This is a genomic window from Bacteroides sp. AM16-13 (assembly GCF_003602705.1).
GTDB lineage: Bacteria > Bacteroidota > Bacteroidia > Bacteroidales > Bacteroidaceae > Bacteroides > Bacteroides xylanisolvens.
This window is the reverse complement of record NZ_QTLK01000031.1, coordinates 1-57,273: the sequence shown is the minus strand read 5'-3', so window position 1 is coordinate 57,273 and position 57,273 is coordinate 1. Positions and strand designations below refer to the sequence as shown.

The following is a 57,273-nucleotide window of genomic DNA, read 5'->3' as shown; positions in this document are numbered from 1 at the left end:
TTTTTTCGTAGGGCGTTGCCCTACGCTATATAATTAAGCCCTTTCAGGGCACCCCAATAAATATATAATTGTAAGGCTTTCAGCCTAACTGCAAAATTCCCATTTAAATAAATATTGATAATGCTAAATATGGATTCTGAAATAGTAAAATCTCCTAAGGCTTCTGCTTTCACATTGATTGTGGCTTTTGTCTGTGTGGCATTAGTTGGGCTGGCACTCATTCCATTGCTGCCTGTCAAACTGAATCCGTCGCGGACCTTACCCGGTTTCACGGTGAGATTCAGTATGCCCGGTACTTCAGCACGTGTGGTGGAAATGACGGCTACCAGTAAGTTGGAGGCAATGCTTGCCCGTGTGAAGGGAATTCGAGGGATTTCTTCCACTTCAGGAAATGGATGGGGAAGTGTCAGTGTGAATTTGGATAAACATGTGGATGCAGCGGTTGCCCGCTTTGAAGCTTCTACTATTATTCGTCAGACGTGGCCGGAATTACCGGATGGGGTGAGCTATCCGTATATTCAGATGCACAGTCCGGGGCAGAGTAACCAGGGGCCTTTTATGGCATTTACGATCAATGCACCCGCTACTCCTTTCTTAATTCAGCAGTATGCGGAAGAACATATAAAAACGCGTCTTGCACAGATTCCGGGAATTTATAAAATCAATCTTAGTGGAGCTACTCCGATGGAATGGCGATTGGAGTATGATTCGGAACAATTGCGTGCGCTTGGAATAAGTACGGATGATATTCGCCAGGCTGTCCGGTTACATTATCAAAAGGAATTTTTGGGTACTTATGATGTGGAACAGGGTGCTTCGGGCAGACAGTGGATACGTTTGGCATTGGTTCCCGAACAGGAGGGCAAAGAGTTTAATGCGGAGCGGATAAAGGTAAAAATGAGAGATGGTAAAATCATAGGTTTGAATGAGCTGGTGAAGGTTTCCCGTATGGAGGAGCAGCCACAAAATTATTATCGAATTAATGGGCTGAATTCAATTTACCTGTCGATTGTTGCAGAGGAAACTGCAAATCAATTGGCATTGAGTGAAAAAGTAAAAGCGTTTATGGATGATAACCAGCTATTGCTTCCGGCAGGATATGAGATTCACACCAGTTACGATGCAACGGAATTTATTCAGGAAGAACTGGGGAAAATTTATTTGCGTACGGGAATGACTGTAGCGATTTTGCTCCTGTTTGTATTGTTGATCACCTTTAGTCTCAAATATCTTTTTTTGATTGTAATCAGTCTGACTGTTAATATGGCAATAGCTGTCATTCTTTATTATGCGTTCGGATTGGAAATGCAATTGTATTCTTTGGCGGGTATTACGGTTTCATTAAATTTGGTGATAGATAATACAATTGTAATGAGCGATCATTATTTGCGGCGTAGAGACCGGAAAGCATTTATGTCTATTCTTGCAGCCACGTTGACCACGATGGGAGCTTTGGTTATCATCTTTTTTCTGGATGAGAAGATACGTCTTAATTTGCAGGATTTTGCTGCGGTAGTGATTATAAATCTGGGAGTATCACTATTGGTCGCTTTATTCTTTGTTCCTTCTCTAATTGATAAAATAGGATTGAAACGAAGAAAGAAATCTTCTCTTTCAATAGTTCGATGGAAGATTGGGGAGGTGCGTTTCTTTGTGTGGATACGCTCAAGAATACGTCGGCTTCCAGTTTATTTCAGTCGTTGTTACAGGTGGCTGATACAAATACTTTGTCGTTGGAGGGTGGCGGTATGTATTTTGTTATTGTTGGCATTCGGACTACCAGTATTTTTATTGCCGGAAAAGATGAAAGGTGATGATAGATGGGCGAAAACTTATAATCAAACGTTGGGTACCACCACTTATAAGGAAAAGGTGAAACCAATAGTGGATAAAGCGTTGGGAGGTACTCTAAGGTTATTTGTGCAAAAGGTATATGAGGGGAGTTACTTTTCACGTAATGAAGAAGTAGTGCTTCATGCCAATGCTAATTTGCCGAATGGGAGTACACTTGAGCAAATGAATACACTGATTAAGAGGATGGAAGCTTATTTGAGCGAATTTAAAGAGATTAAACAGTTCCAGACATCTGTAGAAAGTGCCCGAAGAGCATCTATTCATATCTATTTTGCGAAAGAACACCAAAAAAGCGGTTTTCCTTATACGTTGAAAGCGAATATGATTAGTAAGGCACTTCAACTGGGAGGTGGAAATTGGAGTATATATGGTTTGCAGGATCAGGGGTTCAGTAATGATGTACGTGAGAATGCGGGTTCTTTCCGAGTAAAAATGTATGGATATAATTATGATGAACTATATGATTGGGTAGAGAAATTAAAAGCAAAATTATTGTCTCACCGCCGGATTCGGGAAGTGACGATCAGCTCTGATTTCTCTTGGTGGAAAGATGATTATATGGAATTCTACTTTAATCTGAATAAACAGCGGATGGCAGAGGAGGGGATTGGAGCTGGAAGGTTATTTTCTGCTATCCACCCGATATATGGGCGAAATATGGAAATAGGTTCGGTGATGGCAGAAGAGGGTACGGAAAAAATTAAACTTTCTTCGCGTCAGTCGGAAGATAGGGACGTGTGGGCGATGCAATTTTATCCTTTTCACATAGGAGAGAGGGAATATAAACTTTCAGAATTGGCAACTGTGGAAAAAGGACAAATGCCACAGGAAGTGGCCAAGGAGAATCAACAGTATCGGTTGTGTTTGCAATATGAGTATATCGGTTCTTCGGAACAGGGAAATAAACTCTTGAAAAAAGATCTGGAAGAGTTTAATGAGATTCTTCCGATGGGATATACTGCCAAATCGGAAGATAATAACTGGTCGTGGGGAGGAAAGGATAATAAACAATATCGTCTGCTTTTGATTGTGATTGCTATTATTTTCTTTATTACGAGTATCCTGTTCAATTCTTTGAAACAGCCGCTGGCCATTCTCTTTGTGATCCCAGTATCTTATATCGGTGTGTTTCTGACATTCTATTGGTTCAAACTGAATTTTGACCAGGGAGGATTTGCTTCTTTTGTTTTGCTTTGTGGTATTACGGTTAATGCGAGCATTTATATCTTGAATGAATATAATTCCGTTCGTAAACGTTTCCCGCGTCTATCACCGCTTCGGGCTTATGTGAAAGCTTGGAACACTAAAGTGATTCCTATTTTCCTAACAGTGACTTCTACCATTCTGGGATTCGTTCCTTTTATGGTAGGCATGGAAAAAGAAGGCTTCTGGTTTCCATTGGCGGCAGGTACTATCGGGGGATTGATAATGTCTGTAATCGGAGTGTTTATTTTCCTGCCAGTGTTTACATTGAAAAAGAAGTGTTTGGTGAAACCTAAAGCTATGCTTTAGCAACTGTAAAGCGTAGCTTTATCCTATCTAAAGCTACGCTTTATAAATCTTACCAATTGTTCCCTGCATTACTGTTACCGATAAGCATCTCCACACGTTGTTTATACAGATTTGCTCCTTCAGCGATATTCTTGCCGGCGTCTGCCGTTCCCATCCCATAAACAACAATAGGGGTTTGCCATGACATTCCCGAATGAATGGCATTTACCTGATAAGGACGTAATAATTCGTCCGTAGTGAAACGGTTTCTGCCTCCACTGCGATAAGCTTCGTATTCGGATCCCGTGGTCGTTACTACTGTCAGCGGTTTGCCGGCGACAGCCGGAGTCTTGGATAGAAAAGTAAAGACTTCATCCTGCCATTTCTTTAGTAATGACGGTGCAGACATCCAATAGAAAGGAAATTGATAGATGACAGCCGAAGCATCGGAAATGATTTTACTCCATTCATCTATATTGAAAACGATTTCCTGCGACAGTTCGTAAAGATTGAAAACCGCCACTCCTTCCATGTCACTGACAGCATCAACTAATGCTTTGTTTGCTTGTGATTCTTTGATGTTAGGATGTGCCAGTAGAATCACTACTTTTCTTAAATCTTTATTCATTTTAATCGGGTATTTAGGATGATACAATACTTACTATAATATATAAGGTGTAAAAATAAGAAAAAGTTCGCGAAAACCAATATCTTAATTAAAAATAAAACAATCCCTCTTTGCTTTTGAATTTGTATTTTTGCATCCACGTTCGTAAGGCGTCAGTTTAGATAATAATTTTATATATGATAGATTTTAATCAGTTTCCTTCTCCTTGTTATATCATGGAAGAAGAACTTTTAAGAAAGAACCTGTGTTTGATAAAAAACGTAGCCGACAGGGCGGGAGTGGAGATTATTCTTGCTTTCAAGTCGTTTGCCATGTGGCGTTCTTTCCCTATATTCCGTGAATATATAGACCATTCTACGGCAAGTTCGGTGTATGAAGCCCGTTTGGCACTGGAAGAATTCGGCAGTAAGGCACATACATATTCTCCAGCTTATACGGAACAGGATTTTCCTGAAATAATGCGTTGCAGCAGTCATATCACTTTCAACTCGATGCAGCAGTTCGAGCGTTTTTATCCGATGGTGGTGGCAGAAGGAAGTGGTATTTCTTGTGGTATTCGTGTAAATCCCGAATACTCGGAAGTGGAAACAGAACTTTATAATCCATGTGCACCCGGTACACGTTTTGGGATAACAGCCGATTTGTTGCCCGATGTATTACCGCAAGGCATTGAAGGTTTTCATTGTCATTGTCATTGTGAATCTTCTTCGTATGAGTTGGAACGTACATTGGAACATCTCGAAGCTAAATTTTCCCGTTGGTTTCCACAGATAAAGTGGTTGAATCTCGGTGGCGGACATCTGATGACCCGTAAAGACTATGATACCGAACATTTGATAACACTATTGCAAGGATTAAAAGCACGCCATCCTCATCTGCGAATTATCCTGGAACCCGGTTCGGCTTTTACATGGCAGACGGGAGTGCTGACTTCCGAAGTAGTGGATATTGTGGAAAGTCGTGGAATCAAGACGGCTATTTTGAATGTCAGTTTCACTTGCCACATGCCCGATTGTTTGGAAATGCCCTATCAGCCTGCCGTGCGTGGTGCCGAAATGGGAAACGAAGGAAAATATATTTATCGTCTCGGAGGAAATTCCTGTTTGAGTGGTGACTATATGGGATTGTGGAGTTTCGATCATCCTTTGCAAATCGGAGAACGTATTGTGTTCGAAGATATGATTCATTATACGATGGTCAAGACAAATATGTTTAACGGAATTCACCATCCTGCCATTGCTATCTGGACCAAAGAGGGGAAAGCTGAAATATACAAGCAATTTTCTTATGAAGATTATCGTGGCCGAATGAGTTGATAATCAAAATGATTGTTTTGCGGTCGATGCAAAGTGAACAGATTTCTGTGAAAAAAGTAGGCAGAATGTTTGCAGGTTTACGGAAAATCCCTACCTTTGCAACCGCAAACGAAAAAATGCGGAAATAGCTCAGTTGGTAGAGCATAACCTTGCCAAGGTTAGGGTCGCGAGTTCGAGTCTCGTTTTCCGCTCATGTTTCTTTGAAATGTTGGAACAATAATCTTTGCCCAGGTGGCGGAATTGGTAGACGCGCACGTTTCAGGTGCGTGTGTCGAGAGGCATGCAGGTTCGAGTCCTGTTCTGGGCACAAAGGTTAAACTTTAAAATTATGGAGAGGTGGCGGAATTGGTAGACGCGCTACTTTGAGGGGGTAGTGACAGTTATGTCGTGGGAGTTCGAGTCTCCTTCTCTTCACAGTTTATGAAAGTGATTTGCGGAAATAGCTCAGTTGGTAGAGCATAACCTTGCCAAGGTTAGGGTCGCGAGTTCGAGTCTCGTTTTCCGCTCTTGTTTCTTTGAAATAATGGAACTAAGTTTTGCCCAGGTGGCGGAATTGGTAGACGCGCACGTTTCAGGTGCGTGTGTCGAGAGGCATGCAGGTTCGAGTCCTGTTCTGGGCACCCATCCTTCAGAATTCTGAATGACGAAATTTAGTTTGCGGAAATAGCTCAGTTGGTAGAGCATAACCTTGCCAAGGTTAGGGTCGCGAGTTCGAGTCTCGTTTTCCGCTCCATATAGACATAAGGTTGTCAGTCGATAAGATTGGCAACCTTTTTTTATTTATGATTGATGAATTCTGATTTATATATGGTTGGATAATCGTTTAAAATTGGACTTTATTAGAAGTTTATCGGACGATTTTATCGATAGATTGAATAGAAAAACGTAATTTTGCAAACGAAAAAATCAATGTACTCCCCCCAAAAAAGAGCGTCATTGATTCACACAGACCTTTAATTAATTTAACTATTTGTGATATGTTAACACAGATCATTAATGCACGCATCCTGACGCCTCAAGGTTGGCTGAAGGATGGGTCAGTTCTTATTCGCGATAACAAAATTCTGGAAGTAACCAATTGTGACCTTGCCATTATCGGAGCCAAACTGATTGATGCCAAAGGAATGTATATTGTTCCGGGCGGTGTAGAAATCCATGTTCACGGTGGCGGTGGAAGAGACTTTATGGAAGGTACCGAAGAGGCTTTCCGGACAGCAATCAAGGCTCACATGCAGCATGGTACCACCAGTATTTTTCCTACCCTTTCTTCTTCTACCATTCCGATGATCCGTGCAGCTGCGGCAACTACTGAAAAAATGATGGCGGAGCCCAATAGCCCTGTACTCGGACTCCATCTGGAAGGACATTATTTCAATATGGACATGGCAGGCGGACAGATTCCGGAAAATATCAAAGATCCCGATCCCGAAGAATATATTCCGTTATTGGAAGAAACACGCTGTATCAAACGTTGGGATGCCGCACCGGAACTTCCCGGAGCCATGCAATTCGGTAAATATATCACGGCAAAAGGTGTTCTGGCTTCGGTAGGACATACCCAGGCAGAATTTGAGGATATACAGACGGCTTATGAGGCGGGATATACGCATGCCACTCATTTTTATAACGCGATGCCCGGTTTCCATAAACGGAAAGAGTACAAGTATGAAGGTACAGTAGAAAGTATTTATCTGATTGATGATATGACAGTGGAAGTGGTGGCTGATGGTATTCATGTACCTCCGACGATCTTGCGTCTTGTCTATAAGATAAAAGGAGTGGAACGCACTTGCCTGATAACGGATGCGTTGGCTTGTGCCGCCAGTGATAGCCAGGTTGCCTTTGACCCGCGTGTGATTATTGAGGATGGAGTCTGTAAGTTGGCAGACCATTCAGCCTTGGCCGGGAGTGTTGCAACGATGGATCGTTTGATTCGTACCATGGTGCAAAAGGCGGAAATTCCTTTGGAAGATGCCATAAGAATGGCTTCCGAAACTCCTGCCCGGATTATGGGAGTGCTCGACCGTAAAGGAACGCTGGAGCGTGGCAAGGATGCTGATATAATTGCCTTGGACAGAGACCTGAATGTGAGAGCTGTATGGGCAATGGGAGAACTGGTGGAAGGCACCAACAAACTGTTTTAAATCTAATAAATAACAAAGACTATGTTGACTCAAATAATAAACGGAAGAATACTTACCCCGCAAGGCTGGTTGAAAGATGGTTCCGTATTGATTTGTGATGGAAAAATATTAGAGGTAACTAATAGTGATTTAGCGGTTATCGGTGCAACGGTTATTGATGCCAGAGGGATGACGATAGTGCCCGGATTCGTAAGTATGCATGCACATGGAGGTGGTGGGCATGATTATACGGAAGCAACGGAAGAGGCTTTCCGCACCGCAACCAATGCACATCTGAAACATGGTGCTACCGGTATATTTCCTACTTTGTCCTCTACTTCATTCGAAAGAATCTACCAGGCAGTCGATGTATGTGAGCACTTGATGAAAGAGAAGGATTCTCCGATTCTTGGTCTGCATATCGAAGGCCCATATCTGAATCCGAAGATGGCGGGTACGCAGTATGACGGTTTTCTGAAAACTCCGGATGAAAATGAATATATTCCTTTGTTGGAGCGTACGTCTTGTATCAGACGTTGGGATATTAGTCCCGAACTGCCCGGTGCACATGATTTTGCAAAGTATACCCGTTCGAAAGGAATTATGACTGCTGTTACACATACCGAAGCCGAATATGATGAAATTAAAGCTGCATTTGCAGTAGGATTTTCTCATGCTGCTCATTTCTATAATGCGATGCCGGGTTTCCATAAACGTCGTGAATATAAATATGAGGGTACAGTGGAAAGTGTGTATCTGACGGATGGAATGACTGTGGAAGTGATTGCGGACGGTATTCACTTGCCTGCCACTATCCTGAAACTGGTTTATAAGTTGAAAGGCGTGGAGAATACCTGCCTTGTTACCGATGCTTTGGCATATGCCGCTTATGAAGGGAATGAACCGATTGATCCTCGCTATATCATAGAGGATGGCGTATGCAAGATGGCGGATCATTCTGCGTTGGCCGGTAGTTTGGCTACAATGGATGTGTTGGTTCGCACTATGGTAAAGAAAGCGAATATTCCTTTGGAAGATGCCGTGCGTATGGCTTCTGAAACTCCTGCCCGTTTAATTGGAGTGAGTGATCGTAAAGGGGCGTTAGCAAAGGGTAAGGATGCCGATATTGTGATTCTTGACAAAGAACTGAATGTACGTTGCGTATGGTCAATGGGAAAGATCGTTCCGGGAACTGATAATCTGTTGCATAAATAACCATTGAAAGGGAAGATGCCGTCCGGAGACTTCCTAAAAGAAAAATGCCCTTTACTAAGAACTAAACTGAATCCCAAAAGTTGGATACAAAATTTTAGGAGTTCAGTTTAGTTCTAGTAAGGGGCATTTTATAAGATCAAGGCTTTTCAGCCTCTTATTATAACAGCAAATGTTCTGTATTATATCAAAAGCTCGGTAGTCTATCGTCATAAGGAACTTTCCGGACTTTCGATGTTTTTCTATTCTGAAAGTAAACTGGTTTCTATTAATTCTTTCAATTGGGCTTTATTCATAGTGCCTAATTTCATTGTCGGTTTGCCGTTCAACGGGCAAAGTAACAGATTGGGAATGGTACGAATCTTAAATGCGCTTTCCAGTTCCGGTTCCTGATCGACGTCCACTTTATAAATATCTAATTTACCTTCGTATTCTTTTGCCAATTGGTCTAATATAGGCGATAATGCTTTGCAATAGACACACCAGGGTGCATGAAAATCGACCAGACAAGGTTTATTCCCTTTGAAGTTCCAACTGTCAGGATAAGACTGATAATCTGCTACTTTCTCTACAAAACTATCTTTGGTTAAATTTATTATTTTCATATATCCTACTATTTTTTAATGATTCGTTTTATTTTCTCTCCTGCAAAGATAGGGGAGTTGGAATGAAAGAAGGCTGGCCATTTTTCCTGTTGTGTTTACAATTCTTCCTTTATGGCTCTTTTCTAATCAAATTCTAATCTGATATGAGAGGCTTATAATCGTTTTTTTCCGTTTCTCCGGTTGCAGAATTGTAATTTTGCCGCGACAACTACGATAAGGTAATAAAGATAAATATAGTAATGAACAGAGTATTTCTAATTTCTTTTTTTCTTCTGCTGACAGGAGGAATATGTGCACAACAGGCTACCACAGGAACATTAACGCTGAAAGAGGCGGAACAACGTTTCCTGGAACGTAACTTATCGCTGATAGCCGAACGGTATAACATCGATATGGCACAGGCACAAGTGCTGCAAGCCAGGTTATTTGAGAATCCGGTCATCTCGCTGGAACAGAATGTCTATAACCGCTTGAACGGAAAATATTTTGATTTTGGTAAGGAGGGTGAAACGGTTGTGGAGGTTGAACAGGTCATTCGCCTTGCCGGACAGCGAAATAAGCAGATAAAGCTGGAAAAAATCAATAAGGAAATAGCGGAATATCAGTTTGAAGAGGTGATGAGAACACTCCGTCAGGAGTTGAATGAGAAGTTTGTGCAAATCTATTTTCTTTCGAAATCTATATCCATCTACGAGAAAGAAGTGAACTCTCTGCAAGAACTGCTTGCCGGAATGAAGCTGCAACAGGAGAAAGGGAATATCTCATTGATGGAAATGTCTCGTTTGGAATCGATGTTATTTTCTTTGAAGAAAGAGAAGAACGAACGGGAAAATGAGTTGCTGACTCTTAGAGGAGAACTGAATGTCTTGTTAAATCTTCCGGGAGATACTGCGGTTAAGTTATCACTGGACGAAGAGGTGTTGAAGCAATTGGATTTGTCTCAATTATCGTTTGCTGATTTGAAAGCGATGGTGAATGAACGTCCCGACTTGAAGATTGCCAGGAGTACGGTAAGCGCTTCTCGTGCCAATCTGAAATTGCAGAAATCAATGGCATTTCCGGAGTTCTCGGTGAAAGGGAACTATGACCGTGCCGGAAACTTTATCAATAACTATTTTGCGGTGGGAGTGAGTTTGTCAGTACCTATTTTCAATCGCAATCAGGGAAATATAAAGGCAGCCCGTTTTAGTATTCAACAGGCGGGAGCGGAACAGGAAAATGCTGCTAATCGTGCAGATATGGAACTTTATACCGCTTATGCTTCACTGGAAAAAGCAGTTCAGCTTTACCAATCTACCAATATGGATTTGGAACGTAACTTTGAGAAACTGATAACAGGAGTGAATGAAAACTTTACCAAGCGAAATATCAGCTTGCTGGAGTTTATCGATTACTATGACAGTTATAAGGAAACCTGTATTCAGTTGCATGAAATAAAGAAAGATGTTTTCCTCGCGATGGAAAACCTGAATACAACTATCGGGCAAAATATATTAAACTACTAATATTCATAAATTATCAAAGACTATGAACTGGAATAAATTCCTTCCTTGCATATTGCTTACTACCGTATTGGGAGCATGCTCCGGTAAAGGAGAACAACCGAATGTTGAACCGGCTGCCTTATGCCTGACAGATAGCTTGTTGAGAATTGTATCTGTCGATACGGTTCACGTTCAAGAAGTGATTGATGAACTGACATTGAACGGACGGGTCACTTTTAATGAAAATCAGGTAGCACATGTATATCCGATGTTTGGAGGTACGGTGACGGAACTGAAAGCAGAAATAGGAGATTATGTTCGTAAAGGAGATGTACTGGCAGTCATCCGCAGTGGAGAAGTGGCAGACTATGAGAAACAATTGAAAGAAGCGGAACAACAACTGTTGCTCGCCCGTAGAAATATGGATGCTACGCAGGATATGTATAACTCCGGCATGGCTTCGGATAAAGATGTGCTTCAGGCAAAGCAGGAGTTGACGAGTGCCGAAGCTGAAGAAAGAAGGATAAAGGAAGTCTTTTCCATTTATAATTTCTCCGGAAATGCTTATTATCAGTTGAAATCTCCCGTTTCGGGTTTTATTGTAGAGAAACAAATCAGCAGGGATATGCAGTTGCGTCCGGATCAGAGTGAAGAGTTGTTCACGATTTCGGGGTTGTCGGACGTCTGGGTGATGGCAGATGTGTATGAAAGCGATATCAGTAAGATTTCTGAAGGTGCTTCTGTACGTATTTCTACTTTGGCCTATCCGGATAAGATGTTTGCCGGCACTATCGATAAGGTATATCATTTGCTGAATAGCGAAAGTAAAACAATGAATGTCCGTATCAAATTAAAGAATGAAGAGTATCTGTTGAAGCCGGGGATGTTTACGAATGTAAGTGTGAAGTGCAAGGCAGACGAAACTTCTATGCCTCGTATCGATTCTCATGCGTTGGTGTTTGAAGGAGGAAAAAATTATGTTGTAGTAGTAGAGCCGGATCAGCGTTTGCAGGTGAAAGAGGTAGATGTATACAAACAGTTGAGCAAGGAGTGTTATATCCGTTCCGGGCTTTCCGAGGGGGACAGGGTGCTGAATAATAATGTATTGTTGGTATATAATGCGTTGAATGCAGATTAAAAACAGAAAATAGTATGCACAAATTCATAGATAATATAGTGGCTTTCTCGCTGAAGAATAAGTTTTTTATTTTCTTCTGTACAGCGATTGCCGTTATAGCCGGAGCTGTTTCTTTTAAACATACTCCGATAGATGCTTTCCCGGATGTGACGAATACGAAAGTGACGATTATCACGCAATGGCCGGGACGTAGTGCGGAAGAGGTAGAGAAGTTTATCACCATTCCTGTTGAGATTGCCATGAATCCTGTTCAGAAGAAAACGGATATTCGTTCTACCACTCTTTTCGGACTTTCTGTAATCAATGTGATGTTCGAAGACCGTGTGGATGATTTCACCGCCCGTCAACAGGTATATAATTTATTGAATGACGCCGATCTTCCTGACGGGGTTACTCCGGAGGTGCAACCGTTATATGGCCCGACGGGAGAAATATTCCGTTATACACTCCGTAGTGACAAACGTAGTGTGCGGGAGCTGAAAACAATCCAGGATTGGGTGATCGAGCGTAATCTCCGTTCGGTATCCGGCGTAGCGGATATTGTGAGCTTCGGTGGAGAGGTGAAAACATTTGAGGTAAGCGTGAATCCTCACCAGTTGATTAACTATGGAATTACTTCTTTGGAGCTTTATGACGCGATAGCCAAGAGTAACATCAATGTAGGAGGAGATGTCATCACCAAGAGTTCGCAAGCTTATGTTGTTCGTGGAATTGGTCTGATTAACGACTTGGAAGAATTGAGAAACATCGTAGTGAAAAACATCAACGGCACTCCGATTTTGGTGAAGAATCTTGCTGATGTACACGAATCCTGTTTGCCCCGTCTCGGCCAGGTAGGACGAATGGATGAAGATGATGTGGTACAAGGCATTGTAGTCATGCGGAAAGGGGAGAATCCGGGCGAGGTGATTGCAAACCTGAAAGATAAAATAGAAGACTTGAATCAGAATATACTTCCCAAAGATGTGAAAATTGTTTCATTCTATGACCGGGAGGATTTGGTGAATCTGGCGGTAAAGACGGTGACACATAATCTGAACGAAGGGATTTTATTGGTTACGTTTATTGTATTGATTTTTATGGCAGATTGGCGGACTACCGTGATTGTTGCTGTCGTTATCCCATTAGCCCTTCTATTCGCTTTTATCTGTCTACGGGTGATGGGAATGTCCGCCAATCTGCTTTCTATGGGAGCCATTGACTTCGGTATCATTATTGATGGGGCAGTGGTGATGGTGGAAGGAGTGTTTGTGGCTTTGGACAAGAAGGCAAGGCAAGTAGGAATGCCGGCATTTAATGTCATGTCCAAAATGGGATTGATCCGTAACACCGCAAAAGACAAGGCGAAAGCAGTTTTCTTCTCCAAATTGATTATCATAACCGCGTTGATTCCTATCTTCTCTTTCCAGAAGGTAGAAGGAAAGATGTTCTCTCCCTTGGCCTATACGCTGGGTTTTGCACTGTTAGGAGCTTTGATCTTTACGCTGACACTGGTGCCGGTAATGTCGTCTATGCTGCTGAAAAAGAATGTGCGTGAGAAGAATAATCGTTTTGTCCGTTTTATCAATGCGAAGTGTACGGCTCTTTTTGATTTATTCTATGTGCACAGGAAACTGACTATCGGACTGGCAACGGTCATAGCAGGTGTCGGATTATGGCTTTTCTCTTTCTTGGGTACGGAGTTTCTTCCACAGTTGAATGAGGGCTCTATCTATATTCGTGCCACCTTGCCGCAAAGCATTTCGCTGGATGAATCGGTGACGCTTGCCAATAAAATGAGAAGGAAGCTATTAACGTTTTCGGAAGTACGTCAAGTCCTGTCACAGACCGGCCGACCGAATGACGGAACAGATGCTACCGGATTCTATAATATCGAGTTTCACGTTGATATATACCCTGAAAAGGAATGGGAGAGTAAATTGACAAAAATGGAACTGATCGATAAAATGCAGGAGGATTTATCCATTTACCCCGGCATTGACTTCAATTTCTCACAGCCGATTACCGATAATGTGGAGGAAGCCGCTTCCGGTGTGAAAGGATCTATTGCGGTGAAGGTGTTTGGTAAAGACTTGTATGAGTCGGAGAAATATGCGGTGCAGATTGAGAAAATCCTGGGTACGGTTCAAGGGATTGAAGACTTGGGTGTGATTCGGAATATCGGTCAGCCGGAACTTCGTATAGAGCTGAATGAAGGTCAGTTGGCGCGTTATGGTGTTGCTAAGGAAGATGTGCAATCGATTATCGAGATGGCTATTGGTGGAAAATCGGCTTCATTGTTGTATGAGGACGAACGGAAATTCAATATCATGGTAAGGTATAGCGAACAATTCCGCCAGAATGAAGAGGAAATAGGTAAAATACTGGTTCCGGCAATGGATGGCACAATGGTGCCTATCAAGGAACTGGCAGATATAACGACCATTACGGGACCATTACTTATTTTCCGTGATAATCATGCACGCTTCTGTGCAGTGAAGTTCTCGGTGAGAGGCCGTGACATGGGTACGGCAGTTGCCGAGGCACAGAAAAAAGTGAATGCATCCGTACATCTTCCGGCAGGATATTCGCTGAAATGGACTGGTGATTTCGAGAACCAGCAACGTGCCACGAAACGCTTGGCACAAGTGGTTCCCATCAGTATTGCTATCATCTTTATCATCCTGTTTATTCTGTTCTCTAATGCGCGGGATGCCGGACTGGTATTGCTGAATGTGCCATTTGCCGCTGTGGGGGGTATTGTAGCCCTTCTGATAACACGCTTCAACTTCTCCATTTCTGCAGGTATCGGTTTCATTGCCTTGTTCGGTATTTGTATTCAGAACGGTGTGATTATGATTTCCGACATCAAGGCGAATCTGAAACTGGGTTCTCCTTTGGAGGAGGCCACGAAAGAAGGAGTACGCTCACGTATCCGCCCTGTGATTATGACAGCGGCAATGGCGGCTATCGGTTTGTTGCCTGCTGCCATGAGTCATGGAATTGGTTCGGAATCACAGCGTCCGTTGGCAATTGTTATTATCGGCGGATTGATAGGAGCGACTTTCTTTGCCTTGTTTGTCTTTCCTCTCATCGTAGAAGTGGTATATGAACGAATGTTATATGATAAAAACGGAAAGTTATTGCAAAGACGTATTTAGTTCATTTCTATTCTGTGGAAAAAACGTTCATAGATTAAATTTGTAGTTTTCAGTAGGTAGAGTGAGAAAGGGATAAAAGAAGGGTGATTAAAAAATCACCCGTACTTTTGTCCCTTTTTCTATTTCTGAAGATATATCCAGCTTTCCATGATAAGCAGAAATGATTTTCAAAGTCAGACTAAGCCCGATACCTTGTCCGGCATAATCCCGAGTGTTGCTACCTCGATAGAAAGACTGGAAGATATGCTCTATTTCTTCTTGCGGAATACCGATTCCCTGATCTTCCACCTCAAGAATGACTTGTTGTTGCTCTCGATAGAGAGCCACATTTACTTCCTTATCGGAGTATTTACAAGCATTATCAATTATATTTTTCAATGCTATCTTTAACAGATAAGGATTAGCCTTAACAACAGCTTGTTGTTCTGTTGCTTCCAAGTGGAGACGGATTCTTTCATTAGAACCGGTCAACTCTTTCAATATATCAGATAGAATGATCTCTTCCACATTATTTTTCAGGAGTTCTTCTTTCTGCCGCGAAAGAAAAAGAAGGTGGCGGATCAGGCTGGACAACCGTTTGCTCTCCGAAGAAATTCGTTGCAGGGATTCAATGTATTCTCCGGTACTTCTTTCTTTGAGCAGGCTGATTTCACATTCTCCCTGAATAGCAGTAATCGGATTGTTCAACTCGTGCGAAGCATGGCTTACAAAGGATTTCTCTGCCTTGAAAGCACTATCCAGACGATCGAGCATACTATTTAGTGTTTTTATCATGTCCTCCAGCTCGTCATTATTTCCGGTAGTCTTTAACCTACGATTCAGACTGTTGGCCCGTATTCTTTTCAACTCCTTTAATATGTGTTGCAGCGGAACCAAAATACGACCGGAATATATTTTCCCGATGAAAAAGATCAGGATGGAACTGGCTAAAACGAGGAAAATGGAAAGTAACAACAGATGTTCCTTGATTTCTGTTCCGTAGGCATTCCGGGACATGACAAGTACGATGAAATTCCCTTCATTATCCGGATAATAAAGGGCGGCTCCCAACTGATCCTTATATTTAAAAGAAAAAGGAATACTGTCTTTCCCTGCCAGTAGAAGTGTTTGCTGGTGTTGCGTGAGGTACTTATTTAACGTATCATGCACTTCAGAAAGACTATCCATGTTGAGAAGAATCTCATGAGCTTCGGGCAGAAGCTCATCATATTTGCGTTGGATAATCTGGTAACTCTGTTCGTCCACTTCATCCTTTTCCCAGTGCTTCTGTGCAGTCAGGTAGGCTTTCTCACGCAGGTAGGAAGCATAGAGTTTATTGATATACTGTGTACTGAAAATATAAAATACAGCAATGATAATGACAGTGGTCAACACACTGATTAACGTATAGAAAAGAGCTATTTTGGAACCTATTTTCATAGCCGGGATAGTTGGTGAGTTTAAGTATTCATGATATATCCTAATCCTACGACTGTGTGAATCAGCTTTTTATCAAAGTCACGGTCTATCTTTACCCGGAGATAGTTTACATAAACATCTACGATATTGGTATTGGTATCAAAGTTCTTGTCCCACACATCTTTGAGCAGGGTGATGCGTGAGAGCGCAACCCTTTGGTGAGTCATGAAATATTCGAGCAGACGATATTCTTTGACGGTGAGATCAATATCTATATTGCCTCTTTTAGCTCTTCGGGTATTGCAATCCAATATCAGATTATCACAAGTCAGCAGATTGGAGGTTACTTCTTTATTGCGTCTTAACAAGGCCTTGATGCGTGCTTCCAGTTCTTGGAAACTGAATGGCTTGACGAGATAATCATCTGCTCCCGCATCCAGTCCTTTAACGATATCTTCTGTTGTACCCAAGGCTGTCAGCATGATAACAGGAGACTGGTACCCGAACGTCTGCCGATAAAGCCGGCAAAGTTCCAAACCGTTTATTTTCGGCATGATAATGTCCAGTATCAAAAGGTCGAAAGGTTCGTCCTGAAGGATTTTCCAACCAGCGTTTCCGTCATGACAGACGGTTACCGTATGTCCGAACTCTTTTAACCCCCGTTCAATGAAAGAGGCGATGTTTATTTCATCTTCAACTAATAATATCTTTGCCATCATTCAGATTGTTTATGCGCAAAGATACTTTTTTCCTGGCATCTGAAGAAAGAAATTCGCCCTACATTTAAGTGTTTCTCCTTTTTGAGTTGTACTGTTTTTCTGAAATTGCAAGGATACTTATCGCGCTATCCGGGATAATTATCCCTTTGCTTCCTGATACATAAAGCGTTTGATTGACTTTTTCGCAGTCTTTTCAAATTCCTCGAAATGGATCTTTATCTTGCTTATTTGAGAATAGTTAGGAAGCTGTTGATTCAACTCGATACGGTTTTGTTCCATCACTTTCTGAATGTCCGTCTGCTGCAATCCATGAGCGAAAGCGTCATCGAAATCCGGATAAATCATTGCTACCAGCTTTTCATGCTGTAAGACAATCAGTGATTCTGCAACATACGGCATATTATTCAGCTTGCTTTCAATTTCTTCCGGATAGATGTTCTGTCCGCTAGAGGTGAGAAGCAGGTTTTTGCTACGTCCGCGAACTGTTACGTAACCTTCTTCATCCAACGTGCCGAGGTCACCGGTATGCAGCCAGCCGTTAGCATCGATAATTTGCGCGGTAGCTTCCGGATTTTTGTAATAGCCCAGCATCATGTTCATTCCTCTGCATACGATTTCTCCGGCATGCGTTTTCGGGTCCGGCGAGTCAATACGGACTTCCATCCGGCTGGTTGCCTTTCCGCAAGAAGCAAGTTTCAGCGTTTCCCAACGACTGGAGCAAATGATAGGACCACATTCAGTCATACCGTAAGCGATTGTATAGGGGAATCCTATCTTTTTAAGGAAGGCCTCAACTTCAGCATTGAAAGGAGCGCCTCCGATAATAATCTCGTCAAAGTTTCCACCGAAGATTTCCATGGCGGCCTGCCGTGCCAGCGATTTGATTTTATCATTCACGATAGGCACTTTAAGCAATAACTTACCGATTGTGCTGTCTACTTTAGGAAGAATATCTTTCTTAATAATCTTTTCCACAATCAATGGCACACAAGAGATCACTCTTGGCTTGATTTCAGAGAAAGATTGAGAAATGATTTTCGGAGACGGCATGCGCGTCAGGAAATAGATGTGTGCACCTGCAGAAAATCCGTAAAGGAAATCATATACCATACCGAACACATGCCCCATAGGCAACATGGAAACGATATGATCGCCCGGTTTAACAGGAAGCATCTCGAAGCAGTAAGCCACATTCGACCAAAGACTGCGATAGGGGAGCATCACTCCTTTAGAGTAACCTGTGGTGCCGGAAGTATAATTGATAATAGCCAGTTCTTCAGGATGATCCTTCCGGTAGCAAATATGTTCCGGGCGGAAGTTCTTGGGATATTGTCGACCATATATTGCATTCCGGTGTTCAAAAGCATAAGTGAGTTTCTCGTTGCGTGATACTAATGGTGAGAAATCTGTTAGTAAAGCAATACCCTCTAATAAAGGCATGGCGTCCTCATTCAAATTTTCCCAGGCTTGGTCACCGACAAAAAGTAATTTGGCTTCGGAATGGTTGACGATATTATGAATATTATCTGCCTTGAATTCATGCAAAATAGGAACAATAACGGCTCCATAAGTAATCGTTGCCAGGAAAGTAACCGCCCAATGAGCACTGTTACGTCCGCAAACGGCAATTTTATCTCCCGGCTGGATGCCGGCACTTTCCAAGACAATGTGAAATTTAGCGATTTTACGCGCTACATCCTTATATTGAAGGGTAATTCCTTTATAGTCAGTTAAGGCATCCTTGTCCCAGTTTTTGATGATGCTTTGCTCAATATAATCAATGAACTGATGTTCTTGTTCCATTCGATTTTTGCACATTTAGTTTAAAACTGCGCAAAATTAATACTTCGCTGATGTAAACCGAATTTTAAATTCAAGTTTTACGGTTAATTAACGGAGGGGGATGAACAATTTTTACGGCTTGCTAAGGCGTTTTCGTGTTTCTTCCTTAAAACTAGTCTGTTGGCCTATTTAAAACATTTCGTCTCCACGCATGAAGAAGAAACGAGTGTCTTATAGGGACAAGAGGCTTCATACGTGGAGACGAATCAGTTATAGTGTATAGAATCAATCTTTTCGGATGTTAGTCAGAATCAGTCTCTTCTTCTTTTGATTTTTCGGAGATGAGCAGCAGTTTATCTCCTTCATGCAGTTTCAGCGTTCCGTTGGGAATCAGGAACTCATCTCCGCGCTTCACAATCATTACCAGCGTGCCTTTCGGGAGATTCATATCTTTCAATGTATCTGCTTCTTCCAGCATACTTTTAGTAATAGTCATATCACTAAGATCAGAGTCTATTTCTTCCGGGAGTTCCACTCCGAAATCATTTCCTGTTTTTTCCAGTGGTTTGGAAAGATTCAAGATCCGGGCTACGAAAGAAATCGTTGTTCCCTGTACCACCAATGACACGATGGTAATAAAGAAAACAATGTTGAAGATGAGGTTCGAACCCTCTACGCCCGCCACTACCGGATAGGTGGCAAAGATAATAGGAACTGCACCGCGCAATCCTACCCAAGAGACGAAAATACGTGATTTCATCGTAATTTTCCGGAATGGAAGCAAACAAAGGAATACGCTTAACGGTCGGCCGATAATAATCATAAAGACACCAATCAACAATGCCACAGCAGCTACTTCCAACATCTCGTGCGGATTGACAAGCAATCCCAGGCAAAGGAACATGATGATTTGAAACAACCAGGTCAGTCCGTCCATAAAGGTGTAGATATCCTTACGGTGCATGATTTTATTGTTTCCCACCATGATACCAGCGATATATACGGCAAGGTATCCGTTACCTTTCAGTAAGTCGGTGATGGAGAAAGTGAAAAATACAAATGCAAGTAATAAGATAGGATATAAGGCCTGATTGTCAATATTGAGCTTATTCAACATTCGGATTGCGAGCTTTCCGAGTACATATCCGGCAGCCGCACCGACGATAAACTGGATGGCAAAAGAGCCTACGATAGCTCCGACTCCCATACCAGACGATTGAATAAACTGTATCAGGACAATGGTAAGCATATAGGCCATCGGGTCATTACTTCCGCTCTCCAGTTCCAGCATGGGACGGAGGTTGTGCTTTAAATTCATCTTCTGTGAACGGAGAATGGCGAACACCGAAGCCGAGTCCGTAGACGACATGGTAGAGGCCAAAAGCAGGGAAGTGGTGATAGGTAAATAAATATTAGACCAGCTCATACCTGATATCCACCAGATAAAGAGCCCGGTGAAAAGAGCTGTGAGCAGTACTCCGACAGTGGAAAGCACGATACCGGGACCTAAAATAGGTTTGATTTCTCTGAATTTCGTATCCATACCTCCCGAGAAAAGGATAATGCTAAGAGCGACCATACCGATAAACTGCGCGTCTTTCGCGTCGTGGAATTGCAGGCCGAGGCCGTCACTTCCAAACAACATTCCTACTACGAGGAACAATAATAAGGTAGGTACTCCAAAGCGATATCCGGTTTTTCCAACAACAATGCTGACGAAAAGTAAGATAGAACCGATAAGTAGGGTGTTTTCTGCTGTAAATATCATAGGCAATATATTATAAAGTTATAAAATTGTCGTTTTAATTCTCACCGTGCGAAGTTACACATTATTAACAACAAATAAAACCCCTTTTTAGATGTATTTTTGTGAAAAAAGGGAGTTAAATTGTCTAAAAAGACTAATTTTGCAGAGATTAATCTACATTATACTTATGGATTCAAATAATCTTACACCTTTGAGGAAAGGGGTGGTGGGGGTACAATTCTTGTTTGTGGCTTTCGGAGCTACGGTACTCGTGCCGTTATTGGTAGGGCTCGATCCTTCGACAGCTCTGTTTACAGCAGGTATTGGTACGCTTATCTTTCATGCCGTTACGCGTGGAAAGGTTCCTATCTTTTTGGGGAGTAGTTTCGCATTTATTGCGCCTATCATTAAAGCGACAGAACTTTATGGGCTGCCCGGCGCTTTATCCGGCATGGTTGGAGTTGCATTAGTTTACTTTGTGATGAGTGCGCTTGTCAAATGGCAGGGAGTGCGGGTGATTGAACGGTTGTTTCCTCCTGTTGTCATAGGACCTGTCATTATTCTGATAGGTTTATCATTGGCGGGAACGGGAGTGAATATGGCAAAAGAGAACTGGGTGCTGGCTCTCCTTTCATTGGTGACTGCGGTTGTTGTTTCGATGAAAGCTAAAGGACTTTTGAAGCTGATACCTATTTTCTGTGGAATTGTAGTGGGGTATCTGGCTGCATGGATCTTCTATGGTTTGGATTTGTCCGGCGTCAGAGATGCCGCTTGGATTGGATTACCGCAGTTTGTCTTTCCTAAATTCTCATGGGAGCCGGTGTTATTTATGATTCCGGTAGCTATTGCTCCGGTGATAGAGCATATTGGTGATGTCTATGTGGTGAATACGGTTACGGGAAAAGATTTCGTGAAAGACCCGGGATTGCACCGCACCTTATTGGGTGATGGTCTGGCTTGTCTCTGTGCCGGATTGCTGGGTGGTCCTCCTGTGACTACTTATTCGGAAGTGACAGGAGCCATGTCATTAACAAAGATTACCAATCCGCAAGTGGTCCGAATAGCTGCCATCTCTGCTATCTTGTTCTCCGTTATCGGTAAAATCAGCGCATTACTAAGATCCATACCTAGTGCGGTACTGGGTGGCATTATGCTGTTGCTTTTCGGGACGATTGCCTGTGCGGGTATTGGTAATCTTGTGAATAACTGTATTGATTTGAGCCGTACAAGAAATATCGTTATCGTGTCTTTGACACTGACTGTCGGGATTGGTGGCGCTGCTTTTAGCTGGGGTGATTTTTCTTTGTCCGGTATCGGATTGGCAGCTTTGGTAGGAGTAGTTCTCAATTTGATATTGCCCAAAGAAGATTAAAAAAGGAAATCACTATAAAAGGAAGCCGGTATTCGAGAAGAAAGAATAAACGCAGGATTCCCGGTTATATATAAAAAAGATAGTGACGGTATATGATGGAAATAGTGACGGTATCATTACCGTATAGCGTCACTATCCTTATCATATACCGTCACTATCTTTTAGAAGGAAATTTGCCTGTAAAATACCCTTCTGTTCCCTTATCATTTATGATAGAAACTTCACAATATCTTCATCCACTGTACTGATACCTCCGATCCCAAATTGCTCGATCAATACGTTCTTTACATTCGGTGAAAGGAAAGCGGGAAGAGTAGGTCCTAAATGAATATGTTTCACTCCTAAAGCCAGCAATGCCAATAAAACAATGACCGCCTTTTGTTCGTACCATGCAATGTTGTATACGATAGGTAACTGATTCACATCGTCTAACCCGAAGATTTCTTTCAGTTTTAGAGCGATTACAGCCAGTGAGTAACTGTCGTTACATTGTCCCGCATCCAATACTCTTGGAATACCGTTGATATCACCTAAAGCTAATTTATTGTATCTGTACTTGGCGCAACCTGCCGTAAGAATCACTGTATCACCAGGTAACTTTTGAGCAAATTCCGTATAATATTCACGGCTCTTCATACGTCCGTCGCATCCTGCCATTACAAAGAACTTACGGATGGCTCCACTTTTCACGGCATCCACCACTTTATCTGCTAAAGCCGTCACCTGTGCATGAGCGAATCCACCGATGAGCGTTCCGTTTTCGATGGCTACGGGTGGCTGGCATTGTTTAGCATGAGCAATCAGGGCAGAAAAATCTTTCGGTTTTCCATCTTTGCGTTCGGGGATATAATGCGCGCCTTCCAGACCACAGGCTCCTGTGATGTAAATGCGGTCTTTGTAGCTGGCATTCGCACGTGGCGGAACAATACAGTTACTTGTAAACAGGATCGGACCGTTGAAACTTTCAAATTCCTCTTTTTGTTTCCACCAGGCATTTCCGTAGTTTCCTGCCAGATGCTTATACTTCTTTAGTTGAGGATAATAGTGCGCAGGTAGCATTTCACTGTGCGTATATACATCTACCCCTGTACCTTCCGTTTGTTCCAGCAACTCTTCGAGGTCTTTTAAATCATGTCCGCTTATCAATATACCCGGATGATTGCGGACACCGAGATTCACTTGTGAGATTTCCGGATTACCGTAACTGCTCGTATTTGCCTTGTCCAGCTGTGCCATTGCCGATACTCCATGTTTTCCTGTTTCCAGCGTTAATTGAACCAATTCTTCCACAGTAATATCATTGCGGGTCAATTCGGACAATGCGTGCTGCATGAAAGCAAATATCTCCGGTGACTGATAGCCCAGGTTATGCGCATGCTCTACATAGGCAGCCATTCCTTTCAGACCATAGTGTACGAGTTCTTTCAGTGAGCGTATATCCTCGTTAGGCGTGCGAAGCACACCGACTGTTTTTGATTTTTCTTCAAATTCCTCTTCGTTTCCATCCCAAAGACATTCGTCAGGAGCATTTTCGATCTTTACCTTACCGGCAAGTTCCTTTTTCAGTTTCAGTCCTTCTTTGATTTTTTCGGTGATCGCCACTTTATCAAAATTGGCATTGGTGATGGTGATGAACAAAGCATCATAGATAAATTTGTCTGCTTGTTCGGAAGACTGTCCCTCTTTACGCAGATGTTCGTTGTAGACAGCAATTCCACGTACTACAAAAAGCAGCAGGTCTTGCAGGTTAGCCACTTCGGAAGTTTTACCGCATACACCTTTTAAGGTACAACCCGTACCCATTGCGGTTTCTTGACATTGATAACAGAACATACTCATAACTTTTACGGTTTTAATTAGTCCAACAGTTTATTTATTGAACGCAAAAGTAGAGGAAAGGTTTCAGGTGATTCTGTAACCAATGTTACAACAATGAATATTTTTATCTCAAATACTCACTATTAGATAAATGATCCTTAAACCGGAGCATTATTGGATGAGCCGGACCAGTTCTTCTTTCTGTAAAATAGTGATATGTTTACGATCCGCTATCAATAGTCCGTCTTCCTGCATGTGTGCCAGTTCGCGGGCGAGGGAAGGGCGGGACACTCCGAAGTAATCACCCAACTCCTGTTGCGAACGGTCGAGGGTGATATGCTCCTGTTGCTGTAGTTTGTACAGGCGGAGCAGGTAGGAGGCAAGTTTCTGACGAATGGTCTTGAACGACATGAAGAAAAGTTTATCCGATAAAGTCCGTGCATAATTGGCGGAGAGATTCATATAGTTTTCCAAAAACTGCTCGTTCTTGCGGAACAAACTCAAAACACTTGGTTTAGGAAGCTCGATCACCTCTGTCGGTTCATTGGCAGTCACCTCCACCGGATAGCGGTTCTGCTCACCGAACAGGAACAGAGGGGCAATCGCTCTGGGAGCAGTTATATCTTCTACCTTGATAAGACGTCCCGAATAGTCAATCATTTCTCCACGCACACTTCCTTTGGTCAGGATGACAAGACGGTTGCACACATCTCCCTGTCGCGCCAGGATTTCTCCTTTCTTATAAGAACGTGTATGAAAACTGATCTCTTCCAGATCGGCAAGAAGTTTTTCCGGAGTGATTCCCCGGAATAGCGGATTGTTGACTAATGTAGGTATCATATATCAATCGTTATTTGAATTTTAAAATAAACGTTGTCTCTTTCTCCCGTAGTAATGTAAGGCTTCCTCCCGAAAGGCGCATGATTTGGCGGGAGATGCTAAGTCCGATTCCGCTACCACCTTCTTTGGTGGTGAAGAAAGGAATGAAGATATGCTCTGCTATTTCCGCTGGGATTTCGGGACCATTGTTCTTTATCTCAATCCATATTTCTTCCATGTCATTGCAGGACGCCTTCAACTCAATTCTCCCATCCGGCTGATTGCCGATTGCCTGAATTGCGTTCTTTAAAAGATTGATAACTACCTGTGAAATAAGATTCTCATCTGCATATACGATTAAGTCCGCAGGAGTAATCTCTGTGTGGAAACGGATATGTTCGCATGGATGCTGATGACAGGCAAGTTCAACCATTCTTTCTATGAACGCTTTTACATAGAACAAGGAGGGTTCCGGTGTCGGTATGCGTGTGAATTGCCGGTATGATTCTACAAAGGCAAGCAACCCTTTTCCTGTCGTACTGATTGTCTGCAATCCGTGATTCACCTCTTCGTCTTTATCCGCTGATATTGAAAGAAGCGTATCGCAGAGGGAAGTGATGGGAGTCACAGAGTTCATGATCTCGTGTGTCAGCACCCGTGTCAGCCGGATCCATGAATCTATTTCTTTTTCATCCAGTTCGGTATTGATATCATTCAGGGCAAGAATGCGCAGATGCTCTTTGCGTACATTGATTTCCGACACACGGATGGATAAGTTAATCGTTCCCCGTTCATTGTGAAATATGACTTGTCGTTTGTCACCCGGACGACAGTTCTCTATTTTCTCCATAAGCTGCGCATCCACCTGACTCAATTGGCGGATATGTGTAAACACATTCAGCCCTAAAATACGGAGTGCTTCTTTGTTCTTCTGATAAACGGCTCCATTGTCATTGAGCACTACTAATCCTGTACTGACAAAGTCGAGAATCAGTTCGTAGTATTTCTCTTGCTGGGCTGTTTCAGCTTTCACGCTATATAAGATATGTCCCACGCGGTTGAGCGCCCGGTTTATTTCTTTGCTTTCGGGAGTACCGTTTTCTTCGGTAAAATGAAATGTATTATCATTATTCTCGAGCGCATCAATCATAAAAAGCACCTGTTTGGTGTGGAGGCGATAAAGGCGGATTTGCCAAAGTATGCTAAGAACCAATAAACAAAGACTGACTCCTAACCAACCGTATGATTGATGTATACCGAACCACACGGACGATATACAGAAAAGTGCCGTCAGCAAGACTCTGAACCAATATTGAACACCTACTTGTTGAAGCTGCACTGTCATAATCCGAACTTTTTCATCTTGTTATAAAGAGTCTGCCTGGTTATTCCGAGTTGGGCGGCTACTGCCGATAAGTTTCCTGCACAAGCGTCGAGCGCTTTCCGTATCATCTGCATTTCCATTTCTTCCAGCGTAGAAATGCTTTTCTCCTGACTCTCCGTCCGTGGAATGGATAATTGGAACAATTCGGCGGGAACGAGCGGGCTGTCATTGATGATAACGGCCTTTTCAATCACGTGTTCCAGTTCACGGATATTACCATACCAAAGGTGTGCTTTCAATTTATCTTTAGCGTCGGGAGTGAACTTCATCAATGCCTTGTCATATTGCTTGCAAAAGCGTACCATGAACCTTTCGGCCAATGGAATAATATCTTCTTTCCGTTCCCGCAAAGGAGGAATCTCTACATGAATGGTATTGATGCGATAGAGCAAATCTTCCCGGAATTCACCTTTTACTACCATCTCTTGCAGATTCCGGTTGGTTGCGCATATCAGTCGGATATGAATGGGAATCGGTGTGTTACTTCCCACTCTCACAATGCTTCGTCGTTGGAGGACGGTCAGTAGCTTTGCTTGCAGGTGATAAGGCAGGTTGCCTATTTCATCGAGAAACAGCGTACTATTATCGGCAGCCTCAAATTTGCCGGTCCGGTCGGTGTGTGCATCGGTGAAAGAACCTTTAACGTGTCCGAAAAGCTCACTTTCAAATAAAGACTCTGTGATAGTTCCCATATCCACTGCAATCATTTCTTTATATTTGCGGTTGGAAAGGACATGAATCTCTCGTGCCAGCATTTCTTTCCCCGTTCCGTTTTCGCCCGTTATCAGGATATTGGCGTCAGTGATGGCTACCTTTTCAATCAGTGCGCGGAGTTGTTGCATCACTTTGCTTTCTCCCCAGTACATAGGTGAGTGGGTGGTTTCTTCTTTGCCGTCCGTTTTCTTGTCGTTGTGCGTAGAAGCTGCTGCGACTTGCAAGGTTTCTACCAGTTTCTGGTTATCCCAAGGCTTGACGATAAAGTCGGTTGCTCCTTCTTTAATCCCCCGGATAGCCAGTTCGATGTCGGCATAAGCCGTAAAAAGTACGACTGGAAGTTCCGGACGTACTTTCTTTATTTCATGCAACCAGAATAAACCCTCATTGCCGGTGTTGATGCCTGATGTGAAATTCATATCCAGCAGAATTACTTCCGGGGCTTCTTCCCTTATGACACTGGACAGGGTGACAGGAGAGGAGAGTGTGACAACCTTAGAAAAATAATTTTTCAAAAGGATTTGTAAGGCTGTCAATACTCCTTTATTATCGTCTACAATGATGATTGTTCCTGATTTACTCATTTTCGTTTAAGTTTGTAATGCGCAAACTTACGAAAAAGTAAGTTATAAATCATAAATCATAATTCATAAATTCTTTTATAACCACTGGAACTTCAATCCGAATGATAAACTAAGATAATCACGGGGACGGAGATAGCTATTGTTTACTGCACTGATAACATACAGGTCGCACGTACTTATTTCATAGAAAAAAGTCACCGACTTGGCTAAAAATCTACGTTGCGGATCGATATCGTATGTCAACCGTTGTCCCATGAAAACATGAAAACGTACTTTGCTGGAGAAACCATAGTAACCTTTCGGATAACGTTCCGGCTCATTCACCCAAAACTGGTCGCCAAACACGGTATTCACATAAAGCCCGCAGGTAAGAGGTTCCGTAGAGAAGCCCTTTCCGATATTAATGCTCCAGGGCATATAGTTCTGCTTGAGCGTCATGGTTACTTTGGCCTTCTTTGACGAATATTTCGGTATAAATCCGAGCAATATATCCGTTTCCCACTGATTATGTTTCCCGTAGTCCCATCCCGTACCGAAAGAAAGCAATCCCATGTTTCCGGCATACTGTATTTTGGAGTGCGTCGGGATAATTCGTTCCCAGTGACTGCGGAAACGGTGAATCCGGTTATCGTAACGACTGTGTTTCACCTGCTTCGGTGTAATCGGCAATACAGAGTCCGCTCTGATGATCGTAAATATAGAATCTCCTGTGCGAAAAGTGATAATTGAATCATCTTTGATAATGAAACGGAGTGAATCATCCTTGTACGAGTTGATGATTGTATCTGCTTTACAAGTAGCTGAAATCAGACCGGGAAGTAACAGAAGTACGGATAATACTCCTGCGCGCAAGATATAGTTAGTATTTAACCAGTTCATATTCATATTTTTCCGGGGTTATTGTAAATACCAGATAAGTACGGTAATCCATACAATCACTGGTAACATAATGTATTCCATCATCAAAGATCACATCGTCCTGATAATGGTGGGTGTGAGCAGCAGTGCAAACTTGTATTCCCGGGTATTGTCTGATATAATGTTGAAATACTTTAGCCACATTATCGTTGAATACATCCGTGTAAGGGCGTGCGTGCATACTAATGACAGTCTTTTCAAACTCGTCCAGCCTGCTCGTAATCTCTTGTTCCATAAAGGTAAAGTTCGGCACAGGTTCAGAGTAGTCATACTCCAGCGCATTGGTGTTCAGGCAGACAAATTTCACATTACCTGCGATGAAAGAAAAGTTGGTGGGACCGAATACCGCCTTGTATGTTTCTGCTCCCGTCCCCAAACAATCATGGTTGCCGATAAGGACTACATAAGGCACGTTAAGTCCGTTCATGATATCCCTTTGCCAGAGAAACTCTTTGGTTAGTCCGAAGTCACTCATATCGCCTCCGTGAATAACGAAGTCGATATCATTCCGTTTATTAATCTCTTTCACGAAATCTTCCGTTTCATCGTACCATCGTTGTGAGTCGCCCATAGTCACAAAGCGTATGGTCGTTTTACCCTGGCAGTTTGCCTCTATTCTTTCGATATTATGTGCGTTGACTTCTGTTTCGCCGCTGATACGGACGTCGTATGGATGGTAATCTATCATGCCGCATCCGGAAAGTAAAAAGCACGATAAGAATACATATACACTCTTTCTCATCATAATTATTTTGTTTATAGTCTAGAAAACTAAATGCAAAGATAGAGTTTTCTATTTGGATGGACAATCGGCTAACAGGCAAATAGGACTCTTTGAACAATAAATGGGAGATATGGAACAGTATCCGATTTGTCTAATAATTAGACGGTCCTGTCTAATTATTAGACAATGCTTGGGAAACTAAGAAAAGATAAATGATTGAAAATGAATAGCTATTCTTGTTTGGCATACTTTCTGCGTGACTAAAAACGTCAATAGTAAAACTGGAAATAAATCTATGTAGAACAACATCATAAATAAACAAGATGATACAGATTGAAAATATTAGTAAAGTATTCCGTACTACCGAAGTGGAGACGGTCGCATTAAATCATGTAAACCTTGAAGTAAAAGAAGGAGAATTTGTTGCTATCATGGGACCGTCTGGTTGTGGGAAATCCACCTTATTAAACATCCTCGGCCTATTAGATAACCCCACTGAAGGCTCTTACCTGCTGATGGGAGAAGAAGTAGCCGGCCTGAAAGAAAAGGAACGTACCCGTGTCCGTAAAGGCAAACTGGGTTTTGTATTCCAGAGCTTCAACCTTATGGACGAATTAAACGTCTACGAGAATGTGGAACTTCCGCTCACTTATTTAGGTCTTAAATCTTCCGAACGTCGCCGAATGGTAGAAGACATTCTAAAAAGAATGAATATCAACCACCGTGCTAAACATTTTCCTCAACAGCTTTCCGGTGGACAGCAACAACGGGTGGCGATAGCCCGCGCGGTTGTTACCAATCCTCAACTTATCCTTGCCGATGAGCCTACGGGTAACCTTGACTCAAAAAACGGAGCGGAAGTGATGAATCTGTTGACGGAACTGAATAGAGAGGGGACAACCATTATCATGGTGACCCACTCACAGCACGATGCCAGTTTTGCACATCGTACCGTACATTTATTCGATGGAAGTATTGTAGCAAGTGTAAAGGCATAAACAGAGAACCAACCATGAGACAAATCTATTATACTATACGTACCTTATTGCGTGAACGTGGATCGAATATCATACGAATCATTTCCCTTTCCTTAGGGCTTACTATCGGTATTCTGCTTTTCTCGCAGATAGCCTTCGAACTAAGCTATGAACAATGCTATCCGGAGGCAGAACGCTTGGCACTTGTACGTTGTCAAAGAATTAATCTTAGTACGGGTGAAACGGCTGGTGATGATAAAGAGACCAGTTATGACTATACTGTTTTCGATGTGCTGGCATCTACTTTGGCAGAAGAGATGCCGAAAGAAGTGGAGGTTGCCAGTAGTGTCCTTTCGATATGGAGTGCCAATATTTATTATGAAGATAAATTGTTGCCCGATGCAGATTATATCTTTGCGGATACTTGTTTTTTTCAGACCTTCGGCATACCGGTGTTGCAAGGCAATCCCAAGGATATGATTATGCCCGGAAGCGTTTTTGTTTCGGAGCATTTTGCCCGTGAGACGTTCGGGGATGAAGACCCTGTCGGGAAAGTGCTTTCTGCTGAAAAACAAAACACACTGACCATACGTGGGATCTACAAAGATGTGCCGGAAAATACGATGCTCACCCATGATTTCGTGATATCTGTTCATCAGAATGGAGGGTATCATTCAGGAGCTGGTTGGAGAGGAAATGATGTCTTTTATGCTTTCCTTCGTTTGCGCCATGCATCGGACATTGACAAAGTGAATGCTGACATTCAGCGGGTGATCGGAAAATATACAGATTTAGAGTATGATGGCTGGAAAGTTGAATTTAGTGCCATTCCATTGGTGAAACTTCATCTGGTTTCTCCCGATGTACAAAAGCGTTTGGTCATTTACGGATTTTTGGGCTTTGCTATTTTCTTTGTGGCTATCATGAACTATATGTTGATATCCATTGCCACTTTAAGTCGTCGTGCAAAAGGAGTGGGAGTGCATAAGTGCAATGGAGCCAGTTCCACCCATATTTTCAGAATGTTTATGGCAGAGACGGGAATCCTTGTCATTCTTTCCGTATTGCTTAGTTTCTTACTGATAATCAATGCGCGTGATCTGATTGAAGATTTACTTTCCGTCCGTCTTTCCTCACTTTTCACTTGGGAAACGTTGTGGGTACCGTTGCTCACTATCCTTGTTCTCTTCATACTGGCAGGTGGCATACCGGGACGATTATTCTCCCGTATCCCTGTTACGCAGGTATTCCGCCGGTATACAGATGGGAAGAAAGGGTGGAAGCGTTCGTTGTTGTTTGTGCAGTTTACAGGAGTTTCTTTCGTCTTGGGATTGTTGCTGGTCACTCTGTTACAGTACAGTCATCTGATGAGCCGTGATATGGGTATCGTCGTGCCCGGATTAGCTCAAGCGCAGACATGGTTGCCTAAAGAATCGGTAGAGCATATCAAAGACGATTTGAACCGTCAGCCGATGGTAGAGGGAGTGACTGTTGCCGTGAATGGGGTGTTGGGAGAGTACTGGACACGCGGACTGATGGGAAATGACGGTAAGCGGATTGCTACCCTAAATTACAATTCCTGCCATTACAACTATCCTGAAGTAATGGGTATTGAGATTATAGAAGGCACTACGCTGAAAAAGCAGAACGACTTATTGGTAAACGAAGAACTGGTACGTCTGATGAAATGGACCGACGGAGCAGTAGGTAAAACAGTGAATGACATTCAAGGAACGATTGTAGGCGTATTCCGTGATATTCGCAATAAAAGTTTTTACGTGTCGCAATCTCCTATTGTCCTGATTGGAGATGAAAATGCCAACCATGCATTTGATGTCCGCTTGAAAGAACCATATAACGAGAATCTGAAACGTCTGAATGAGTTTGTAGAAAACACCTATCCGAATATATCCTTGCGTTTTATCCTGGTAGATCAAATGGTGAAAAATATCTATAAAGACGTATACCGCTTCCGCAATTCCGTCTGGATCACTTCCGCCTTTATCCTGCTGATCGTTATCATGGGATTGATTGGCTATGTGAACGATGAAACCCAGCGCCGGAGTAAAGAGATAGCTATCCGGAAAGTGAATGGAGCCGAAGCATCTCATATCCTCGGATTACTGACACGTGACATTTTATACGTTTCAGTGATTTCTATCCTAGTAGGCACTACCGTTTCTTATTTTGCAGGACAGGCATGGCTCGACCAATTTGCCGAGCAGATTGATTTGAATCCATTGCTTTTTGCTGCTACGGCCTTGTTCGTCCAATTACTGATTGTAATCTGTGTTGTTCTGAAAGCATGGCATATCGCGAACGAGAATCCGGTCAATAGCATTAAAGCAGAATAAGCCGAATAGAATAAATGGCAGAATAGGGTAGACACCGCCTTATTCTGCTACTACCGGATGCTGTTTGGAAACCTTCTTGATATAAATCATCAGACTGATAACGGCCGTAATAAACGCCAGCGCATCCGATACCGGCATACTGATCCAGATACCTTCCAATCCCCACCAGTTAGGGAACAGTAATAAGCAAGGCAAAAGATAAAGCAACTGACGCGTCAGCGAAAGGAAAATACTGACTTTTGCCTTGCCGATACTTTGGAAAAAGTTACCGATTACAATTTGTGCCCCTACAAACGGGAACATCAACACAGTCAGCCGGATACCGCCTACCGCCAAATCAATCAACTCATCGCTATCGGTGAAGAGAGCCGATACGGCATGAGGGAAAAACTCACAAATCACGAACCCGCTGCTCGTAATCACTACCCCGGAGATAATCCCCAGTCGCAGCGTTTGTTTCACCCGGTCTATCTTTTGTGCGCCGAAGTTGTAGCCCACGATTGGCTGCATTCCCATAGTCAGCCCCAAAACAATCATTACATAAAGCGTCAGCAACCGATTGATGATGCCATACGCGCCGATAGCCATATCGCCCCCATAGTTTTGCAGACTGTTATTGATGATAATCACGATGGCACACGCACACACATTCATCAGGAATGGAGACATACCGATGGCGAAGATACTTTCTACAATCCTCGGTTTCATTTTCCAGATATTCCCTTCAAAATGCACCGTACTGTCTTTCTTGGTGAAGTGGCTCACCACCCACACCATACCAATCAACTGCGAGATAACCGTTGCCGTAGCCGCACCCCTCATTCCCCATTCGAAGTGGAAGATAAAGATAGGAGCGAGGATGATGTTAGCCACCACCGTTACCATTGAAGTAAGCATAGCCTTTTTGGGGTATCCGGTAGCGCGCATCACGTTGTTCAGCCCGATCATTGTGTAAGTGATGGGAGTTCCCAGCAAAATCACCTGCATAAAGCTGCGTGCATATGGAAGGGTGTCGGCGCTGGCTCCGAAAAAAGTCAGTATATCATCCAGGAAGATAAAAGACAGAATACCGAAGAAAAGAGAATTTGTGATACAAAGCATCAGCGTATGTGACAAAATTTCCGTAGCTCCTTTCATATCCTTCTGTCCCAAACGGATAGAGGCGAGGGTAGACCCACCAGCCGAAACCAGTGTACAGAAAGCGACAACAAGATTCATCAGCGGGAAGCTGATAGCCAGTCCGGCAATAGCCATCGGTCCTACGCCATGTCCGATGAAGATACTATCAATGATGTTATAGATAGAAGTAATCGTCATTCCGATAATCGCAGGAATGGAATATTGTAACAGCAATTTGCCGATACGTTCTTTGCCTAAAATGTGCGGGTCGTTCTTGCTCATGCGCCAGTAGATTTTGTTGGATAAAAACGTATGTTACGTTTTTTTTAGCTTTGCAAAGGTACGAATTATTTGCCTGATTCGATGATTATTCGGAACTTTGCGGCGATAGATACACAAGGTTTAACGTTTTAGGTAAAAAGACAGTTTAATATGAATACAACGAAAACAATTGCAGCACTCTTCGACTTTGACGGTGTCATCATGGATACAGAAACGCAGTACACTGTTTTTTGGGACGAGCAAGGACGGAAATATCTGAATGAAGAAGATTTCGGACGCCGTATCAAGGGACAGACGCTATTACAAATCTATGAAAAGTATTTTGCGGACAAACCCGAAGCACAGCTCGAAATAAGCGCTGAACTCAATGTTTACGAGAAAAAGATGTCCTACGAATACATCCCCGGAGTAGAAGCTTTCATAACCGATCTTCGTCGGAACGGTGCAAAGATAGCCGTAGTCACCAGCTCCAACGAAGAGAAGATGGCCAACGTCTACAATGCCCATCCCGAATTTAAAGGAATGGTAGACCGCATCCTGACAGGAGAAATGTTTGCCCGTTCAAAACCCGCTCCCGACTGTTTCCTGCTGGGAATGGAAATCTTTGAAGCCACCCCCGAAAACTCCTACGTCTTTGAGGATTCTTTCCACGGCCTACAAGCCGGCATGACTTCCGGGGCAACCGTGATCGGACTTGCCACCACCAACTCACGCGAAGCCATCACCGGAAAAGCCCATTATATAATAGACGACTTCACCGGCATGACATACGAAAAAATGATCTCTTTCCATAAATAACGGCATTATTTTTAAATAGTTACCTCACTTATATTAATAAATGAAATAAGAAAAACAACCGAGATAAATAAAAATAGTGAGACCCACCCATCCTTTCAAATGCCTTCCAACTATCCAAGCGAAGCATTTGAAAGGATTTTTTGCTTTTCTTTCCCAGTTATGAATTAAATGTTATAACTTTGCCGCAATTTTTGAAAGCGTCCAAATGCGCAGACATCAATGACATAAATCATAATTCATAAATCATAAATTAAAAAGACATGGCTGGTTATATATCAGATGACACAAGAAAGGTGACTACTCATCGCTTGGTTGAAATGAAACAGAGAGGCGAAAAAATATCTATGCTGACTGCGTATGATTACACAATGGCACAGATTGTAGACGGTGCGGGAATGGACGTAATCCTGGTAGGCGACTCCGCTTCTAACGTAATGGCAGGTAACGTGACTACATTACCTATCACGCTCGACCAAATGATTTATCATGCCAAATCCGTAGTACGTGGTGTAAAGCGGGCGATGGTGGTAGTTGATATGCCTTTCGGATCTTACCAGGGCAATGAGATGGAGGGCCTTGCTTCCGCTATCCGCATCATGAAAGAAAGTCACGCTGACGCATTGAAGCTCGAAGGCGGTGAAGAAATCATCGACACGGTGAAACGTATCGTATGCGCCGGTATCCCTGTGATGGGACATTTGGGACTCATGCCTCAATCCATTAACAAATACGGAACCTATACCGTACGTGCCAAAGACGAAGCCGAAGCCGACAAACTGATTCGCGACGCCCATTTATTGGAAGAAGCAGGCTGTTTTGCCATTGTACTCGAAAAAATCCCCGCTACCCTTGCAGAGCGTGTAGCTTCCGAACTCACTATTCCTATCATCGGAATCGGTGCCGGCGGCCACGTAGACGGTCAGGTATTGGTTATTCAGGACATGCTTGGCATGAACAACGGATTCCGTCCGCGTTTCTTACGTCGTTATGCTGACTTGTACACAGTGATGACCGACGCCATCAGCCGTTACGTTTCCGACGTGAAGAATTGCTACTTCCCCAACGAGAAGGAACAATATTAAGATAGTATATGGCAGTTAAATTGTGGACAGTTCATTTTATGCGGATATGTGTAGCTAATTTGCTGTTGTTTATATCCTTGTATGTGTTATTTCCGGTACTTTCCGTAGAGATGGCCGACCGTCTCGGAGTGCCGGCCGCACAGACAGGAGTAATCTTTCTTTTTTTCACCTTGGGGATGTTCCTTATCGGTCCTTTCCATGCCTACCTGGTAGATGCCTACAAACGTAAATACGTATGTATGTTTGCCGCTGCCCTGATGGTAGTGGCGACGATTGGGTACGCCTTTGTGACGAACTTCACAGAACTAATCCTGTTGAGTACCGTGCAAGGACTGGCCTTTGGCATAGGCACTACTGCCGGTATCACCTTGGCTATCGACATCACCAACTCCACACTGCGGAGCGCGGGAAATGTCAGCTTCTCGTGGACGGCACGTCTGGGAATGCTTTTGGGGATTATCCTCGGAGTGTGGCTCTATCAAAGCCACTCATTCCAAAACCTGCTCACTGTATCTGTCATAACCGGAGCTGTAGGAATTCTCATGCTATCGGGGGTATATGTACCTTTCCGTGCGCCGATTGTCACTAAACTCTATTCCTTCGACCGCTTCTTATTGCTTCGTGGATGGGTTCCCGCTATCAACCTGATTCTGATAACATTTGTTCCGGGCTTACTGATTCCAATGGTACACCCTTTCTTAAACGATTTCGTACTCGGAAACGTGGGAATCCCCGTACCGTTCTTTGTCGGCACAACCCTCGGATACATTATCTCCCTGTTCATCGCGCGCCTGTTCTTTTTTAAAGAGAAGACACTGCGCTTGGTCATTATAGGAATCGGGTTGGAAATGGTAGCCATGTCCTTATTGAACACAGACCTTTCGATAGGCATCTCTTCCGTACTCTTGGGATTGGGTTTAGGTTTAACCATGCCGGAATTCCTGATGATATTTGTGAAACTATCCCATCATTGCCAACGCGGAACAGCCAACACTACCCATTTGTTGGCAAGCGAAGTTGGTATCTCCCTGGGTATCGCTACTGCGTGCTACATGGAATTGGATACAGACAAGATGCTCCATACCGGACAGATGGTAGCTTCTATCGCTTTGCTGTTCTTCGTATTGGTCACTTATCCTTATTATATAAAGAAGAAGGTAAGATAAAATAGACAGAAGAACAAAAGAACATATTTCAGGAGTGATGATTGTTTTTTGATTTTCATCATACGTATCCAAAAATATGTTCTTTTGTTCTTCTGTCTTAACTTTAATTCCTGCTCACCTGTTTTACTCCCTTCACCGTCCGTAATTTCTTGATAAGAGCCTCCAAACGCCCCGTATCACCCACCATTACCGTCAGTGTGCCAGAGAATAACCCATCGTTCGAATCAATACCGATAGAACGTAGCGTGATACCATTCTCTTTCGAGATGATCGAAGTAATATTTGTTACGATACCAATATCATCATGTCCTACAACGCGCAGCGTGATCGGATATTGCGTACCTTCCGACTTGCCCGCCCAGCGAGCCTTCACAATCCGGTAGCCGAAACGTTCGCGCATCTGGTTCGCGTTCGGACAATCCGACCGGTGTATCTTGATACCGCCGCTCACCGTTACGAACCCGAACACATCATCGCCATAAATCGGGTTACAACATTTAGCCAGTTTAAACTCCAGTCCTTTCAGATTCTGGTCAATCACCAGTACATCCTCTTTAGATGTCGTTTCCTCCTGCGCGGTTTGCAAATTATACCCTTCGGCACTCCGATAAACAATTTCATCGTGCGTATCGCTGTCCCGTTTTTGCTGCTCAATGTATTTATCCAGAATCTCGTTCACATCCAGTCCGCCATCGGCAATCCGTTGATAAAACTCCGTCACGTTCTTGAATCCCAAACGCTTGATGAGGCGCATCATGGTCGCTTCATCATACTCCAGTTTGCGGTTCTTGAATTTTCGTTCCAGCGTCTCTTTGGCAAACGCATGTTGGCGTGCCACCATCTCTTTGAGCGCCTGGCGTATCTTGGTGCGTGCTTTGGAAGTCGTCACGATGTTCAGCCAGTCCTGTTTCGGAGTCTGGGTGTTTGAAGTCATGATCTCCACCTGGTCGCCGCTGTTCAACTTCTGCTTCAACTGCACATTCTTGCCGTTCACTTTCGCGCCGATACACTTGCATCCCAACTTACTATGTATATGGAAAGCAAAATCAAGCACCGTAGCCCCTTTAGCCAGCTTGAACAAATCCCCTTTGGGCGTAAAGACAAACACTTCATCCTCGTAGAGATCCATCTTAAACTGATCCATCACCTTCATCGAGTCGTTGTCCGCGTTTTCCAACGCCTCCCGCACGGAAGTCAACCACTCGTCCAAGCCCGTTTCTCCTTTGATACCTTTATATCTCCAGTGCGCAGCCAGTCCGCGTTCCGCGATCTCGTCCATCCGTCGGGTACGTATCTGCACTTCCACCCATTTCCCTTCCGGGCCCATCACGGTGATGTGCAACGACTCGTAACCATTACTCTTCGGTATTGAAAGCCAGTCGCGCAGACGCTTCGGGTTCGGCTGGTACATATCCGTCACAATCGAATACACCTGCCAGCACTCCTGCTTCTCCTTCGCCGGGTCCGGTTCCGAATCCAGTATGATACGGATGGCGAACAAGTCATAAATCCCCTCAAAAGGAGTCTTTTGCTTCTGAATCTTGTTCCATATCGAATGAATCGACTTCGTGCGTCCCTTGATGTCGAACTTCAGTCCCGCTTCCGCCACCTTCTTTTGGATCGGTTCGATAAAAGCGGCGATATACTTGTCGCGGGAAGCCTTTGTTTCGTTCAGCTTATCCTTGATGAAATAATATGTCTCTTTCTGCGTATATTTGAGAGACAAATCCTCCAGTTCCGATTTCAGCTTATACAATCCCAGCTTGTGAGCCAGCGGAGCATACAGATATGCTGCTTCGTTTGCCACCTTGATCCGGTCCTCCTCGTTGCCTGTATCCTTTATTTTGCGCATCACGTTCACGCGGTCGGCAATCATAATCAGGATTACGCGCATATCCTCCGCAAACGACAGCAGCAGATTACGGAAATTCTCCGACTCGATGGCAGGGCTTTTGGCATACAGCTCGTTCGTCTTCACCAATCCCTTGATGATACTTGCCACGTCTTCACCATATTCGGCGTTCACCTCGTCGATAGACAATACATGGCCTTTCACGATTTCGTGCAACATGATCCCGATCAGGCACGAACCTTTCATACCGATTTCCTCGGCAACGATCACTGCTGTTTGTAAATCTCTGATGACGGGATTCATCCCGAAGTTATTGCGTTGCAGACCGTTACATTGGGCCGCCTTGATAAGATGTTTCTTTAACTTTTGGCAATCTCTCCAGAAAATACTGTCTCCGGCAGACTGTAATAAATGTCGATAGAGTGAAAAAAGCTCCTTTTTTTCCTCCAATGTAAAAAAGTCGTCCATATTCAATCTTGTTAATTCGATGTAAAAGTAGTTTTTTTTCCGGTTATTCGGCAAGAAGTAAATAACATTTTGTATTTTTGGGCATCAATTAATAAAATTAGATATTATGATAACGACACAGGACAAAGAGTTGCTTGCCAAGAAAGGCATCACGGAAGAGCAAATTGCAGAACAATTAGCATGCTTCCAGACGGGATTTCCCTTTTTAAAACTGGATGCGGCAGCTTCCATCGAAAAGGGCATATTAGCTCCCGACGCAGAAGAACAGAAGGCTTATCTGGCCGCCTGGGATGCATATACAAACACAGATAAGACTGTTGTGAAGTTCGTGCCTGCCTCCGGTGCTGCAAGTCGTATGTTTAAGAATCTATTCGAGTTTCTGTCCGCCGATTATGACCAGCCGACTACCAAGTTCGAGCAGGCCTTCTTTGACGGAATCAAGAATTTTGCTTTCTATGACGATCTGAATGTGGCCTGTCAGCGAATCTCCGGAAAAGACATTCCCGGACTGATGGAAGAAGGCAACTATAAAGCAGTGGTGTCCGCCCTGCTGGAGACTGCAGGACTGAACTATGGCGCACTACCGAAAGGTCTGCTCAAATTCCATAAATATCCCGAAGGCTCCCGCACTCCGATGGAGGAACATCTTGCCGAAGGCGCTCTGTATGCAGCCGGCAAGAGCGGCAAAGTGAACGTACACTTCACCGTGTCTACCGAACACCGCGAACTTTTCAAGAAGCTCGTGACGGAAAAAGTGGACGACTTCGCCAAACGTTACGGCGTAGACTATTACATCACCTTCTCCGAGCAGAAGCCAAGTACCGACACCATTGCTGCCGATATGGACAACCAACCGTTCCGCGACAACGGCAAACTGCTGTTCCGTCCCGGTGGTCATGGCGCGCTGATTGAGAACCTGAACGACTTGGACGCAGACATCATCTTCATCAAGAACATCGACAACGTAGTGCCCGACCGTTTGAAAGCCGACACCGTTACGTATAAGAAACTGATTGCCGGAGTGCTCGTGACCCTGCAAAAACAAGTATTCGAATACCTCACGCTGCTCGACAGCGGCAAGTATACGCACGACCAGATGATGGAAATGCTTCAATTCCTGCAAAAGAAACTCTTCTGCAAGAACCCGGAAACGAAAGACCTCGAAGACTCCGTACTGGCCATTTACCTCAAAAACAAGTTCAACCGCCCGATGCGTGTCTGCGGAATGGTGAAGAACGTAGGCGAACCCGGCGGCGGTCCGTTCCTTGCTTACAACAGCGACGGAACTATCTCCCTGCAAATTCTCGAAAGCTCGCAGATCGACATGGACGATCCGGAGAAGAAAGAAATGTTCGAGAAGGGTACGCACTTCAATCCGGTAGACCTCGTATGCGCTGTGCGTGATTATAAAGGACATAAATTCGACCTGGTGAAATATGTAGATAAAGCCACCGGCTTCATCTCCTACAAATCGAAGAACGGTAAAGACCTGAAAGCCCTCGAACTTCCCGGCTTGTGGAATGGTGCGATGAGCGACTGGAATACCGTCTTTGTAGAAGTTCCTCTTTCTACCTTTAACCCGGTGAAGACAGTGAATGACTTGTTGCGTGAGCAACATCAGTAATTTATTCACCACAGAGGACACAAAGGACACAGAGTTTTTTCGGTAAGGTAAGACCGGAAGCAATGGAATCAATTGCATTAATCCGGTGAAAAAGTTCTATAAAAACTCTATAAAATCTCTGTGTCCTCTGTGCCCTCTGTGGTGAAACTTAAAAAAGAGTGTTTAGAATGAATCAGATAGAGAAGATCATCGATATTGCTACTTGGAACAGAAGAGAACATTACGAACATTTCAGTGCTTTTGACGATCCTTTTTTTGGAGTGACGGTCAATGTAGATTGTACGCGCGCGTATCAGGAAGCCAAAGACAAAGGCGTTTCCTTTTCCCTGCTCGTCCTTCACCGCATCGTGACTGCTGCGGCTGCCGTGGAAGAGTTCCGCTACCGCATCGAAGGCGATCGAGTGGTGTGTTATGACAGTCTTCTGCCCGAAGCCACTGTGGGGCGTGCCGACCACACCTTTTCTTTTGCCGCTTTTGAATACGATCCGGACGAACTCGTCTTTATCCGTCGGGCAAAAGCCGAGATGGAACGCCTGCAAGCCACTACGGGACTCAACAAAGGAGGTACGTTTCATCCCAACGCCATTCATTATTCGGCCGTGCCGTGGCTCTCTTTCACCGATATGAAGCATCCCACCAATATGCGTTCGGGCGACAGCGTTCCCAAAATCTCCACCGGTAAATACTTCCGCGAAGGAGAAAGGCTGATGATGCCCGTTTCCGTCACTTGCCATCATGGATTGATGGATGGCTATCATGTAGCGCAGTTTATCGAGAAGCTCCATTTATAAACTTCGTTCTGAAAAAGACTAACCAGACTATGATATGAGAGTAAAGATACCCAGACGGGAAATCATCCTATTCTGTTCCGCCTTGCTTTTCCCCGTTGCTTCGCTGTGCGCGCAAGAAGTGGGGCAGGAGGTGAAAGAGGTCAGGCAAGACGTGGAGCAACTCCAGCAGGACGTCCGCGAACTTCGTGAAGAAGTGCGTCGATTGCAGGAAGAACTTCATGGATTCCGGCGCAACAGTTTCCCGCAATGTGGCATGGACACGGTAGCTCCTTACGTTCCCCATCGGTTCATTCACCGGTTGGGGATAGAAGCTCGGCCGCAATACGTGTTCCCCACCAATCCTTTCCTGCAAGGAGAGAACGAACGGTGGAAGCCCATCCAAAGTTCCTTTGCCGCTCATTTGAAATATTCCTTCAAGTTTCGTCCCAATACCTGTGCCGACCGTATCTACGGCGGAGCCTACCAAGGCTTCGGCTTGGCCGTCACCACCTTTGGCGACCGTAAGCAACTCGGTGATCCGGTGACGTTCTATGTCTTTCAGGGCGCACGTATCGCCCGTTTCAATCCCCGTCTTTCGCTCAATTACGAGTGGAATTTCGGCCTTTCTGCCGGATGGAAACCATACGATAACGATTACAACTCCTACAACGGAGCGGTAGGTTCACGGGTGAATGCGTATCTCAATGCAGGTATCTACCTCAATTGGTCGCTTTCCCGTTATTTCGATTTTATCATCGGCGGAGATTTTACGCATTTCTCCAACGGCAACACCAAATTCCCCAACGCAGGAGTGAACACCACCGGAGCGAAAATCGGTCTGGTGTACAACTTCAACCGTGAAGAATCCGACCTGACCAAGTCTTTGGTCAAGCCGTATATTCCCCGTTTTCCCCGTCATATCAGTTACGATCTTGTGTTGTTCGGCTCGTGGAGACGGAAAGGCGTGTATGTAGAAAGCGGGAAGCAGATAGCTTCGCCGGGCAGTTACCCCGTGGCGGGATTCAACTTTGCCCCGATGTACAACCTCAACTATAAGCTGCGATTCGGCGTCTCGCTGGACGGTGTTTATGACGGTAGTGCCAATGTGTACACCGAAGACCGGATTGTGGAGTACGATTACGATGGAGGCAGCGGCACTTCCGGACGCAGGTTTCTTGTGCCGGGCATTCAGCATCAGCTTGCTCTCGGACTTTCGGGACGGGCGGAGTATGTAATGCCGTTTTTCACCATCAATGTCGGTTTGGGAACGAATGTGCTGGGGCGTGGCGATTTGCGGGGGCTGTATCAGGTCTTTGCGTTGAAGATAGACGTGACACGTAGCTCTTTCCTTCACATCGGTTACAATCTCCAAAACTTTCAGACACCTAATTATCTGATGCTCGGCTTGGGATTCCGTTTCAATAATAAGTATCCTAAGGTGCGTCATTAGAAATGTCCGTCCGGTGGCCTGTCGAATATCAAGTAAGGAATCTCAAAATGGAAAACATTATTCAAAAAATCAGAGAAATCTATCCGGTATCCGATGAAGCGCTTCAGGCGCTTCAGGCGAATATGGAACTGCGATATTATCCTAAAGATACCTATATCGTCCAGTCGGGGGTAACAGACCGCCTGGTTTATTTCATTGAAGAGGGCATTGCCCGTTCCGTATTCCATCACAACGGACAGGACACTACTACGTGGTTCACGCTGGAAGGCGACATTACGTTCGGCATGGATTCGCTCTACTATCAGCAACCGTCGGTGGAGAGCATTGAAACGCTTTCCGATTGCAAAATCTACGTCATCCATATCGACAAGCTGAATATGCTCTACGAAACCTATATCGACATAGCCAACTGGGGGCGCATCCTGCATCAGAATGTCAACAAAGAGCTTAGCCACATGTTTGTGGAACGGCTCCAGCTTTCGCCTAAAGAACGGTATGAGCAGTTCAACCGTCGCTATCCCGGACTGATAAACCGGGTGAAGCTGAAGTATGTGGCTGCCTTTTTGGGCATTTCCATCTACACGCTTAGCCGGGTACGTGCTAAAAAATAGTTTTCGGCAGGGCTTTTTTGCTTTTAAGCAAAAGAACTTCGTTTCGCAAACCGTATCTTTGCCATCTGAAAATACTAACTAACTAATAGAAAAACAGATGTCGAACATTTCTTCTTCAGCCTTTGCAGATACCAAAGCACATTATGATCTTCTTGACGGACTTCGCGGTGTAGCGGCTCTTATGGTGATATGGTATCATGTATTCGAGGGCTATGCTTTTGCCGGTGGTGGCAATATCGAGACTCTCAACCACGGTTATCTTGCCGTGGATTTCTTCTTTATCCTTTCGGGTTTCGTGATCGGTTACGCTTATGACGACCGTTGGGGCAAGAGTCTCACCATGAAAGATTTCTTTAAACGTCGTTTGATACGTCTTCATCCGATGGTCGTTATGGGTGCCGTATTGGGTGCTATCACATTCTGTATTCAGGGTTGTGTGCAATGGGATGGAACGCATGTAGCCATCTCCATGATTATGTTGTCTCTTCTTTGCACGATATTCTTCATTCCTGCCATGCCGGGTGTGGGATATGAAGTTCGTGGCAATGGTGAGATGTTTCCGTTGAACGGTCCTTGCTGGTCGTTATTTTTCGAGTATATCGGTAATATCCTGTATGCGTTGTTCATCCGCCGCTTGTCCAACAAGGCGCTGACGGTATTTGTGGTGTTGCTGGGTGCAGCATTGGCAGCGTTTGCCGTTTTCAATGTCTCCACTTATGGAAACATAGGAGTGGGCTGGACGCTGGACGGGGTTAACTTCCTGGGCGGCTCGTTGCGTATGCTTTTCCCTTTCTCACTGGGTATGCTGATGTCGCGCAACTTCAAGCCTATGAAGGTGAAGGGTGCGTTTTGGATCTGTACCATTGCGCTGATTGCCCTGTTCTCTGTTCCTTATCTCGAAGGAATGGAGCCGCTTTGCATGAATGGTATTTATGAAGCGTTTTGTGTGATTGTGGCTTTCCCTATCATTCTTTGGATAGGAGCGTCGGGCACCACTACGGACGTGCAATCGACAAAAGTATGCAAATTTCTGGGGGATATATCCTATCCGGTTTATGTGATCCATTATCCGTTGATGTATCTGTTCTATGCATGGCTGATTGAGAATAAGCTCTATACGTTGGGCGAGACTTGGCACGTAGCCGTGTGCGTCTTTGTCTTGAGTATCGTGCTTGCTTATCTGTGCCTGAAACTGTATGACGAACCGGTACGTAAGTATTTGGCTAAACGCTTCTTGAGTAAAAAATGATAGTTTCATTGTTATGTATCTGAAAAACATTTCATAAAGCTAAAAAAAGAACTCCAACCAAGTGGCGGATAAAGTCGCATTGGTTGGAGTTTTTTGTCAATAGAATAAGTTTTCTCTTCGTCAGTAAGTGAGACTGATTCTATGTCTTTGCATTTTAGATGTGAAACGATATAGATTAATAGAGTTTTTTGCTCATCTTATAATTGGTGAGACGCATTTGATTAGCTTTTCGTTTTTGTTCTTCATCAACCTGAAAACCTTGTTTCTCGAAAAACGGTTTTGCCGTGATGCTAACCTCCGATGTTAATCTTTTCGCACCTCTTTCTCGTGCGTATGCTTCGAGATATTTATACAAAGATGTCGCAATGCCTTGATGCTGAAAGTCCTTATGGACAAACAGCGTGTGCATATATCCGTCATCGTTGACAGAGCCGAAGCCTACAATCACACCTTCTTCATTTTCTGCAACCACATAATGTTGCTCTTCGAAAAGCTCACCCCAATGTGATGTATCGTCTCCGCACGAAGCCCAGTCTGCTACTTCTTCGGCTGTATAATCTTTTCGGTTCACAGTCAGAACTGTGTGCTGATATAGCTCTTGTAGTGCTGGAATATCAGACAGGTTTACTTGGCGGATTCTATTCATCTTATCTCTAAATTTCTTATTTAGTAAACTTCTACTTTCTCTGCAATTCTCTTAGCCTTGTCGCGCAACGCATCCAAATCAGCATCGAGCGTAGCATAGCAAAGCACCACACCCATACGACGGTTGACGCGTGTAAACGGTTTGCCGAATATACGTAGATAGGTATCTTCTTCTTTGGTCACTTCTTCCAGTCCACGATATTGAGGGCGTTCCTGACTGGCAATCGGAGAGAGGATGACGGCACTTGCGCCTATCCGTTCTTGCTTGATGCCCGGAATAGGCAGACCGAGCACGGCACGTAGGTGCAATTCAAATTCATTCAGATTTTGTGTTCCTGCCAAAGTCACCATGCCGGTATCGTGCGGACGTGGAGAAAGTTCGGAGAAATAGACTCCGTTTTCATGGCTTAGGAAGAACTCAACTCCCCAAAGTCCTGCGCCTGTCAGCGCGCGGGTTACTTTTTCTGCCATCTCTTCCGCTTCTTTCAAATGAGCAGGATCGATGTGTGCAGGCTGGAAACTTTCGCGATAGTCGCCACCTTTCTGCACGTGTCCGATAGGGGGGCAGAACAGGGTGGGGCCGTTCTTTTGAGTAACGGTGAGCAGGGTGATTTCGCTGTCGAATTTGATAAATTCTTCAATGATAAGTTCGCGGATATCGCCACGGCTTCCGCTGCATCCGTATTCCCAGGCGTGTTCAAGTTCGTCGGCACTCTTCACCAGCGACTGTCCTTTACCGGAGGATGACATCAACGGTTTAACGACACAAGGGAAACCGATTTTAGCGGCAGCTTCTTTCAGTTCGTCCAATGTTTTGGCGTAGAAGTATTTGGCTGTTTTCAGTCCGAGCTCTTTGGCGGCAAGGTCGCGGATAGCTTTACGATTCATCGTGAAGTTCACGGCACGGGCGCTGGGCACTACCTGTATGCCTTCTTTTTCGAAGTCATACAAACGTTCTGTGCGGATCGCTTCAATCTCCGGAACGATAATGTCCGGCTGGTGTTTCTTTACGACACGCTCCAGTTCTTCACCGTTCAGCATATCGAATACTTCAAATTCATCAGCCACTTGCATAGCAGGTGCTCCCGCGTATGAGTCGCAGGCAATGATGTGTTGACCTTTACGTTGAGCTGAAATTACAAATTCTTTTCCTAGTTCTCCGGAACCGAGTAACAGTATTTTCTTCATCATTTTGAGTGTTTTATATTAGTGGTGCAAAATTACAGCAAAAAAATGAGATAATAATTGTATAGGCGTTGATTATATTTCTCTTTTATATAAATAAGGAATAGTCTTCTATATAATATAAGGTGCAATGTAAATCCTGCATGAAAAACTTTCGTGCAGGATTTGGTGTTTTCTTTAGTTGAAAAGCGTATCCTTGAAAAAGACAACCAGAACCTCCTGAAAATTGCTGTGAATTTTAGTGCGGAGACGCGAAATATAGAGAAATGGATCGTAGAAAAATAGAAAATACGGCTTTAAACTTTCTTAAGGAAAACATGAAAAAACAGCGTTCGCTGTGTTCGAGCACAAAACTAGTTGTCTGTGCTACTATTTTGTATTACGGCTAAATCCTTGATTTAAAACAAAGAGAAAGGAAACTGGACACGGAAATCCGGTTTATTGATAGATTATTATCCTAAAACTAATTTTGCTGTTGATTTGTAATAGAAATTTGTCCGAATTGGTCAATTTGTAGTCTTTACAGGTCTAATAAGTGTTATCGAACGACAAATTATAAAAAAGGAGTAACAATGATACAGAATTGTTTCTACATTTGTGCAGTTGTTTCTTTAACTATTTCTAGTGGTAGAAGTTTCTAGGATATAGAAAATAGTTGAACAAAAAATTAATTCAACTGTTTATTATAATATTGAAATTAGGTAAAACGCGAAAATGTTTATCCCTTATCATATTATAAGGTCAAAAAGGAGAGAAAAGAATAATATAAATAAAAGAGATTGCTTATGTCACAGATTATCGGACATATCTCGCAGGTCATCGGCCCTGTGGTCGATGTGTACTTTGAAGGTACGGATGCGGAACTGGTGCTGCCAAGCATCCACGATGCACTGGAGATAAAGAGGCCAAACGGCAAAATACTGGTTGTAGAAGTTCAGCAACATATCGGCGAAAATACGGTGCGTACCGTAGCAATGGATAGTACCGACGGACTTCAGAGAGGCATGAAAGTGTATCCCACCGGAGGCCCGATCACTATGCCGATAGGCGAACAGATTAAAGGACGACTGATGAACGTAGTCGGTGATTCGATCGACGGTATGAAAGGACTCAACCGCGACGGTGCGTATTCCATTCACCGGGACCCCCCTAAATTTGAGGATTTGACAACTGTGCAAGAGGTGCTCTTCACGGGTATCAAAGTGATCGACCTGCTCGAACCGTATGCCAAAGGTGGTAAAATCGGTTTGTTCGGCGGCGCCGGTGTGGGAAAAACCGTATTGATCCAGGAACTTATCAATAATATCGCCAAGAAACATAACGGATTCTCCGTATTTGCCGGAGTAGGTGAACGTACCCGTGAAGGTAACGACTTGCTGCGCGAAATGATCGAATCCGGCGTTATCCGCTACGGCGAAGCATTCAAGGAAAGCATGGAGAAAGGTCACTGGGATCTTTCGAAAGTAGATTATAACGAACTGGAGAAATCGCAAGTGTCGCTGATTTTCGGCCAGATGAACGAACCTCCGGGCGCACGTGCTTCTGTGGCACTGTCCGGACTGACGGTAGCGGAATCTTTCCGCGACGCCGGTAAAGAAGGTGAGAAACGCGATATCCTGTTCTTTATCGATAATATCTTCCGTTTCACGCAAGCAGGTTCGGAAGTGTCCGCCCTTTTGGGACGTATGCCCTCCGCCGTTGGTTACCAGCCTACGCTGGCCACGGAAATGGGTGCGATGCAGGAACGTATCACGTCTACCCGCAAAGGTTCTATCACCTCCGTACAAGCGGTGTATGTGCCTGCCGATGACTTGACCGACCCGGCTCCTGCAACGACTTTCAGCCACTTGGACGCAACTACCGTACTCGACCGTAAGATCACCGAGTTGGGTATCTATCCGGCTGTCGACCCGTTGGCATCTACGTCACGTATCCTCGACCCGCACATTGTAGGCCAGGAACATTACGACATAGCGCAACGCGTAAAACAAATCTTGCAGCGTAACAAGGAATTGCAGGATATTATCTCTATCCTCGGTATGGAAGAACTCTCGGAAGAAGACAAGATGGTAGTGAACCGCGCCCGCCGTGTGCAGCGTTTCCTTTCGCAACCGTTTGCCGTAGCCGAACAGTTTACAGGTGTTCCGGGTGTGATGGTGGGTATTGAAGATACCATCAATGGATTCAAGATGATTCTGGACGGAGAAGTGGATTATCTTCCCGAACAGGCTTTCCTGAATGTCGGCACGATTGAGGAAGCAATAGAGAAAGGTAAGAAATTGCTGGAACAGGCGAAAAAATAAAAATATAGAGTGATGAAAGAACTGCATTTGAGTATAGTATCGCCCGAAAAGAGCATATTCGACGGAGATGTGAAGATTGTCACATTGCCGGGCATGATCGGTTCGTTTTCTATTCTGCCGGGGCATGCGCCCATTGTATCGTCGCTGAAAGCGGGAACGTTGAGTTATACGACGATGGAGGGAGAAGAGCACACGATGGATATTCAGGGCGGTTTTGTTGAAATGAGTGACGGCACGGTTTCTGCCTGTGTTTCCTGACGGAAGCCTTCCGGCACAAAGACCAAGTATCTAAAGATTGAAAAAAACGAGATAATAACCTTACAGAAAAACACAGTAACATGATGAATATTAGTAAAACTAAACGGAACTTTATCTGTTGGCATACCTTATTTGCAGTGATTAGTGCGGCGCTCGGAGCTGTTATCCTACACTTCGCTCTGCCGGGGCATTATTTCGGAGGGTATCCGTTTATACCGGTTTATTTTTACTTCTTCGGGTTGGCCAGCATCTATATGTTCGACGCTTGCCGGCGGCACGCTCCGCAGAGATTGTTACTGTTGTATTTGGCAATGAAGATGATAAAGATGATTCTTTCGCTGATTCTGGTCTTGATTTATTGCCTTGCTGTACGCGAAGAAGCCAAAGCTTTTTTACTGACGTTTATCTCGTTCTATTTGATATATCTGATATTCGAAACCTGGTTTTTCTTCTCTTTTGAGATGAACCAGAAACGGAAAAAGAAAAATAAGAAGAAACATGAAACAGTTGCATAACATAGTAGCTCCGTTGATTCTGTTCTGCCTGATGGCAGCGGTCAGTTTGCCGGTTCTTGCGCAAGAGCAAGAGGGGGAAGCGGTGGCGCAGCAGACGCAGGACGAAATTACTCCGAAGGAGGAACAGGAGAACACGGTTGATGTGAAAGAAATTGTGTTCGGTCATATCGGCGACTCCTACGAATGGCATATTACAACATGGGGTAACACGCATATTACTATACCGTTACCTATTATTGTTTATAGTAGCACTTCAGGTTGGCACACGTTCCTTTCTTCCCGTCTCGAAGAGAATGGAGGTACGTATGAAGGACTTTCCATCGCTCCCGCAGGAAGCAAGTATGAAGGCAAACTGGTAGAGTATGACGCCGCAGGCGAACAGGTTCGCCCCTGGGATATCTCCATTACGAAAGTGACGTTTGCCTTGTTGTTCAACAGCGTATTGTTGCTCGTTATCGTGTTGTGCGTGGCACACTGGTACAGGAAGCGTCCGCAAGGAGCCAAAGCACCGGGAGGATTTATCGGATTCATGGAGATGTTCATCATGATGGTGAACGACGACATCATCAAGAGTTGTGTCGGACCCAACTACCGGAAGTTCGCGCCATATCTGCTGACAGCGTTCTTTTTCATCTTTATCAATAACATGATGGGATTGATTCCGTTCTTCCCCGGAGGCGCGAATGTGACGGGAAATATCGCTATCACGATGGTGCTGGCGGTCTGCACGTTCCTTGCAGTCAATATCTTCGGTACGAAACATTACTGGAAAGATATTTTCTGGCCCGATGTACCTTGGTGGCTGAAAGTGCCTGTGCCGATGATGCCGTTCATCGAGTTCTTCGGAATCTTTACGAAACCGTTTGCTTTGATGATCCGTCTTTTTGCCAATATGCTGGCCGGACACATGGCGATGCTGGTGCTCACCTGCCTGATCTTTATCTCGGCAAGCATGGGGCCTGCGCTGAACGGCACGCTCACGGTGGCTTCCGTATTGTTCAACATCTTTATGAATGCGCTTGAACTGCTGGTGGCTTTCATCCAGGCTTACGTATTTACGATGTTGTCGGCAGTGTTTATCGGACTGGCACAGGAAGGAGCCAAAGTGAAAACAGAAGAATAATCAATGAAACGCGGTGAAAACGTGACTGAACGAATACGGAATAAACGCGCGGAATGAGGAATTAAATAATAAAAACAAGAGAAAATATAAACCATTTTAAAACTGAAAATTATGTTACTATCAGTATTGTTACAAGCCACTGCAGCAGCAGTAGGAGTTAGTAAATTAGGTGCAGCTATCGGTGCAGGTCTTGCAGTAATCGGAGCTGGTTTGGGTATTGGTAAGATTGGTGGTTCGGCAATGGAAGCTATCGCACGCCAGCCGGAAGCATCGGGAGACATTCGTATGAACATGATTATCGCCGCCGCCTTGATTGAAGGTGTGGCCCTGTTGGCGGTAGTAGTTTGTCTGTTGGTGTTCTTCCTCTAATCAGGTATATAACAAGCGAATTTCGCAGGCGTAAAACCCTGTTTCTAAATGGGGGAGATCCTCATGCAATGGGCAGCCGCGAAATCGTAAATTGTAAATCGTAAAATCGTAAATAAAGATTATGTCATTACTATTACCTGATAGTGGCCTGCTGTTCTGGATGTTTCTCTCATTCGGGATTGTGTTCGTGATATTGGCGAAATACGGCTTCCCCGTCATCATCAAGATGGTGGAAGGCCGTAAGACCTATATCGACCAGTCTTTGGAGGTGGCGAGGGAAGCTAATGCCCAGTTGTCTAAACTGAAACAAGAAGGCGACGCATTGGTGGCAGCCGCCAACAAAGAGCAAGGACGCATCTTGAGGGAAGCAATGGAAGAACGTGACAAGATTGTTCACGAGGCCCGTAAACAAGCCGAAATTGCCGCACAAAAAGAACTTGATGCGGTGAAACAACAAATCCAGATGGAGAAAGACGAAGCAATCCGCGACATCCGTCGCCAGGTGGCCGTGCTTTCTGTTGACATCGCCGAGAAAGTGCTCCGTAAGAGTCTTGAGGACAAGGATGTACAGATGGGCATGATCGACCGCATGCTGGATGAAGTACTAACCCCGAATAAGAACTAAGGAAGATGGAAGTCGGAATACTCTCAATGCGTTATGCAAAAGCTATCATTGAATACGCACAGGAAAAAGGTCTGGAAGACAGGTTGTATCAGGAGTTTCTGACCCTGTCGCACAGCTTTTGTGAACAGCCCGGTCTGCGCGAAGCGCTTGATAATCCCGTCATCACGACCAAGGAAAAGTTGGCGTTAGTCTGCACAGCTGCCGATGGTGACGGTAAATCGACCAGAGAGTTTGTCCAATTTATCACTTTGGTACTGCGAAACAGGCGTGAAGGCTATCTGCAATTTATCAGCCTGATGTATCTGGATCTCTACCGGAAGTTGAAACATATTGGCGTAGGAAAGCTGATTACAGCCGTTCCTGTCAATAAGGAAACAGAAGACCGGATCCGGTCGGCTGCCGCACATATCCTGCATGCTCAGATGGAGCTGGAAACGGTGATAGATCCTTCTATCGAAGGTGGGTTTATCTTTGATATCAACGACTATCGGTTGGATGCAAGCGTTGCCACGCAGTTGAAGCGAGTGAAACAACAATTTATTGATAAGAATAGGAGAATTGTATAATGTCTGAAAATATAAGAGTAAGCGAAGTATCCGATATATTGCGCAAGCAGCTCGAAGGAATCAATGCCAATGTGCAACTTGACGAAATCGGTACGGTGCTCCAGGTGAGTGACGGCGTAGTGCGTATCTATGGACTACGGAACGCCGAGGCCAATGAATTGCTGGAGTTTGACAATGGTATCAAAGCAATCGTGATGAACCTCGAAGAGGACAACGTGGGTGCTGTACTGTTGGGCCCGACGGACAAAATCAAAGAAGGATTCGTCGTGAAGCGTACCAAACGTATCGCCTCCATCCGTGTAGGAGAGGGCATGCTGGGACGTGTGATTGACCCGCTGGGCGAACCGCTCGACGGCAAAGGATTGATTGGCGGCGAACTGTATGATATGCCTTTGGAACGGAAAGCTCCGGGAGTAATCTATCGTCAGCCTGTGAACCAGCCGTTGCAGACCGGATTGAAGGCTGTGGACGCCATGATTCCTATCGGCCGCGGACAGCGTGAGTTGATTATCGGCGACCGCCAGACGGGAAAGACTGCCATTGCGATTGATACGATTATCAACCAACGCACTAACTTCCTGGCAGGCGACCCTGTATATTGTATCTATGTAGCTATCGGTCAGAAGGGTTCTACCGTTGCTTCTATCGTTAATACGCTTCGTGAGTATGGAGCGCTGGACTACACGGTGGTTGTAGCTGCCACGGCTGGTGACCCGGCTGCGTTGCAGTATTACGCTCCGTTTGCAGGTGCTGCCATCGGCGAGTATTTCCGTGATACCGGCCGTCATGCGTTGGTGGTTTATGATGACCTTTCCAAACAGGCGGTGGCTTATCGTGAGGTTTCGCTGATTCTTCGCCGTCCGTCCGGTCGTGAGGCTTATCCGGGTGATATCTTCTATCTGCACTCCCGTCTGTTGGAACGTGCTGCCAAGATTATCAGTCAGGAAGAAGTGGCACGCGAAATGAACGATCTCCCGGAAAGTCTGAAGGGGATTGTGAAAGGTGGCGGCTCGCTCACAGCATTGCCTATCATCGAAACGCAAGCAGGTGACGTATCGGCTTATATCCCGACGAACGTGATTTCTATCACCGACGGACAGATATTCCTTGAGACTGACTTGTTCAACCAGGGTACGCGTCCGGCTATCAACGTCGGTATCTCCGTATCCCGTGTAGGTGGTAACGCGCAGATTAAGGCTATGAAGAAGGTGGCCGGAACATTGAAGATTGACCAGGCGCAATATCGCGAGTTGGAAGCCTTCTCTAAGTTCAGCAGCGACATGGACCCGATTACTGCCCTGACTATTGATAAAGGACGTAAGAACGGACAATTATTGATTCAACCGCAATACAGCCCGATGCCCGTAGAGCAGCAGATTGCTATCCTCTACTGTGGTACGCACGGACTTCTACATGATGTCCCATTGGATAAGGTGCAGGACTTTGAACGCAGTTTCATCGAATCTCTGCAACTGAACCACCAGGAGGATGTATTGGACATACTGAAAACGGGCGTGATCGACGATAACGTGATTAAAGCTATCGAAGAGACTGCCGCTATGGTGGCGAAACAGTACTTATAATAGTGATTAGTTGGTTAGTGATAAGTGATTAGCTTACTGTCACCAACCACTAACCGCCAATTATTAATCACTATCACCAACTATTAATAATTAACCACTAACCACTAAAAAAAATGGCTTCACTGAAAGAAGTAAAAACCAGAATAAATTCGGTAAAAAGTACCCGAAAAATCACTTCAGCAATGAAGATGGTGGCTTCTGCCAAATTACACAAGGCACAAGGAGCCATTGAGAATATGCTGCCTTATCAGAAGAAGTTGAACAAGATTCTGACCAACTTCCTAAGCGCTGACCTGCCCATCGAATCTCCTTATGTGCAGGAGCGTGAAGTGAAACGTGTAGCAATCGTCGTCTTTTCTTCAAACACTTCTCTTTGTGGTGCTTTCAACGCCAACGTCATCAAAATGATGATGCAAACGATCGGAGAGTTCCGCACCCTGGGACAGGATAATATCTTGATATTCTCAATTGGCAAGAAGGTGGATGAAGCGGTCAAACGAATGGGATTCAAACCGCAGGAGACTTCTCCGACGCTCTCCGACAAACCGACGTATCAGGAGGCTGCCGAATTGGCTCACCGACTAATGGATATGTATGTGGCAGGAGAAGTAGACCGCGTGGAAATAATCTATCATCACTTCAAGTCAATGGGGGTACAGATTCTTCTCCGGGAGACGTATCTCCCCATTGATATGACGAATGTGGTAAGTGAAGAGGACAGAATGAATAAGGAGGAGGTAGAGGAGCATGAAATTGCCAATGATTATATCATCGAACCGAACGCGGAAGAATTGATCGCCAGCTTAATACCAACAGTATTGAGCCAGAAGATTTTTACCGCTGCCGTCGACTCTAATGCATCGGAACATGCTGCACGTACCCTAGCTATGCAAGTGGCTACGGACAATGCAAACGAGCTGATTCAGGATTTGACAAAGCAGTACAATAAGAGTCGTCAGCAAGCAATTACGAATGAGTTGCTGGATATTGTAGGGGGGACAATGAAATAGATTCCAAGGATTAATAACAATATTTTTTGATTCGGTATCCCATTTTTAAGATAAGCCTTAAAAATGGGATATTTGTATATATATTTGTGGCATAATTAGGCTTGATTATGGGTTTATGCCTAGACAAAACAAACTTAAAAATATATATAGATTATGAGAATTAAGCATTTATTGAACTTTTTCGTTGCAACGGTATTTATCGGTGTGGCAGTAGGATGTGCAGAAAAGGATTTGTATGATCCTAATTATGGGAAAGAACCTGTAAAAGGTCCTGAAGAATATTTTGGATTCGAAACACGTGGAGATGTGTCGCTTGATGTGAATTATGCATTACCCGGATTTGCGGCTCTTATTGAAGTCTATGACATTGATCCGATGGAAATTGTGGATAATACACCTGTAAAAAAACAAGGAGTGGAAGCTTTATTCAAGATTTACACAGATGAAAGCGGAAAGTTTAATGGAAAGATGAATATTCCCACTTCTGTAAAATCGATATACCTATATACGGAAAGTTGGGGATTGCCAAGGTGTATGCCATTGGAAATAAAGGATGGTATGGTTAGTTTTGATATGTCAAATATAGGAGCTTCTACTGTAAAAGCAAAAAATAATACACGGTCTTATGGTTTTCAAGGGACGGTTCCTTATGTCTTGAATGGAAATAATAAACTATATTCCTTATGTAAATGGGGAGAGGGAGGAAGTCTTGACAGTAAATATATGTCATTTGAAGAGAACGTTGGTGATGAAACGGTTGGAAGTTTGACGCAACGTTTGAAGAATTTCTTTAATCCTGATGGAATAGCGAATGTTGATAATATGAATTTAGTCACCCAATCCAGAACTACAAATATTACGGTAACACAAGATGGGACTGCATTGGATGTTATTTTCCTGAATCGGGATGCCATGTATAATAATTCGTTCGGGTATTATTATTATAAAACATCTAAGGAACCTGATATGCGCGGAATGTCAGATATGAAGAAGTATATCATATTTCCAAATGTTTCTTTCTCTGTATATGGAGGTCAGTTGCCTATTTTGAAATGTGGCAGTAAAGTACGTTTGCTCTATTTTGATGAACAAGGTAATGCTAAAGAGGAATTTCCAGCCGGTTATACGGTAGGATGGTTTATGTATGCTGATGGATATAATCAGAGTGAGAATGAAATTGATATAACAAAACAAGTTGCATCAGGTTTCTCTAATTTATTAGCTTCTAATCAGGTGTTGGGACAGCAGCGACAGAATTTTGTATCTGTAAAGGACGAGACAAGCGGCAAGGTTATTATCGGAGTAGAAGATGGGGCAAATAATAGTTATTGTGATCTTTTATTCTATGTAAATGCATCAAAAACTATTGAGGAACCCAATGACAGACCTGTTATAACTCCGGATGATGGAAATGAACCAGAAAAACCGGATGTAACTGAAACGAAGACCGGTACATTAGCTTTTGAAGATATATGGCCTGGCGGTGGAGATTATGATATGAATGACGTAATCGTAGAATATAATCGTGCCGTATCTTTTGATAAAAAGAACCAGGTAACTAAAATTGTAGATACATTTACTCCTGTACATGATGGTGCAGTGTTTGCGAATGCTTTTGCTTATCAGGTAGATAAGGGACAATTCGGTAAAATGACTTTTTCCGCTACTACGGAAGGGATACATACGGAATCTGCAACATCTTCTATTATTGTTTGTCCGAATGTGAAGCAAGCTATTCAAAAGGTATATACTATAACCCGTGAATTTACAGGCGGTTCTTTCAATAAGAAAGATTTAAAGTCATATAATCCTTATATCATAGTGAAGTATGCCGAAGGGCAAAAAGGTCGTACAGAAGTGCATCTGCCTAAGCATGAGGCAACATCTCTTGCGGACTTGTCTTTAGCAGGTACTCAAAAGGATGCTTATTACATAGATAAAGAAGGAGCTTATCCGTTTGCTATTGATATTCCTATCTTGAACTTTATTTCAGTAACTGAAAAAAAGAGTATTGATACCGAATATCCTAACTTTAAAGCTTGGGCAGATTCTAAAGGAGAAAAATATACGGATTGGTATAACAATCATGTAAATTAACTCTCAAAGCATATAACACAACATTTGGTGTTTTTATTGTTCTCTCGTCCCGGTCGTTATTTAATGAAAACGACCGGGACTTTCTTTTATCCGATTGCTTCTCATCTCTACCAGAAAAAGTTTGCTACTTTTATTTCAATCTCTATATAGTTTTCTGTACCTTTGCACAAAACGTGCGACAAGAGGTCTCACAAGTAATTGTTCAGCATCATGTCTGAACCT

The 57,273-nt window shown here is 43.9% G+C and carries 44 protein-coding genes and 6 tRNA genes; 34 read left to right on the top strand and 16 right to left on the bottom strand.

Annotated features, from left to right (window positions below):
* The first annotated feature begins 120 nt into the window (after positions 1–120).
* Complete coding sequence (locus DW173_RS20535) at positions 121–3,366, top strand: efflux RND transporter permease subunit (protein ID WP_120145119.1); 3,246 nt, start codon at positions 121–123, stop codon at positions 3,364–3,366.
* Between the two features lie 49 nt (positions 3,367–3,415).
* Here DW173_RS20535 and DW173_RS20530 read toward each other — a convergent pair whose 3' ends face one another.
* A complete protein-coding gene (locus tag DW173_RS20530) occupies positions 3,416–3,973 on the bottom strand; it encodes an NAD(P)H-dependent oxidoreductase (protein WP_087318730.1) in 558 nt (185 codons plus the stop codon).
* A 176-nt stretch (positions 3,974–4,149) separates the two neighbouring features.
* Between DW173_RS20530 and nspC the strand changes: the two genes are divergently transcribed.
* The 9 genes from nspC to nagA (DW173_RS20485) all read left to right on the top strand — a co-directional run bounded on the left by nspC (position 4,150) and on the right by nagA (DW173_RS20485) (position 8,627).
* A complete protein-coding gene (gene nspC / locus DW173_RS20525; RefSeq protein ID WP_120145118.1) occupies positions 4,150–5,289 on the top strand; it encodes a carboxynorspermidine decarboxylase in 1,140 nt (379 codons plus the stop codon).
* A gap of 118 nt (positions 5,290–5,407) precedes the next feature.
* A tRNA-Gly gene (locus tag DW173_RS20520) sits at positions 5,408–5,480 on the top strand.
* A 34-nt stretch (positions 5,481–5,514) separates the two neighbouring features.
* Positions 5,515–5,596, top strand: a tRNA-Leu gene (locus DW173_RS20515).
* A gap of 23 nt (positions 5,597–5,619) precedes the next feature.
* Positions 5,620–5,703: transfer RNA gene (locus DW173_RS20510), tRNA-Leu, on the top strand.
* Positions 5,704–5,722: 19 nt separating this feature from the next.
* A tRNA-Gly gene (locus DW173_RS20505) sits at positions 5,723–5,795 on the top strand.
* A gap of 32 nt (positions 5,796–5,827) precedes the next feature.
* Positions 5,828–5,909, top strand: a tRNA-Leu gene (locus tag DW173_RS20500).
* 37 nt (positions 5,910–5,946) lie between these two features.
* Positions 5,947–6,022 (top strand) — tRNA-Gly (locus DW173_RS20495).
* A 244-nt stretch (positions 6,023–6,266) separates the two neighbouring features.
* Positions 6,267–7,433, top strand: a complete 1,167-nt coding sequence (gene nagA, locus DW173_RS20490; RefSeq protein ID WP_087318728.1) for an N-acetylglucosamine-6-phosphate deacetylase — start codon at positions 6,267–6,269, stop codon at positions 7,431–7,433.
* A 21-nt stretch (positions 7,434–7,454) separates the two neighbouring features.
* Positions 7,455–8,627: an N-acetylglucosamine-6-phosphate deacetylase gene (nagA, locus tag DW173_RS20485; RefSeq protein WP_009039517.1), complete on the top strand. Its 1,173-nt coding sequence runs from the start codon at positions 7,455–7,457 to the stop codon at positions 8,625–8,627.
* 239 nt (positions 8,628–8,866) lie between these two features.
* Here nagA (DW173_RS20485) and DW173_RS20480 read toward each other — a convergent pair whose 3' ends face one another.
* Entirely contained in the window at positions 8,867–9,229 is a 363-nt protein-coding gene (locus tag DW173_RS20480; protein ID WP_008639955.1) for a thioredoxin family protein, read from the bottom strand.
* A gap of 239 nt (positions 9,230–9,468) precedes the next feature.
* On the opposite strand from DW173_RS20480, the gene DW173_RS20475 reads away from it, so the two are divergent.
* Genes DW173_RS20475 through DW173_RS20465 form a run of 3 tightly spaced genes read left to right on the top strand, consistent with a single transcriptional unit; the run spans position 9,469 to position 14,991 of the window.
* Positions 9,469–10,734: a TolC family protein gene (locus DW173_RS20475; protein ID WP_120145117.1), complete on the top strand. Its 1,266-nt coding sequence runs from the start codon at positions 9,469–9,471 to the stop codon at positions 10,732–10,734.
* 22 nt (positions 10,735–10,756) lie between these two features.
* On the top strand, positions 10,757–11,851 hold the full coding sequence (locus DW173_RS20470; protein ID WP_120145116.1) for an efflux RND transporter periplasmic adaptor subunit: 1,095 nt from the start codon (positions 10,757–10,759) through the stop codon (positions 11,849–11,851).
* 14 nt (positions 11,852–11,865) lie between these two features.
* Positions 11,866–14,991: an efflux RND transporter permease subunit gene (locus tag DW173_RS20465; RefSeq protein WP_008639960.1), complete on the top strand. Its 3,126-nt coding sequence runs from the start codon at positions 11,866–11,868 to the stop codon at positions 14,989–14,991.
* An 87-nt stretch (positions 14,992–15,078) separates the two neighbouring features.
* Here DW173_RS20465 and DW173_RS20460 read toward each other — a convergent pair whose 3' ends face one another.
* From DW173_RS20460 to DW173_RS20445, 4 genes are all read right to left on the bottom strand, one after another.
* Complete coding sequence (locus tag DW173_RS20460) at positions 15,079–16,410, bottom strand: sensor histidine kinase (protein WP_120145115.1); 1,332 nt, start codon at positions 16,408–16,410, stop codon at positions 15,079–15,081.
* Positions 16,411–16,430: 20 nt separating this feature from the next.
* Complete coding sequence (locus DW173_RS20455) at positions 16,431–17,105, bottom strand: response regulator transcription factor (RefSeq protein WP_117683538.1); 675 nt, start codon at positions 17,103–17,105, stop codon at positions 16,431–16,433.
* 141 nt (positions 17,106–17,246) lie between these two features.
* Positions 17,247–18,911, bottom strand: coding sequence for a long-chain fatty acid--CoA ligase (locus DW173_RS20450; RefSeq protein ID WP_055234641.1), 1,665 nt, complete (start codon positions 18,909–18,911; stop codon positions 17,247–17,249).
* Positions 18,912–19,191: 280 nt separating this feature from the next.
* Positions 19,192–20,658 (bottom strand): potassium/proton antiporter, encoded by a 1,467-nt coding sequence (locus DW173_RS20445; RefSeq protein ID WP_049702674.1) that lies wholly within the window; start codon positions 20,656–20,658, stop codon positions 19,192–19,194.
* A gap of 166 nt (positions 20,659–20,824) precedes the next feature.
* Between DW173_RS20445 and DW173_RS20440 the strand changes: the two genes are divergently transcribed.
* Complete coding sequence (locus DW173_RS20440) at positions 20,825–22,009, top strand: uracil-xanthine permease family protein (protein ID WP_004316975.1); 1,185 nt, start codon at positions 20,825–20,827, stop codon at positions 22,007–22,009.
* A 207-nt stretch (positions 22,010–22,216) separates the two neighbouring features.
* On the opposite strand, the gene hcp is transcribed toward DW173_RS20440, so the two are convergent.
* The 6 genes from hcp to DW173_RS20410 all read right to left on the bottom strand — a co-directional run bounded on the left by hcp (position 22,217) and on the right by DW173_RS20410 (position 28,991).
* A complete protein-coding gene (hcp, locus tag DW173_RS20435; RefSeq protein ID WP_004316974.1) occupies positions 22,217–23,848 on the bottom strand; it encodes a hydroxylamine reductase in 1,632 nt (543 codons plus the stop codon).
* Positions 23,849–23,998: 150 nt separating this feature from the next.
* A complete protein-coding gene (locus DW173_RS20430; protein ID WP_117683482.1) occupies positions 23,999–24,667 on the bottom strand; it encodes a Crp/Fnr family transcriptional regulator in 669 nt (222 codons plus the stop codon).
* 10 nt (positions 24,668–24,677) lie between these two features.
* Positions 24,678–25,991: a sensor histidine kinase gene (locus DW173_RS20425; RefSeq protein WP_120145114.1), complete on the bottom strand. Its 1,314-nt coding sequence runs from the start codon at positions 25,989–25,991 to the stop codon at positions 24,678–24,680.
* The gene (locus DW173_RS20420; protein ID WP_120145113.1) at positions 25,988–27,328 is read right to left on the bottom strand and encodes a sigma-54-dependent transcriptional regulator; all 1,341 of its coding nucleotides are present in this window, start codon (positions 27,326–27,328) and stop codon (positions 25,988–25,990) included. The genes DW173_RS20425 and DW173_RS20420 overlap by 4 nt, the downstream gene beginning before the upstream one ends.
* 75 nt (positions 27,329–27,403) lie before the next feature.
* On the bottom strand, positions 27,404–28,207 hold the full coding sequence (locus DW173_RS20415) for a hypothetical protein (protein ID WP_120145126.1): 804 nt from the start codon (positions 28,205–28,207) through the stop codon (positions 27,404–27,406).
* Positions 28,188–28,991: a metallophosphoesterase family protein gene (locus tag DW173_RS20410; RefSeq protein ID WP_087321174.1), complete on the bottom strand. Its 804-nt coding sequence runs from the start codon at positions 28,989–28,991 to the stop codon at positions 28,188–28,190. The genes DW173_RS20415 and DW173_RS20410 overlap by 20 nt, the downstream gene beginning before the upstream one ends.
* A gap of 302 nt (positions 28,992–29,293) precedes the next feature.
* Here DW173_RS20410 and DW173_RS20405 point away from each other — a divergent pair, with 302 nt between their 5' ends.
* Entirely contained in the window at positions 29,294–29,968 is a 675-nt protein-coding gene (locus DW173_RS20405; protein ID WP_087318724.1) for an ABC transporter ATP-binding protein, read from the top strand.
* 14 nt (positions 29,969–29,982) lie between these two features.
* Positions 29,983–32,301 (top strand): ABC transporter permease, encoded by a 2,319-nt coding sequence (locus tag DW173_RS20400; protein WP_120145112.1) that lies wholly within the window; start codon positions 29,983–29,985, stop codon positions 32,299–32,301.
* 39 nt (positions 32,302–32,340) lie between these two features.
* On the opposite strand, the gene DW173_RS20395 is transcribed toward DW173_RS20400, so the two are convergent.
* The gene (locus tag DW173_RS20395; protein WP_049702677.1) at positions 32,341–33,702 is read right to left on the bottom strand and encodes an MATE family efflux transporter; all 1,362 of its coding nucleotides are present in this window, start codon (positions 33,700–33,702) and stop codon (positions 32,341–32,343) included.
* 150 nt (positions 33,703–33,852) lie between these two features.
* Here DW173_RS20395 and DW173_RS20390 point away from each other — a divergent pair, with 150 nt between their 5' ends.
* The 3 genes from DW173_RS20390 (at position 33,853) to DW173_RS20380 (ending at position 36,748) form a co-directional block, all read left to right on the top strand.
* Positions 33,853–34,500, top strand: coding sequence for an HAD family hydrolase (locus tag DW173_RS20390; RefSeq protein WP_008639975.1), 648 nt, complete (start codon positions 33,853–33,855; stop codon positions 34,498–34,500).
* Between the two features lie 260 nt (positions 34,501–34,760).
* The gene (gene panB / locus DW173_RS20385; protein WP_004316964.1) at positions 34,761–35,582 is read left to right on the top strand and encodes a 3-methyl-2-oxobutanoate hydroxymethyltransferase; all 822 of its coding nucleotides are present in this window, start codon (positions 34,761–34,763) and stop codon (positions 35,580–35,582) included.
* An 8-nt stretch (positions 35,583–35,590) separates the two neighbouring features.
* Positions 35,591–36,748: an MFS transporter gene (locus DW173_RS20380; RefSeq protein WP_004316963.1), complete on the top strand. Its 1,158-nt coding sequence runs from the start codon at positions 35,591–35,593 to the stop codon at positions 36,746–36,748.
* Between the two features lie 103 nt (positions 36,749–36,851).
* Here DW173_RS20380 and DW173_RS20375 read toward each other — a convergent pair whose 3' ends face one another.
* Positions 36,852–39,068, bottom strand: a complete 2,217-nt coding sequence (locus DW173_RS20375; RefSeq protein ID WP_004316962.1) for a RelA/SpoT family protein — start codon at positions 39,066–39,068, stop codon at positions 36,852–36,854.
* A gap of 106 nt (positions 39,069–39,174) precedes the next feature.
* Here DW173_RS20375 and DW173_RS20370 point away from each other — a divergent pair, with 106 nt between their 5' ends.
* The 5 genes from DW173_RS20370 to DW173_RS20350 all read left to right on the top strand — a co-directional run bounded on the left by DW173_RS20370 (position 39,175) and on the right by DW173_RS20350 (position 44,772).
* Positions 39,175–40,692: a DUF4301 family protein gene (locus tag DW173_RS20370; protein ID WP_015531024.1), complete on the top strand. Its 1,518-nt coding sequence runs from the start codon at positions 39,175–39,177 to the stop codon at positions 40,690–40,692.
* 167 nt (positions 40,693–40,859) lie between these two features.
* A complete protein-coding gene (locus DW173_RS20365; protein ID WP_049702678.1) occupies positions 40,860–41,483 on the top strand; it encodes a chloramphenicol acetyltransferase in 624 nt (207 codons plus the stop codon).
* 34 nt (positions 41,484–41,517) lie between these two features.
* A complete protein-coding gene (locus DW173_RS20360) occupies positions 41,518–42,912 on the top strand; it encodes an acyloxyacyl hydrolase (RefSeq protein ID WP_008639981.1) in 1,395 nt (464 codons plus the stop codon).
* Positions 42,913–42,959: 47 nt separating this feature from the next.
* A complete protein-coding gene (locus tag DW173_RS20355; protein WP_004315309.1) occupies positions 42,960–43,523 on the top strand; it encodes a Crp/Fnr family transcriptional regulator in 564 nt (187 codons plus the stop codon).
* Positions 43,524–43,620: 97 nt separating this feature from the next.
* Positions 43,621–44,772, top strand: a complete 1,152-nt coding sequence (locus DW173_RS20350) for an acyltransferase family protein (RefSeq protein ID WP_008022617.1) — start codon at positions 43,621–43,623, stop codon at positions 44,770–44,772.
* A 175-nt stretch (positions 44,773–44,947) separates the two neighbouring features.
* Here the strand turns inward: DW173_RS20350 and DW173_RS20345 are convergent, their stop codons facing one another.
* Positions 44,948–45,418 carry a GNAT family N-acetyltransferase gene (locus tag DW173_RS20345; RefSeq protein ID WP_008022615.1) on the bottom strand — a complete coding sequence of 157 codons (471 nt, stop codon included), beginning with the start codon at positions 45,416–45,418 and terminating at the stop codon, positions 44,948–44,950.
* Positions 45,419–45,438: 20 nt separating this feature from the next.
* On the bottom strand, positions 45,439–46,605 hold the full coding sequence (gene purT / locus DW173_RS20340) for a formate-dependent phosphoribosylglycinamide formyltransferase (protein ID WP_008022613.1): 1,167 nt from the start codon (positions 46,603–46,605) through the stop codon (positions 45,439–45,441).
* 782 nt (positions 46,606–47,387) lie between these two features.
* Here purT and atpD point away from each other — a divergent pair.
* The 10 genes from atpD (at position 47,388) to DW173_RS20290 (ending at position 57,051) form a co-directional block, all read left to right on the top strand.
* The gene (gene atpD, locus DW173_RS20335) at positions 47,388–48,905 is read left to right on the top strand and encodes a F0F1 ATP synthase subunit beta (protein ID WP_120145111.1); all 1,518 of its coding nucleotides are present in this window, start codon (positions 47,388–47,390) and stop codon (positions 48,903–48,905) included.
* A 12-nt stretch (positions 48,906–48,917) separates the two neighbouring features.
* Positions 48,918–49,163 carry an ATP synthase F1 subunit epsilon gene (gene atpC, locus DW173_RS20330; RefSeq protein WP_004315304.1) on the top strand — a complete coding sequence of 82 codons (246 nt, stop codon included), beginning with the start codon at positions 48,918–48,920 and terminating at the stop codon, positions 49,161–49,163.
* Positions 49,164–49,243: 80 nt separating this feature from the next.
* The gene (locus tag DW173_RS20325) at positions 49,244–49,678 is read left to right on the top strand and encodes a hypothetical protein (RefSeq protein WP_009039527.1); all 435 of its coding nucleotides are present in this window, start codon (positions 49,244–49,246) and stop codon (positions 49,676–49,678) included.
* Positions 49,662–50,801: a F0F1 ATP synthase subunit A gene (gene atpB / locus DW173_RS20320; protein ID WP_117683836.1), complete on the top strand. Its 1,140-nt coding sequence runs from the start codon at positions 49,662–49,664 to the stop codon at positions 50,799–50,801. The genes DW173_RS20325 and atpB overlap by 17 nt, the downstream gene beginning before the upstream one ends.
* Before the next feature lie 111 nt (positions 50,802–50,912).
* Positions 50,913–51,170 carry an ATP synthase F0 subunit C gene (gene atpE, locus DW173_RS20315; RefSeq protein WP_004295758.1) on the top strand — a complete coding sequence of 86 codons (258 nt, stop codon included), beginning with the start codon at positions 50,913–50,915 and terminating at the stop codon, positions 51,168–51,170.
* Positions 51,171–51,291: 121 nt separating this feature from the next.
* Positions 51,292–51,795, top strand: a complete 504-nt coding sequence (gene atpF / locus DW173_RS20310) for a F0F1 ATP synthase subunit B (protein WP_087321168.1) — start codon at positions 51,292–51,294, stop codon at positions 51,793–51,795.
* A gap of 5 nt (positions 51,796–51,800) precedes the next feature.
* Positions 51,801–52,361, top strand: coding sequence for a F0F1 ATP synthase subunit delta (locus tag DW173_RS20305; protein ID WP_008022606.1), 561 nt, complete (start codon positions 51,801–51,803; stop codon positions 52,359–52,361).
* Positions 52,361–53,944, top strand: coding sequence for a F0F1 ATP synthase subunit alpha (gene atpA, locus DW173_RS20300; protein ID WP_004315299.1), 1,584 nt, complete (start codon positions 52,361–52,363; stop codon positions 53,942–53,944). Before DW173_RS20305 ends, atpA begins: the two co-directional genes overlap by 1 nt.
* A 113-nt stretch (positions 53,945–54,057) precedes the next feature.
* On the top strand, positions 54,058–54,954 hold the full coding sequence (locus tag DW173_RS20295) for a F0F1 ATP synthase subunit gamma (protein WP_120145110.1): 897 nt from the start codon (positions 54,058–54,060) through the stop codon (positions 54,952–54,954).
* Positions 54,955–55,107: 153 nt separating this feature from the next.
* Positions 55,108–57,051: an LruC domain-containing protein gene (locus tag DW173_RS20290; protein ID WP_008639992.1), complete on the top strand. Its 1,944-nt coding sequence runs from the start codon at positions 55,108–55,110 to the stop codon at positions 57,049–57,051.
* The last annotated feature ends 222 nt before the right edge of the window (positions 57,052–57,273 follow it).

Excerpts from the sequence above, each read along its gene's own strand:
- DW173_RS20455 (WP_117683538.1), bottom strand. The coding sequence starts at position 17,105 with ATGGCAAAGATATTATTAGTTGAAGATGAAATAAACATCGCCTCTTTC.
- purT (WP_008022613.1), bottom strand. The coding sequence starts at position 46,605 with ATGAAGAAAATACTGTTACTCGGTTCCGGAGAACTAGGAAAAGAATTT.
- DW173_RS20325 (WP_009039527.1), top strand. The coding sequence starts at position 49,244 with ATGATGAATATTAGTAAAACTAAACGGAACTTTATCTGTTGGCATACC.
- DW173_RS20475 (WP_120145117.1), top strand. The coding sequence starts at position 9,469 with ATGAACAGAGTATTTCTAATTTCTTTTTTTCTTCTGCTGACAGGAGGA.
- DW173_RS20480 (WP_008639955.1), bottom strand. The coding sequence starts at position 9,229 with ATGAAAATAATAAATTTAACCAAAGATAGTTTTGTAGAGAAAGTAGCA.
- DW173_RS20370 (WP_015531024.1), top strand. The coding sequence starts at position 39,175 with ATGATAACGACACAGGACAAAGAGTTGCTTGCCAAGAAAGGCATCACG.
- DW173_RS20465 (WP_008639960.1), top strand. The coding sequence starts at position 11,866 with ATGCACAAATTCATAGATAATATAGTGGCTTTCTCGCTGAAGAATAAG.
- DW173_RS20375 (WP_004316962.1), bottom strand. The coding sequence starts at position 39,068 with ATGGACGACTTTTTTACATTGGAGGAAAAAAAGGAGCTTTTTTCACTC.
- DW173_RS20535 (WP_120145119.1), top strand. The coding sequence starts at position 121 with ATGCTAAATATGGATTCTGAAATAGTAAAATCTCCTAAGGCTTCTGCT.
- nspC (WP_120145118.1), top strand. The coding sequence starts at position 4,150 with ATGATAGATTTTAATCAGTTTCCTTCTCCTTGTTATATCATGGAAGAA.
- DW173_RS20460 (WP_120145115.1), bottom strand. The coding sequence starts at position 16,410 with ATGAAAATAGGTTCCAAAATAGCTCTTTTCTATACGTTAATCAGTGTG.
- DW173_RS20410 (WP_087321174.1), bottom strand. The coding sequence starts at position 28,991 with ATGATGAGAAAGAGTGTATATGTATTCTTATCGTGCTTTTTACTTTCC.
- DW173_RS20380 (WP_004316963.1), top strand. The coding sequence starts at position 35,591 with ATGGCAGTTAAATTGTGGACAGTTCATTTTATGCGGATATGTGTAGCT.
- atpB (WP_117683836.1), top strand. The coding sequence starts at position 49,662 with ATGAAACAGTTGCATAACATAGTAGCTCCGTTGATTCTGTTCTGCCTG.
- DW173_RS20405 (WP_087318724.1), top strand. The coding sequence starts at position 29,294 with ATGATACAGATTGAAAATATTAGTAAAGTATTCCGTACTACCGAAGTG.
- nagA (WP_009039517.1), top strand. The coding sequence starts at position 7,455 with ATGTTGACTCAAATAATAAACGGAAGAATACTTACCCCGCAAGGCTGG.
- DW173_RS20420 (WP_120145113.1), bottom strand. The coding sequence starts at position 27,328 with ATGAGTAAATCAGGAACAATCATCATTGTAGACGATAATAAAGGAGTA.
- panB (WP_004316964.1), top strand. The coding sequence starts at position 34,761 with ATGGCTGGTTATATATCAGATGACACAAGAAAGGTGACTACTCATCGC.
- DW173_RS20430 (WP_117683482.1), bottom strand. The coding sequence starts at position 24,667 with ATGATACCTACATTAGTCAACAATCCGCTATTCCGGGGAATCACTCCG.
- atpE (WP_004295758.1), top strand. The coding sequence starts at position 50,913 with ATGTTACTATCAGTATTGTTACAAGCCACTGCAGCAGCAGTAGGAGTT.
- DW173_RS20470 (WP_120145116.1), top strand. The coding sequence starts at position 10,757 with ATGAACTGGAATAAATTCCTTCCTTGCATATTGCTTACTACCGTATTG.
- DW173_RS20415 (WP_120145126.1), bottom strand. The coding sequence starts at position 28,207 with ATGAACTGGTTAAATACTAACTATATCTTGCGCGCAGGAGTATTATCC.
- hcp (WP_004316974.1), bottom strand. The coding sequence starts at position 23,848 with ATGAGTATGTTCTGTTATCAATGTCAAGAAACCGCAATGGGTACGGGT.
- DW173_RS20425 (WP_120145114.1), bottom strand. The coding sequence starts at position 25,991 with ATGACAGTGCAGCTTCAACAAGTAGGTGTTCAATATTGGTTCAGAGTC.
- DW173_RS20305 (WP_008022606.1), top strand. The coding sequence starts at position 51,801 with ATGGAAGTCGGAATACTCTCAATGCGTTATGCAAAAGCTATCATTGAA.
- DW173_RS20395 (WP_049702677.1), bottom strand. The coding sequence starts at position 33,702 with ATGAGCAAGAACGACCCGCACATTTTAGGCAAAGAACGTATCGGCAAA.
- DW173_RS20290 (WP_008639992.1), top strand. The coding sequence starts at position 55,108 with ATGAGAATTAAGCATTTATTGAACTTTTTCGTTGCAACGGTATTTATC.
- atpA (WP_004315299.1), top strand. The coding sequence starts at position 52,361 with ATGTCTGAAAATATAAGAGTAAGCGAAGTATCCGATATATTGCGCAAG.
- atpD (WP_120145111.1), top strand. The coding sequence starts at position 47,388 with ATGTCACAGATTATCGGACATATCTCGCAGGTCATCGGCCCTGTGGTC.
- DW173_RS20530 (WP_087318730.1), bottom strand. The coding sequence starts at position 3,973 with ATGAATAAAGATTTAAGAAAAGTAGTGATTCTACTGGCACATCCTAAC.
- DW173_RS20295 (WP_120145110.1), top strand. The coding sequence starts at position 54,058 with ATGGCTTCACTGAAAGAAGTAAAAACCAGAATAAATTCGGTAAAAAGT.
- DW173_RS20355 (WP_004315309.1), top strand. The coding sequence starts at position 42,960 with ATGGAAAACATTATTCAAAAAATCAGAGAAATCTATCCGGTATCCGAT.
- DW173_RS20450 (WP_055234641.1), bottom strand. The coding sequence starts at position 18,911 with ATGGAACAAGAACATCAGTTCATTGATTATATTGAGCAAAGCATCATC.
- DW173_RS20400 (WP_120145112.1), top strand. The coding sequence starts at position 29,983 with ATGAGACAAATCTATTATACTATACGTACCTTATTGCGTGAACGTGGA.
- DW173_RS20365 (WP_049702678.1), top strand. The coding sequence starts at position 40,860 with ATGAATCAGATAGAGAAGATCATCGATATTGCTACTTGGAACAGAAGA.
- DW173_RS20360 (WP_008639981.1), top strand. The coding sequence starts at position 41,518 with ATGAGAGTAAAGATACCCAGACGGGAAATCATCCTATTCTGTTCCGCC.
- atpC (WP_004315304.1), top strand. The coding sequence starts at position 48,918 with ATGAAAGAACTGCATTTGAGTATAGTATCGCCCGAAAAGAGCATATTC.
- DW173_RS20390 (WP_008639975.1), top strand. The coding sequence starts at position 33,853 with ATGAATACAACGAAAACAATTGCAGCACTCTTCGACTTTGACGGTGTC.
- nagA (WP_087318728.1), top strand. The coding sequence starts at position 6,267 with ATGTTAACACAGATCATTAATGCACGCATCCTGACGCCTCAAGGTTGG.
- atpF (WP_087321168.1), top strand. The coding sequence starts at position 51,292 with ATGTCATTACTATTACCTGATAGTGGCCTGCTGTTCTGGATGTTTCTC.
- DW173_RS20350 (WP_008022617.1), top strand. The coding sequence starts at position 43,621 with ATGTCGAACATTTCTTCTTCAGCCTTTGCAGATACCAAAGCACATTAT.
- DW173_RS20445 (WP_049702674.1), bottom strand. The coding sequence starts at position 20,658 with ATGATATTTACAGCAGAAAACACCCTACTTATCGGTTCTATCTTACTT.
- DW173_RS20345 (WP_008022615.1), bottom strand. The coding sequence starts at position 45,418 with ATGAATAGAATCCGCCAAGTAAACCTGTCTGATATTCCAGCACTACAA.
- DW173_RS20440 (WP_004316975.1), top strand. The coding sequence starts at position 20,825 with ATGGATTCAAATAATCTTACACCTTTGAGGAAAGGGGTGGTGGGGGTA.